The sequence below is a fragment of the Photobacterium sp. HL06 genome, from assembly GCF_059552575.1.
Genome location: NZ_CM183914.1, coordinates 401,102 through 458,772 on the forward strand (window position 1 = coordinate 401,102; position 57,671 = coordinate 458,772).

A 57,671-nucleotide genomic window follows, 5' to 3' on the forward strand; every position below is an offset into this window, starting at 1 on the left:
TTACGGGGCGTTGGTTAGCAAACCCCAGCCAAGGAAAATGTTTCCGCTGCTGATGAAGCAGCTGTATTCGGTCGGGGTGTTGTCGGTTGCCATTATTATGGTTTCCGGTTTGTTTATTGGCATGGTATTGAGCCTTCAGGGCTACATTGTGTTGGTTGACTTTGGCGCTGAAACCAGCCTCGGACAGATGGTGGCGCTGTCACTGCTACGAGAGCTGGGGCCGGTTGTCGCCGCCTTGTTGTTTGCCGGCCGGGCAGGCTCGGCGCTAACGGCTGAAATAGGTTTGATGAAAGCCACTGAACAACTCTCAAGTATGGAAATGATGGCGGTGGATCCACTGCGTAGGGTGATTGCCCCCCGTTTTTGGGCCGGGGTAATTTCACTGCCGCTGTTGACCTTATTGTTTTGCGCCGTTGGTATTTGGGGCGGTCAGCTGGTTGGCGTTGACTGGAAGGGGATCGACCATGGAAGTTTTTGGTCGGTGATGCAGTCATCGGTGGAACTGGGTTATGACATAGGTAATAGCATCATTAAAGCCGCGGTGTTTGCGGTTACGGTAACTTGGATTGCGGTGTTCAATGGCTATGATGCGGTACCGACATCAGAAGGGATCAGCCGGGCGACAACAAGAACTGTCGTGAACTCGTCACTGGCGGTATTGGGATTAGATTTTGTGCTGACTGCTTTGATGTTTGGTAACTAACAAGCGATAAGACACTAACGGAACGTTGGGAATTAACGGATGCAACAGATAAGAAAATTAGAATTGTGGGTTGGTGGATTTGTTCTTGCAGGGTTTGTCGCCCTGTTGGTACTGGTCTTCAAGGTCGCGGATGTACAGAGCATTGGTGGTAATGAGTCTTATACCCTGAAAGCCCATTTTGATAATGTCGGCGGATTGAAAGTGCGTTCACCGATCAAGGTGGGTGGCGTGACCGTGGGTAAAATCACTGATATTACCTTAGATACGGAGAGTTATATTCCGGTGGTAACCCTCGCGATCGAGAAAAAGTTCGGTTACTTTCCAGAAACCAGTTCGGCTGCCATTCTTACATCAGGGCTGCTGGGTGAGCAGTACCTGGGGATTGAGCCGGGCTTTATTGATGAAGATATCGAAATGCTGGCTGATGGCGATTTGATTGAGGATACGAAATCGGCATTGGTGCTGGAAGATATGATTGGCCAGGTGCTGTATAGCATCGGCGGTGATAGTGATAAATAGGGATCATGATGAAATTCGTTCAATATGTGTTGTTGATGCTGCTTTCGTTACCTTTGTTCGCTCAGGCTGCGACTGTTGATAAAACCGACCCTTACCTGATGATGGAGACCGTTTCTCGGGTAACGTTTGATCGCCTGAAAGCCGAGCAAGCCCAGATCCAGCGGAATCCTGAGTTATTGCGTACTGTTGTAAGGCAGGAGCTGCTGCCGTATATCAACACCCGCTATGCCGCTTATAAGGTGTTGGGGCCCCAGCTGAAAAAAACAACGAAAGTGCAGCGTAACAATTTTGTCAGTGCTTTTACTGAGTATCTGGTTGCATCTTATGCCCAGGTACTGACTCAGTACACTGATCAGGATATTAAAATTGAGCCACCGAAGTCGGTGCCTGCTGGCCGCACCATCGTGTCGGTCCGGGTTGATATCGTCGATACCAAGCGCCCGCCTATCCGTCTGGACTTCAAGTTGCGCAAAAACAAGAAGACCAATGAATGGCAGGGCTATGACATGGTGGCCGAGGGGGTCAGCATGATTTCGACTAAACAGAGTGAGTGGAGTGGCCAACTTCGCACCGAGGGTGTCGATGTAGTAACAGCGAATTTGAAAGAACTTGCGGCGAAACCGATACGCCGTGAGGATAAAAACAATGAATGAGCCTAAGATTGAGTGGCGAGTTCAGGAAAATGGCTATTATTGCTTGTCAGGGGAACTGGAACGTGACACAGTTCCAGCTTTTTGGCAGCAAAGACATGAATGGATGCCACAGGATGCCAGGGTAAAGCTCGATCTTTCTGCTTTATCTCGGGTAGACTCGGCGGGCATGGTGATGTTACTTCATGTATATCAACAGCTCAGCAATAATGGCAGTGAACTGACGTTATTGAATGTGCCGGAACAGCTTGTCACTTTGCTACGCCTGAGCCATGTCGAATCAATGTTAGCTGCTTGTATTGACTAAGCAGCAAAGAGGATAGCTTGTGGAAATCTCCGAAATTAAACAAATTCTGGAAAATGCCCTAGAACTTGATGAAATCATTGTTAAGGGCGAAGGCAGCCACTATGAAGTGATTGCCGTAGGTGCCATTTTTGAAGGCATGAACCGAGTAAAGAAGCAGCAGACGATCTATGGTCCGCTGATGGGGCAGATTGCGACGAATGATATTCATGCGTTAAGCATTAAGACATTCACGCCGGAAGAGTGGGCGCGTGACAAAAAGCTAATGTCGCTGTCCTAAGAGGTTAATGATGCAAAAGTTTCGAATCCAGGGCGGTGGCCCATTAAGTGGCGAAGTCTCCATTTCTGGTGCAAAGAATGCAGCATTACCTATTTTGTTTGCCTCTTTGCTGGCAGAAGAGCCGGTTGAAGTGGCCAATGTGCCTAAGCTACGTGATATTGATACCACGATGGAGCTACTGGGCCGTCTAGGTGCCAAAGTCACCCGTAATGGCTCGGTACATGTCGATGCCAGTGGTGTGAATGAGTTCTGTGCTCCGTATGAGCTAGTAAAAACCATGCGAGCTTCCATTTGGGCGCTAGGCCCGCTGGTGGCACGTTTCGGCGAAGGCCAGGTGTCTCTGCCGGGGGGTTGTGCAATTGGTGCGCGCCCGGTAGACCTGCACATTCATGGCCTGGAGCAGCTCGGTGCTAAGATTGCGCTTGAAGAGGGTTACGTTAAGGCAACCGTTGATGGTCGTCTTAAAGGCGCGCATATCGTGATGGATAAGGTCAGTGTCGGCGCGACAGTGACAATTATGTCTGCCGCGACCTTGGCTGAAGGTAAAACCGTCATTGAAAATGCTGCCCGTGAGCCAGAAATTGTCGACACGGCAGATTTTTTAAATACCCTTGGTGCCAAGATTAGCGGTGCCGGTACCGATACCATTACGATTGAAGGTGTCGAGCGGCTCGGTGGTGGTTACCATGAAGTGGTTGCCGATCGTATTGAAACCGGTACGTTCCTGGTGGCTGCGGCTGTCTCTGGTGGCAAGATCATGTGCCGTCATACCAAACCTTCATTGCTGGAAGCAGCACTTGCCAAGCTAGAAGAGGCGGGTGCAGCTATTGATACGGGTGAAGACTGGATCAGCCTTGATATGACGGATCGTGAGCTAAAAGCAGTAAACATTCGTACGGCACCACACCCAGGTTTCCCGACCGATATGCAGGCTCAGTTCTCGCTGTTGAACCTGATTGCCAAAGGCACAGGGATCATTACCGAGACGATCTTCGAGAACCGTTTCATGCACATCCCTGAGCTGATCCGTATGGGTGCCCATGCAGAAATTGAAGGCAATACGGTGATTTGTGGTGATACGGATGGCCTGAGCGGTGCTCAGGTGATGGCTACTGACCTACGAGCCTCTGCTAGCCTGGTAATTGCCGGCAGCATCGCCGAAGGCGAAACCATCGTTGATCGTATTTACCATATCGATCGTGGCTACGAGCACATTGAAGATAAGTTCAGTGCGCTGGGCATGAAGATTGAGCGCTTTAGCGAATAGGTAAAGGCTTCGCCTTGGAAGCGTATTTACACTGCGTGTAAGAGGCGTTTGAGGCTACGCCTCAGATGTGAGTTGCGCTTCGCTCCGAGAGGCGAGAAAAAGCGAGAGTTGTTGACTCTCGCTTTTTTTTGTATTTGCAATTTGCGGCGCTTCCCGCTTCCGCTCTTAATAGCCATTCGGCTCATCGGCGATCAGTACCGATAGCGTAGTCGGCATACCATTACGCAGTACTTTCATGTCGATATGGTTGCCAGGGCGAAGTTCGGTAACGATATCGAGCACATTGCGCCTGTCGGTTACCCGCTTGCCGTCAATTTCGATCAAGATATCTTGGACCTGAAAACCCGCTTTAGCGGCAGGGCCATTCGGATCCATTCCCATGACAATGATCCCGCTGACCTGCTCCGCATCGTATAGGCGTGCCATCACTGGGTTGATGTCCCGCGCTTCAATACCAATGTAGCCGCGGATCACCCGGCCATCGGCAATCAGTTTGTTCATGATCTTCTGGGTTAGCTCATAAGGAATGGCAAAGGAAATACCATAGGTTTCAATATCGGTTGCCTGCTGAAAGGAGGCGGTATTGATCCCGACAAGTTCGCCGCGGGTATTGACTAGTGCCCCGCCGGAATTACCTTCATTGATGGCGGCATCGGTCTGGAGAAAATCCTGGCGGCCGTAGAAACTCATGCCGGAACGGCCTGTGGCTGAAATGATACCGTAGGTGGTGGTTTGGCCCAGATTATATGGGTTACCGATGGCGAGCACGACATCACCGACAGCGGGGTTGTAGTCAGGGCTCAGTGGAATTACCGGTAGGTTCTCGGCCTGGATTTTGAGGACCGCAATATCTGTCCGCTGATCTTTACCGATGAGCTGGGCGGTAAAGATACGGCCGTCTTGTAATGCAGCGATGACCTGATCGGCTTCGGCGACGACATGGTAGTTGGTGACGATATAACCCTTGTCACTCATTATCACGCCAGAGCCCAGCCCCTGTGTGCTCAGTTTCAGCCGATCCTCGGCATTGTAACGGCGGTTATAGATATTCACCACGGCCGGAGAAGCACGACGCACTGCAAAGTTATAGGATAGTTGGGCCTGGCTTGTCTCTACGGGGGCCAATGACACAGGTGTTTGGATCATCTGGGTGCGAAGTTCAGGAAAAATAACGAGTAAGGCAATAGCTGTGACGACGCCAAGTAAAATGGACCGACGAATAAAAGCCAGCATGCTTGCTCCCCTGAAACGAAAATGGCGGCAGTGCGCGATTAGTGCATTATATGAATTATGTCGACGAGGATATCATTACCGCGACTAGATACCAAACGGTACAGGGTACTTAGATCGTTGTAGTGGCGAAGCGGATGTTCGGGTGGCATTCACGCGATGAATGCAACCTTGCTGGGAATAACAAGACCAGAGATGAGCTGAAAGCCTACTGGGAGAGTTGGGGGGAATCGGGCCATCGCTGGCCCGAAAATAGGATTAGCGGATGATCAGGTAGAGTATATTACTGCCCCGTTTCACTTCCAGTGCGAGTACATTGGGACTTTTTTCAAGGGCTTTGCGTAGCTCGCCGAGATTTCGGATTGGCTGACGGTTGAGGCCGAGGATAATGTCATCTTTCTGTAGGCCATAGCGTGCTGCCAGTGACTTATCATCAATATTGGTGACTTTCACCCCTTTCACGCCATCATCGGCCGTTGTATTGGTAAATTCTGCGCCAGCCAGGCCTGGGTGAAGGTTTTCTGCTTTGACCTTACTCTGGCTTGCCTCTTGCAAAACTACCGATACGGTTTGTTCTTCGCCGTCACGGACAATGCCCAAGGTTGTTTTCTTGCCGGCACCCAGTGTAGCGATTTTCGCCCGAAGCTCACCGAAGGTGCGGATCTGCTTGCCGTTTACAGACACAATAATGTCTCCGGCTTTTAACCCTGCTTTTTCTGCAGCAGAGTCTGGCATGACCTGGTTGATAAATGCACCGTGGTTGGTTTCATAGCCGAAGGCTTCTGCTAACTCGGAGGTCAGCTCTCCACCCTGAACCCCCAATATGCCGCGTTTGACTTCACCAAATTCGAGGATTTGCTCGGTTAGGTTTCTCACCATATTGACCGGGATAGCAAAGCCGATACCGACATTGCCGCCGTTTGGCCCTAATATGGCGGTATTGATCCCGACCAGTTCACCGTTGAGGTTGACCAGTGCCCCGCCGGAGTTACCGCTATTGATGGCCGCATCGGTTTGGATGAAGTTCTCGAAATTCTCGATATTGAGCCCACTACGGCCAAGGGCGGAAATGATTCCCGAGGTAACCGTCTGGCCAAGGCCGAAAGGATTCCCGATCGCCACAGCAAAATCACCGACCCGAAGGTTGTCGGAGTCTGCCAGCTGAATAGCCGTCAGGTTCTTGGTCTTTTCTATTTTGAGCAGGGCGATATCGGACATTTCATCACTGCCGATTAATTCAGCAGAGAGCTCTCGACCGTCATGGAGCTGGACGGCGATTTTATCCGCGCCGTTAATGACATGGTGGTTGGTAACAATATAGCCTTTGTCAGCATCGACGATGACACCGGAGCCTAACCCTCTAAATGGCCGCTCGCGAAGTTGTTCTTCAGGAAATTCAGGGCCAAAGAAAAATCGGAAGGTTTCAGGAAGGCGTTGCCTCGAGACCTGCTTGCCTTCGACGGCAATGCTGACAACCGCGGGGGTGACTTGCTCCAGCATCGGGGCGAGGCTAGGTAGTTGTTGGCTGTTGGTTGAAAGGGGTAGGGCAGCAGTCGCCGTAACTGGGGTAATAACAGAACTGATGCCGAGTGCCAGTGCACTGAATACAAGCAAAGGTTTTTTCATTATTACTAAACTCCGGTTTTACAAGTAGTAGTACCATTCCATAGTGACTATAAACATCTAAGAATCAATCACCAAGGTGGGGAATCGGTATTAGCTCAGACTTGAAAACCGGGGTTTAGTTCCTCAAAAAACGGAATTAGCTCGCTTTAGGCTCTTCCACTTTTTCAGGTTCGTCTTTCAGTAGGCCTGTTGCACCGTTGGCGTAGTCACGCGGCTGGTCCTGAGCCTCCCCGCTTTCTGGCACGGCCTCCAGGGTGCTGATACGGCGTGCAAACGGGTTATCCTGATCGGGAAGATTAGGCATCAGCTCTGTTGAGGTTTTTGCCATGTGCTCATACAGCTTGCTGTAATCTTTAGCAATGTTATCTAGCAGCTCTGAGCTACAGGCAAAATGATCCACCAGCTCCTGGCGGTATTGCTCAAGTTCGTATTTTGACTTATCCAAGTCTTTCTTTAGCTCTTTTTGTTGTTTGAGGCTTTTATTGCCTAAACGGGCCGCAAAAGCACCAGCAATTGCACCAGCGGCAAAAATGAGAAGCGCATATATCCAAGCCATGAAAAACTCCTTGTGACTTTGTGAATACCAAGTTGTTTATGTCGGTCAAAGACGTTGTGGCGGCATATCAATTAGTTAGAACATGCCAGAGCCGACGGGTCTTTCCTTTTGTATACCAGATAGGTTAATTGGTGCTGAATGGCTGCCAATTAACCTGTTTCGTATAGTTACTATACATGCACAAACGCTGCCATGGTACTATCTGATGCCAAAGATGGACTAATTGGGTAGCGGTAAAGGATGACTCCACAACAACAATATCAACATGATCTCCAGCGCACAGATTTTATGGCCGATCCAGCACAGGCTGTGGCCGTCAGCCACCTTGAAGGGCTCTATCATCGGATGCTTGCACCCAAGCCAGAAGTCAAAGCCTCGTTGTTGTCGCGGATGCTCAAGCGGGAGCAAAATACCGATATGACGCCAGTGAAGGGGCTGTATTTTTGGGGCGGTGTCGGGCGGGGGAAAACTTACCTGGTTGATACGTTTTATGAATGTTTACCGACTGAGCGCAAAATGCGGGTTCATTTTCACCGTTTTATGCATCGCGTACACCAAGAGATGCAGCAGCTCTCCTCGCAATCAGATCCACTGGAGCGGGTTGCTGACCGGTTCAAGGCCGAAACCGACATCATCTGTTTTGATGAATTCTTTGTGTCTGATATTACTGATGCGATGATCCTCGGTACTTTATTCGATGCCTTGTTCCGCCGCGGCATCACACTGGTCGCCACCTCTAATATTCCGCCGGATGAGCTGTATCGCAATGGCCTGCAACGAGCCCGTTTCTTGCCGGCTATCGCATTAATTAACCAGCATTGTGACATCGTTAATGTCGATTCCGGTGTTGATTATCGCCTGAGGACCCTCGAACAGGCTGAAATTTACCATTATCCGCTTGATACCCAGGCCGAACGCAATATTGAGCAGTATTTCACCCAACTGAGTGTCGAGCCCAGGACCCAAGATAAAGCCATTGAGATCAACAACCGAATGTTGCCCACACGCCACGAGGCTGACGGGGTAGTGCATTTTACCTTCCAGACCTTATGCCAGACGGCCAGAAGCCAGACTGACTATATGGAAATCGCCCGTATTTACCATACGGTGCTGGTATCAGAAGTGATCCAGATGGGGGAGAAGGAAGATGACGCTGCGCGGCGCTTTATTGCGATGGTCGATGAGTTTTATGAACGCAATGTTAAGCTTATTATGTCGGCACAAACGGATCTGGCGCAGCTATACCGTGATGGTCGCCTTGAGTTTGAGTTCAAGCGCTGCTGTTCCCGTTTGATTGAAATGCAAAGCCACGATTACCTGGCAAAGCCTCACCTTGCCTAGGCATAAATGAGTGAAATAAAGCTGGTTTAACTGGTAAAAAACGGCTGTTTTTCGCCAACAATCGGCCGAAGAGAAAAAATCGCATTTTTTTTTGAAAAAAAGGTGATTTTTTCTCCACCCTTCCCTATAATCTTGCGACCCACCGTACCTGTGATGGCGAAAGCCAGGAGCACCAACCGCTCGAAGGGGTGATGACTGGGCTCTTAACAGACGGAACGCAAGTTCCATTAAGTGAATCAATTTTTAATTTTGGGTAAGAATTAGCATGAAAACTTTCGTTGCTAAACCAGAAACTGTAAAACGTGACTGGTACGTTGTTGACGCTGAAGGTAAAACTCTTGGTCGTCTAGCAACTGAAATCGCATCTCGTCTACGTGGTAAGCACAAGCCGGAGTACACTCCGCACGTTGACACTGGTGACTACATCGTAGTTATCAACGCAGAAAAAGTTGCTGTAACTGGCGCTAAGAAGACTGACAAAATGTACCACCACCACACTGGTTACATCGGTGGTCTGAAGTCAATCAGCTTCGAGAAGCTTATCGATAAGAAGCCAGAAATGGTTATCGAAACTGCTGTTAAAGGCATGCTTCCTAAAGGTCCTCTAGGCCGTGCTATGTACCGTAAGCTTAAAGTTTACGCAGGTACAGAGCACAACCACGCTGCACAGCAGCCTAAAGTACTAGACATCTAATTGGGGAAGATGACAATGGCAGAGAATCAATACTACGGCACTGGTCGCCGCAAAAGCTCAGCTGCTCGCGTTTTCGTTAAACCGGGTACTGGCAACATCGTAATCAACAAGCGTAGCCTTGATGAATACTTCGGTCGTGAAACTGCTCGCATGGTTGTTCGTCAGCCTCTTGAGCTAGTTGAAATGACTGAGAAACTTGACCTATACATCACTGTTAAAGGTGGTGGTATCACTGGTCAGTCAGGTGCTATCCGTCACGGTATCACTCGTGCTCTTATGGAATACGATGAAACTCTACGTCCTACTCTACGCGCTGCGGGTTACGTTACTCGTGATGCACGTAAAGTTGAGCGTAAGAAAGTTGGTCTACGTAAAGCACGTCGTCGTCCACAGTTCTCTAAGCGTTAATTTTACGCTTCAGAATATTATTATTCTGTTTACTGTGTACGAAAAGCTCAACCTTCGGGTTGGGCTTTTTTTTGTTTGTAAAAAACCACCATTTTCCCCTCTAGAGCCCCTGTATTCCCGCGCCTTTATGTAAATTTGAAACAAAAAGAACATACCTCTCACATTTGTTGCGAAAAGGTAGCTTTATCTTGTCAAAAAGTGGGGTTTTCTTTATCATTTGGCGCGATAAACAACAGCTTGAAAATGTAACAAACTATCTGTTGTTTCTTTCCGTTGAAAGTTAGCCGTAAGCTCCAGGGACGCCAAAGGACATAATAATAATCCAGAGCGGGAGCACATGGGAGAATGTTGGATGAGCAATGCGCCAGTAAGTAACGGCCGCCGCCGCTTCCTGACTGCGACAACCTCGGTTGTTGGAGGCTTAGGTGCAGTCGCTGTAGCTGTGCCTTTTATCAAATCTTGGAACCCGAGCGCGAAAGCAAAAGCCGCCGGTGCGCCAGTAGAAGTTGATATCAGTAAGTTGGAAGAAGGCCAAATGGTACGCGTCGAGTGGCGCGGTAAGCCAGTTTGGGTCGTGCGTCGTAGTGATGCAATTTTAGAAGAGTTGGGTGGCCATGATGGTGATCTTCGTGATCCGTCATCAGATGAGCCGCAGCAGCCCGAGTATGCCCAGAATAAATTTCGTTCAGTTAAACCTGAAATATTCCTAGCCGTAGGTATTTGTACCCACCTAGGTTGTTCCCCTACCTATCTGCCTGATAGCTTCAGCGAGCAGGTGAGCGGTGTCAGTGCAGGTTTCTTCTGCCCTTGCCACGGCTCTAAGTTCGATATGGCAGGCCGGGTATTTGCGGGGGTACCAGCACCGCTTAACTTGGTGGTACCACCTCACACATTCCTGGATGATACAACCATTCTGGTCGGTGTAGATGAGGAGACAGCCTAATGGAAGCGCTACTCGGTTGGATTGAAAAACGTTTACCCATGATGGATGCTTATAAAAAGCATTTGTCTGAATACCCGATGCCGAAGAACTTTAACTTCTGGTATTTGTTTGGCTCGTTGGCGATGTTGGTGCTGGTTAACCAGCTCATTACCGGCATCTGGCTGACGATGAACTACGTTCCCTCTGGTGAGGGAGCATTTGCCTCCGTCGAGTACATCATGCGTGATGTGGAATACGGCTGGCTGTTGCGTTATATGCACTCGACAGGCGCCTCGGCGTTCTTCGTGGTTATTTACCTGCACATGTTCCGCGGCTTGATCTACGGCTCATACCAGAAGCCTCGTGAGCTGCTGTGGCTGTTTGGTATGCTGATCTTCCTGGTGTTGATGGCTGAAGCCTTTATGGGCTACTTGCTGCCATGGGGCCAGATGTCATACTGGGGTGCCCAGGTAATCATTTCGCTGTTTGGTGCTATCCCTGTTATTGGTGATGACCTGACACTGTGGATCCGTGGTGACTATGTCATCTCAGGTGCGACACTGAACCGTTTCTTCGCCCTGCACGTTATCGCACTGCCTATCGTATTGTTGCTACTGATTGTGCTGCATATTCTGGCACTGCATGAAGTGGGCTCAAACAACCCGGACGGCATCGAGACCAAGCTACCGAAAGGCAGCAAGGGCGAAGGGTACAAAACCCAGTTCCCGTTCCATAAGCAGTACAGCGGCAAGTACGATGTCATCGATTCTATCCCGTTCCATCCGTATGGTACGGTGAAAGATATGGTCGGTGTGGCCGTCTTCCTGTTCTTCTTCTGCTACGTACTATTCTTCAATCCGGAGATGGGCGGCTACTTCCTTGAGCCACCTAACTTTGAAGCGGCTAACCCGCTGAAGACACCTGAGCACATCGCTCCGGTTTGGTACTTCACCCCGTTCTACGCGATTTTGCGTGCGGTACCAGACAAGCTGTTGGGTGTTATTGCGATGGGTGCATCGATTGTGGTGCTATTCCTGTTGCCATGGCTGGATCGTTGTAAGGTTCGCTCTTACCGTTACCGTAGTAAGTTCCACCTGATCAATATCGTCCAGTTCACTATCAGCTTTATTGCGCTGGGTGTGTTAGGTGCGCTACCTGCAACAGCAACCTATACCTTGCTGGCGCAGATATTCAGCCTGGGTTACTTCATGTTCTTCGTGCTGCTGTATGTCTACAGCAAGAACGAAGCAACCAAACCGCTACCAGAGAGGGTGACATTCAAATGAAAAAATTGATTGTAATGCTACTAGCTCTGTTGCCGTCACTGGCTATGGCGGCTGGTGGTAACGTACATTTAGATGCGGCTAACAACGATCTGTCAGACAAAGCCTCGCTTCAGCGTGGTGCCAAGACGTTCATGAACTACTGTTTCGGTTGTCATGCCACGCAGTACCAGCGCTATGAACGTGTGGCGACGGATATCGGTATTCCGCTGGACCTGATGAAAGAGAACATGATCTTCGATAGCGAAGCGAAGATCGGTGATCTGATGACCAATGCGATCCCTGAGGAGTACGCGGCGGCTTCATTTGGTGCACCTGCACCGGATCTGACTCTGGTTGCCCGTGTTCGTGGTACAGACTGGCTATACACCTATCTGCGTTCTTTCTATGCTGACCCAAGCCGTCCGTTTGGTGTTAACAATGTGGTTTTCCCAAGCGTGGGTATGCCGCATGTACTGGAAGAGTTGCAGGGTGTGCCGACAAAAGTGTATGAAACTCACCTGGTCGACGGTGAGGAAGTACAGGAGTTTGTTGGCATTGAGTCTGATGGATCCGGTGAGCTGAACGCTGAAGAGTATGATGAAGCGGTTCGCGATCTGGTTAACTTCCTGGAGTATTCTGCAGAGCCGGTAAAACTAGAACGTCAGAGTCTAGGGTTATGGGTAATGGGCTTTCTTGTCATATTCTTTGTACTAACATTATTGTTGAAGAAAGAATATTGGCGTGATGTCCACTGATCAGGTAATCTAGTGGGTTAAGAATCTCGCAATGGGGGCTCGGGCCTCCGTTGCTTTTTGTGTATATAAGTATACTGGAGGGGTTAATGGCTGTTGCTGCCAATAAACGCTCTGTGATGACTCTGTATTCTGATGCTTCGGACATCTACAGCCATCAGGTGCGTATCGTACTAGCAGAAAAGGGTGTTAGTGTTGAAATCGAGCTGGTTGATCCAAACAACCTGCCGGAAGATCTACTGGACCTAAACCCGTACAACTCTGTTCCAACCCTGGTGGACCGTGAGCTTGCTCTTTACCAGGCTGGCATCATTATGGAGTACCTGGATGAGCGTTTCCCTCACCCACCTCTGATGCCTGTGTATCCTGTTGCTCGTGGTAACAGTCGTCTGATGATGTACCGTGTTGAACGTAACTGGTACACACTGGCGGAGAAAGTAAACAAAGGCACGGCAGATGAGGCAGATAAAGCACGTAAGCAATTACGTGAAGAACTGCTTGCTCTGGCACCTGTATTTGCTGAATTCCCGTACTTTATGAGCGATGAATTCAGCTTGGTTGACTGCTACCTGGCACCGCTACTATGGCGTTTACCTGAAATGGGTATCGAACTGACCGGCGCTGGTGCAAAAGAAGTGAAAGCATATATGACTCGCGTTTTCGAGCGTGATTCATTCCTTGCCTCACTAACTGAAGCTGAACGTGAAATGCGTTTGGCCGGCCAATAATGGATATGGATAAAATGACGCCGCGCCGCCCTTATCTGCTGCGCGCGTTTTACGACTGGTTAGTTGATAATGACCTGACACCTCATCTGGTTGTGGATGCCACAATGCCAGGGGTTAAGGTGCCGATGGAATTTGTCAGTGACGGTCAAATTGTACTGAATATTGCTCCGCGTGCAGTAGGCAACCTGGAACTGGGTAATGAAGCGATCAGCTTTAATGCCCGTTTTAGCGGCCGCCCGCACACTGTGATCGTTCCTATGTATGCTGCATTGGCTATCTATGCCCGTGAAAACGGTGCCGGTACCATGTTTGAGCCTGAGCCGGCTTATGCATCAGATATGGCTGACATCGAACTTGCAGATGACGATAATCACTATGATGAGATTACAGAAGTTGCAGAGGAGACATTGTCTCCGGTAGCTGAAGTGATAGAAACCAGTGATGACAGTGGCCCAGATGATGAGCCGCCTCGTCCGCGAGGCCGACCAAGCCTCCGCGTCGTTAAATAAAAAACGCAGCCTTCTGGCTGCGTTTTTCTTTTGATATCAATAGTAGAGGCTTCGCCTTGGAAGCGAGTTACGCTTCATGCTTCCGCTCTTACTGAGGGTACTCAAAGACCTTGACGACTTTCTTCACCCCAGAGACGTTACGGGCGATCTCAGTGGCAATATTGCCCTGTTCTTGGGTGACATAGCCAAGTAGATACACTTCCTGCCCTTCAGTGACCACTTTGATGGAAACATCTTTCAGCTTCTTACTGCCAATCATTTGCGATTTGATTTTGGTGGTGAGCCAACTGTCCTTGCTGACTTCGGCCAATTGAGGCAACGGGCGAACCTGTACCTGGTTATAGATGGTGCCCACATTCTTCAGCGCCCGAACTTTTTCTGTCAGTTGTTGCTTGGTTGGCTGATCAACAGCTTGGCCGACGAGTAGTACCTTGCCATCCATAGCTATCGCGTTAATCCTGGCTTGCTGCCTAAAAGGGGGCTTATTGGCTAGCCCGCCGATTTCCATTTCGATTTGCTGATCAAACCACTGCTGCTTGGTTGAGCGGGGATCCGTCGGCGTGAGGCCGGAACAACCCTGAAGAACAAACAATATTGTAATCAGCAGCGCTCGGTACATTGTCATTGGTTATCCTTCGTGGTGTGGGAACAGTACCTTATCGATAAGATCACACAGGCAATGTACTGTCAGTAGGTGGCCTTCCTGGATACGGGCAGTGCGCTGTGACGGAATACGGATCTCGACATCCTGAATACCAAGCAGGCCAGCCATTTCACCACCGTCTTTGCCTGTCAGGGCAATGATCGTCATATCGCGGGTCAGTGCGGCTTCCATGGCTTTGATAATATTTTTGCTGTTACCGCTAGTGGACAGTACAAGCAGGATATCACCGGCCTGTCCAAGCGCACGTACCTGCTTGGAAAAGATCTCATCATGGTGGTAATCATTGGCGACAGCCGTCAATGTGGTGGTGTCTGCTGTCAGTGCTAGTGCCGGCAGGCTTGGGCGCTCAGTTTCAAAACGGTTAATCAGACAGGAGGCAAAATGCTGGGAGTTTGCCGCCGAGCCTCCATTGCCACAACATAAAATTTTGTTGCCGTTAAGCAGGCTCTGCACCATCACTTGTGCTGCCTGGGAGATCGCATCTGGCAGAGCCTCTGCCGCTGCAATTTGGGTCTGGATACTTTCGGTAAAACTTTCTCTAATGCTCTCTAGCATGGATTAACCTTCAACTAGGGTGTTGGTAAACCACTCAATTTGGTGGTCGGGACCTTGGATCGCCACGACATCAAACCTAAACTCAGTGTGTTCGGCTGAAAAGCCATTTTTCTGTAGCCAAAACAGCGCGGCCCGTTTTAGCTTTTGCTGTTTGCGCCAGTCTACCGCTTCTGCGGCAGAACCGTAATGTGCATTTTGACGGAATTTGACTTCGACAAAGACCCAGCAGGCCCTATCGCGCATAATGACATCAATTTCACCGCTGCGGCATTGGAAATTGCGGCAGACAGGCTTGAGGCCATGACGGCGTAGGTGTTGCTCCGCCATGGCCTCATAGGCTTGTCCTTGCTTGCGCTTATTGAACGGGTTCAATGCCGCTACCGGAAAAGATGGCCCAGCTGATCTGGCGCTGGATCACGCATTGATCATCAATGCTCAGCTGGCCGGTCTTCCCTTGGGTCGTGTAATTATCTACGACGCGCATCTGTGGTAGCTCGGCGATCATTTTATAGGCGTCCATCCCAAAGGCGTGCAGGCGGATATCGGTATTCCTGGCGTTTGGCCACAGTTCGTTATAGCGCGCCATAAAGTTCTGGTTCGCATCGACCAGTAGCGGGATATCACTAAATTCAATCCCACGCAGTTCGTTCATGTCACCTTTGCTGTCCGGGTAGCCGCGAGAGCTGGCATATAGCTTCGGTGGCTGGATATCCGGGTTAATGGCCACTTCAATAAAGGGCTTGAGCAGGGTCAGTTCATTTTTATTGGCAACCAGGTAGACCGCGTCGGTATCTCGGCGGCTGCGTGGCTGCGATTCGAGCTCCAGCCCCAGTACTTGCTGCATTTGGTTAATACGGGTCTGGCTTTCTGTCAGGCCGAAGACCGTCGCGATTTGCTGCTGGATCTGCTTGCGCGAGCTAAAGGCACTGACCGCCGGGGATTTGCCTGTCAGCTGCTGCCATTGTTCGATAAAGGCATTGCTGACCCGCTCGCCAAAACTGTTTCCCGGAGCCAGCACCATCGGGTACTCGTGACCTTTGGCAAACAGATGTTGCGCCGCTTGCTCGGCTTCCTGCTCTGGCGAGAGAGAGAAGTAGCAGGTGTTCGACTGGGTCATACTGAGCTGCTCTGGCTTATTCAGGGCGAGCATAGTGATGCTAGTGGTATTGCCGCGCTGGAACTCGGTGATCTTGTCTTTTCTCAGCGGGCCAATGACCAGCTCGATCCCATCTTGTTCCAATTTGCTGAGGATAGTGCTAACGGGTTCAGCCTCGGTGTCATAAATTGTCAGCTCGGTCTCGGCATCGCGACCGGTATCATCGAGCATGGCGTTAATGAAACCGTCCCTGACCGCTTTGCCTGACTGCTCATAGCGCCCGGTCAGTGGTAACAACAGGGCCACATTGTTAAGCTGGGTGATTTCCAGTGCCATGATCGCCTGCAGCTCTGCGGGCAGGTATTGGTTGGCTGGATGAGATGCGTTTTTAGCCAGCCATTCCTCAACGGTTGCTTTTAGCTTGGCAGGGCGTTGTGAATAGGTGTTTTTAAGGATACTCAGTTGTACCCAGCCGCGTAGAACGGTTTCATCTTCGTTTAGCTTTGTTGATTGCAACTGGTTGTTATTATAGTGAGAAAGATCTCGCCACAGGTTTTGCCAGTTGGCGTTTTTTTGCTCTGCTTTCAGGAACTGATCCAGCACGGTCCGCTCGCGGGCCGCCCTGAATGGTTGGTTGATTTGGGCAAAGAGCTCAGCGCGCAGCATATGGAAGCGCAGGTACTGGCTATCGGCCAGTGTCCACCATGGCTGGAAATTCAAGGTATCCAGTGCTGACTGGGGCTGGCCTTGCTGATAGCGCAAGGTTGCACGGGCCAGTTGCCATTCCGCCATCTGGATCGGGTTCATCGATAGCCGTCCCAGGCGGTTTGCCTGCTGCTCGGCCTGGGTCCAGCTCCCTTCTTTGATCAGGGCTTTGAGGGCTAGAATGTGCCAGTCGATGCTATCTGTGCCTTCACTCGACTCGGCTTTGATCAGATAATTCGCAGCGCTGTCGGTAACGGCAGCAGTAATATCGGTGGTCACGGCCTGCTGTTGAGTTGGCGTCGAGCAGCCAGCCAGGATCACGGCGAGGGCTACAGGCGCTAATAGTCGTGATACACTTTTACGCTTATGGGTAAAATTGAGCATTGAATTCATTCAACTGTGACAAATTACTCTCTATATTAATTGCAGATGAGATCTTAGACAAATGAGTGAGACCAATTCATGCACGGTAGATGTCGCAACTTTGTACATCGTACCTACACCAATCGGTAATTTAGCGGACATCACGCAGCGTGCATTGGATGTATTAGCAAATGTGGATTTAATTGCCGCCGAAGATACACGCCATACATCACGCTTGTTGACACATTTCTCTATCTCAACCCGCACCTTTGCGCTTCATGATCACAATGAGCAGCAAAAAGCTGATTATTTGATCGAAAAGCTACAGGCGGGCACGAGCATCGCGTTGGTTTCCGATGCCGGTACCCCTCTGATTAGCGATCCAGGATACCACTTGGTCAACCGCTGTCGTCAGGCGGGTGTCAAAGTTGTTCCTCTTCCTGGCCCATGTGCCGTGGTAACAGCATTAAGCGGTGCAGGCTTGCCGTCAGACCGCTTTAGCTTTGAAGGGTTCTTACCACCGAAGAGCAAAGGGCGTAAGGACCGTTTCCAGGAGCTGGCAGATGATGAGCGGACGATGATTTTCTATGAGTCACCGCACCGGATCATGGATTCACTGACGGATATGCTGGCGGTCCTGGGCCCTGAGCGCCAGGTCGTATTGGCTCGTGAACTGACGAAAACCTTTGAGACCATTCACGGTGCGCCGCTGGGCGAGCTGATTGACTGGCTGGGGGAAGACAGCAATCGCACCCGTGGCGAGATGGTGTTGCTGGTAGCCGGACACCGGGCACAGAAAGACGACTTACCTGCAGATGCACTTCGTACCGTCACTTTGCTAACCAAAGAGCTACCGTTGAAGAAGGCTGCTGCACTGGCAGCTGAAATTCATGGTGTGAAGAAGAACGCGCTGTATAAGTGGGGGCTGGATAACCTCGATTGATTGGGGGCGAGATCCTAGGAAGAGCAGGCCCTAGGTTCTGGGAAGAGCAATAGCTTGATGCTTATAGTTGGCTTTGAAAGCTTACCTGTAGGACCCAGGGCTTAATCGAAAATCACCACTCGACTCTGCCCATGGCCGCTTCTTTTTCGAGTGATTCGGGCTGTTGTGGGATATTTCACTGGTAACTGTGACCCAAGTCCTATACAATCCGTCGCCGGAGTTGGCCAGGGTAATCGCTGCTTCGTTGATGTCCCTTGGGAGACTGACGAAGGGGAGGAAAGTCCGGGCTCCAAAGGGCAGGGTGCCAGATAACGTCTGGGGGGCGCGAGCCTACGACCAGTGCAGCAGAGAGTATACCGCCGATGGCTCGCTTGCGAGTACAGGTAAGGGTGAAAGGGTGCGGTAAGAGCGCACCGCGCGACTAGTAATAGTTCGTGGCACGGTAAACTCCACCCGGAGCAAGACCAAATAGGTCCCTAATGGCGTGGCCCGCGTTGGGGACGGGTAGGTTGCTTGAGCCTGTGAGCGATTGCAGGCCTAGAGGAATGGTTACCACCGCGAAAGCGGAACAGAACCCGGCTTACAGGCCAACTCCCCTCTTTCAGAATAAAAGGTGGTGTCATGCATCGGAAACGAGGCGGGCATCACCTTTTATCGTTTTAGGGCTCGATTTCACAAAATTGAATTAATTAGCCTGCATCTGTTTGGTATCAATGTAAAACCCTCACACAGCATTATCATTTGTTTGTCAGAAATCTGACCTCTCGCTTGACAACTTTTTTGTCTCATACGTACACTTTGCGGTGGGATTTTGCGGGAAAAGCCGTTTTTAACGATAAATAAATGTGCTTAATTGCTTAAGGCTGTGAGCTGGCAGGCAATTTTCCTTCTAAATACACACTTTCAGGCTGAGGCCGCTGCAGTGTTATCTGGGCGTTCTTGGTGAGCTTTCACTACAGCTGAACTTATTTTTATGTCTGAACAATTTGAGCACGTTTCCGTTTTACTCCATGAGTCAGTTGACGGCCTGGCTATCAAACCTGACGGTATTTATATCGATGGCACTTTTGGCCGTGGCGGGCACAGCCGGTTGATTTTATCTCACTTGGGTGAAAACGGCCGTCTTTACAGTATTGACCGCGATCCGCAGGCAATTGCCGAAGCACAGAAAATTAATGACCCGCGTTTTACCATCATCCATGGCCCGTTTTCCGGCCTGGCTGAATACATGGAAGAACGCGATCTGATTGGCCGGGTAGATGGTGTCCTGCTGGATCTTGGCGTTTCTTCGCCACAGCTTGATGATGCCGAGCGAGGCTTCAGCTTTATGCGTGACGGTCCGCTGGACATGCGCATGGATCCGACATCTGGTATTTCAGCGGCTGATTGGCTGGCTGAAGCTGATGCCGATGATATTGCCTGGGTCTTGAAAGAGTTTGGCGAAGAGCGTTTTGCCAAGCGTATTGCGCGTGGCATTGTTGCCCACCGTGAGAATGAAGAAAAAGAGCCGCTGACGCGTACTACCCAGCTAGCGAGTTTGATTGCAGAAGTTTCGCCATTCAGAGACAAGCATAAGCATCCGGCTACCCGTAGTTTCCAGGCTATTCGTATTTATATCAACAGCGAACTGGATGAGATTGATACGGCACTGCACGGCGCGGTTAAAGTTTTGGCTCCCGGCGGTCGCCTGTCTGTGATCAGCTTCCATTCGCTGGAAGACCGTATGGTGAAGCGCTTTATTCGCAAGCAGAGCAAAGGACCGGAAGTACCAGCTGGCCTGCCGTTGACTGAAGATCAGATCAAGGCGTTGGGTACGGCTGATCTGAAGACCGTCGGTAAGGCAATTAAGCCGTCGACGTCGGAAGTGAGCGGCAATGCCCGTTCGCGTAGCTCAGTATTGCGTTTGGCTGAACGAGTATGAATTCGGCGCCAGAACCCTCAGAGAATTTAGCTCGCCTGATCGCACGGGATCTCGTGTCGGTGGGGCGTGCTCCGTCTGCTTTGTTGGTTCTGGTGCTAATTTCTGCCCTGGGGGTGGTGTTAGTCACCCACCATTCACGCCAGCTGATTGCCCAGCAGGAACAATTGTTAATTGAGCGGGATCAGCTTGATATTGAGTGGCGAAATCAGATCCTCGAGGAAAACTCATTGGCGGAACATAGCCGGATCGAGCGGTTAGCCGAGAAAGAGCTGGAGATGAAGCGCCCTTCAAGAGACAGTGAAGTTGTCGTGCAGTAATTAATTTGATGAATATATTTAAGCGCCAAAAATCGAAGAATCAGCGTCGCCAGAAAGCGCCACCGGTTTTTATCCCGTGGCGCTTTGGTGTTATATGTGCTTGTGTTGCACTGGCTTTAGTCGCCCTGGTGGGCCGGGCTGCCTACATCCAGGTGTTGGATCCGGGCAAGTTGATCCAGGAAGGCGATATGCGCTCGCTTCGGGTAAAAGCCATGCCTTCTGCCCGCGGAATTATCTCTGATCGCAATGATGAACAATTGGCGGTTAGTGTCCCGGTACAGGCCGTCTGGGCTGATCCGGTTCAAATCTACAAAAATGGTGGTATCCAGGTACCGGAGCGCTGGTTTGCGCTGGCGGATGTCCTGGGCCTTGATCGCCAGAAGTTACTCTCCCGTCTCGAAAAAAACCAAAAGCGCCGCTTTATCTATCTCCAGCGCCAGGTCAGTCCGGCGATGGCCTCCTATGTCAACAAGCTAAAGCTGCCAGGAGTTGGCCTTAAAGATGAATCCCGCCGTTTTTATCCGGCTGGTGAGGTCAGTGCCCATCTGATTGGGGTGACCGGTATCGACAGCCATGGCCTCGAAGGGGTGGAGCGTACCTATGATGGTTGGCTGACCGGTGAGCCGGGGCGAAGAACCGTACGTAAAGACCGTTATGGCCGGGTCGTTGAAAACATTTCCCTCAAGCAGCGTGAGCCGGGCAAACCGCTCAGTCTGAGTATTGACCAGCGCTTGCAGGCTGTCGCCTATCGCGCCGTGAAGCAGGCGGTGGCGGATTACCAGGCGACATCGGCCACCGTGGTAATGGTGGATGTTCGTACTGGCGAAGTGCTGGCAATGGTCAATGCGCCTTCTTATAACCCCAATAACCGCGATCAGCTGCAAAGCTTCCGGATGCGCAACCGTTCGATCACCGATGCCATGGAGCCGGGATCGACCATCAAGCCATTTGTGGTACTGGCGGCAATGGAAAACGAGGTGGCCGATGAAGAAACCATCATCGATACCGGCAATGGCCTGATGCAGGTTGGCGGTAGCCGGGTGAGGGATGTCTCTCGGGTCGGCAAGGCCAACCTGGCGAAGATCCTCCAGAAGTCCAGTAATATCGGGGTGAGTAAGTTATCACTTGCGATGCCAATTGATGCCGTACTCGGCATGTACAGTAGTGTGGGTTTGGGCGATGCTTCCGGGATCAACCTCATTGGAGAGGCCCAGGGCTTTTTCCCCGATCGCCGTCGTTGGTCTGATTTCGAACGGGCCACACTGGCGTTTGGCTATGGTATTTCTGTGACACCCATCCAGTTGGTACGCGCTTATGCGACGCTGGGGGCGATGGGTGTGAACCGTCCGCTGTCAATCCTCAAGACGGAAGAAGTCGTGCCTGGTCGCCAGGTCGTCTCTGTTGAAAATACCCGCAAGTTACTGAATATGCTAGAGCTAGTAACGAGCAAAGAGGGGAGTGCCAAGCGCGCTGCTGTGCCAGGCTATCGAGTCGGTGCAAAAACAGGTACCGCCAAGAAGGCAGCCGCAGGCGGGTATAGTGATGAATATATTGCCATGACCGCAGGCATCGCCCCGATCAGCAATCCCCGCCTGGCAATGGTGGTGGTAGTGAATGAGCCCCAGGGCGATAAATATTATGGCGGTGCCATTGCCGCACCAATTTTCTCTGAAGTGATGGAAAGTGCTCTTCAGATTTTGAATGTCCCGCCAGATGCCGGGACGAAAGAACAGCTAAATATCGTACATAACAGAGGCAATGCGCATGCCGGTACTTAATCAAAATAATAAAGTGGGGGCGTTGTTGTCTCCATGGATTGCGGCAGCAGCGCTGCCTGCGGAACTTGCCGATATCGAACTCTCCGGGATGACCCTGGATAGCCGGCAGGTTAGCACAGGCGAGATGTTTGTGGCAGTGAAAGGCCATGCTGTTGATGGCCGCCGGTTTATTCCTGCAGCGATTGAATCGGGTGCCACAGTGATACTGGCTGAGGCTGAGGGTATTGCTGAACATGGTACGGTGACAAGCCAGGACGGGACTTTCACTGTGTATCTTTGCAACCTGGGGCTTCTGCTATCGGCGATTGCCCGCCGTTTCTTTGGTATTCCTGATGAGCAGCTTAAGTTGGTTGCCGTCACTGGCACCAATGGCAAGACCACCATCAGTCAGCTGTTGGCGCAATGGGCTGAGCAGCTGGGCCACCGCGCAGGCGTGATGGGGACAACAGGGAACGGTCTGTTGCAGCAGCTGGAGCCGGCGGTGAATACGACAGGTAGTGCTATTGAAATTCAGCAGGTGTTGGCCGGGCTGGTCAATGACGGCGCGGATTTTGCGGCGATGGAAGTTTCTTCTCACGGCCTAGTTCAGGGGCGGGTTAAAGCACTGAATTTTGTCGCCAGTATTTTTACCAACCTAAGCCGGGATCACCTTGATTACCACGGTGATATGACTGCCTACGCGGCGGCAAAGAAAACCCTGTTTACCGATCATCACTCCGGTGTCGCTGTGATTAATGCTGATGATGAGGTTGGCCGTGATTGGCTGGCTTCTTTGCCTGATGCCGTTGCTGTTGCCAGTACTCAATCTTGCCTGGGCCAGCACCCAGGCCGCGGTGTATGGCTTGAGCAGGTGGAGTACAGCACCCAGGGGGTAACCGTCAGCTTTGATTCGTCTTGGGGGGCTGGCAAGTTCACAGCGCCGTTAGTCGGCTCATTTAATGTGATGAACCTGATGTTGGCGCTGGCGACCTTATTGGCCACGGGCCACCCTTTAGCGCGCCTGATTGAAACGGCCCCGAAGCTCCAGGCCGTGATTGGCCGAATGGAAGTTTTTCAAAAGCCTGACAAACCTATGATGGTTGTTGATTATGCTCATACCCCAGATGCTCTGGAAAAAGCGCTGCAGGCGCTGCGTGTGCACTGTCACGGCAAGTTGTGGTGTATTTTTGGCTGTGGTGGCGATCGCGATAGCGGCAAACGACCAATGATGGCCGATATTGCTGAGCGACTGGCCGACCAGAGCATTTTGACTGACGATAATCCGCGCAGTGAAGACCCTGCTCTGATCGTCGCAGATATGCTGGCTGGCTTGCAGCAACCAGAAAAGGCCACCGTGATCCATGACCGCAGTGCCGCATGTAAATGGGCACTAACCCATGCCGGTGCCGATGACATTGTTTTAGTGGCTGGCAAAGGACATGAGGATTACCAGATCCTGGCAGACCGCACCATTCACTATTCTGACCGTGAAACCGTTCAGGCCTTACTGGAGAATAACGCATGATTGAAGTTCAGCTTTCGCAATTGGTTGATGTTCTAGAGGCTGAACTGATTGGCAGTGATACCTTGATTGCTGAGGTATCGACTGATACTCGTACTATTTCAGCCCAGACACTGTTTGTCGCCCTCAAAGGCGAGCGCTTTGATGCCCATGATTTTTGCCAGGATGCTAAAAATAACGAGGCTGCGGCGTTGCTAGTAAGTCGGCACTTACCTGTCGACTTACCACAACTAGTTGTAAAAGATACCCGATTGGCCCTCGGCCAGCTCGGAGCCTGGCTTAAAGCCCGGATGGAGCAGCAATATGGTCTGAAAACCCTGGCCCTGACGGGCAGCTGTGGCAAGACTACGGTCAAGGAGATGGCCGCGGCTATCCTGGGCCAGAAAGGCCGGGTGCTGGCAACGGCAGGCAACTTCAATAACGATATCGGCGTGCCCTTGACCCTGCTGCGTCTTGAGCCGACCCATGAATTTGCGGTTATCGAGCTTGGTGCCAACCATCAGCAGGAGATTGCTTACACCACGTCGCTGGTCAAGCCGCAGGTTGCGTTGATCAACAACCTGGCTGCCGCCCACCTTGAAGGTTTCGGCTCGCTGGAAGGGGTGGCCAAGGCAAAAGGTGAAATTTTTGAAGGGCTTTCTTCGGGAGAAGGGAGTGCCGCTGTCACAACGACGGCAATTATCAACCTAGACTCCAACGAGCTGGCTATGTGGCAGCCTGTCTTGGCTGGCCATCAGGTACAGACATTTTCTGCCAGCCAGGCTGCGGCGGATTTCTCAGTAAGTGACATATTTATTAACAGTCAGGGCCGTGCTTGTTTTACAATGCGCACCCCTGAAGGTGATACACCGGTCACTTTGACCTTGCCTGGAGCCCATAATGTCGCGAACGCATTGGCGGCGGCGGCATTGAGCATGGCTATGGGGGCAACCTTGGTTCAGGTTAAAAATGGCCTAGAGCAGGTTGAGAATGTAAAAGGGCGGGTGGATATCACCTTGCCTCGTGACGGTCTGCGCCTGATCGATGATACCTACAATGCCAGTGTGGCATCGGTGAAGGCCGCGATTGATCTGCTTGCCACTTTTGCCGGCCAACGCTGGTTTGTGCTTGGCGATATGGCGGAGTTGGGCGATGACAGTGCAGCGCTGCACCGGGAAGTGGCTGAGTATGCCATGGATAAAGAGCTGGATCAGGTGCTGACATATGGCCAGGCCAGTGCCGTGGTCAGTAAAATGAATCACGGACAACATTTTGATGATAAATCAGCCTTGATCAAATTGCTGAAGGAACAGCTTAATCATCAACAACTTAATTCACAAAATACAGAGATTACAGTGTTGGCAAAGGGAGCACGTAGTTCCCGAATGGAAGACGTTATTGCCGCACTGCAGGAAAATGCATAATGATTTATTGGTTAGCTGACTTATTAGAGTCCACGTTCCCTTTTTTCCGTCTGTTTGAGTACCTGACGTTTCGCGCGATCATCAGTGTACTGACGGCATTGCTGCTCTCACTTTGGATGGGCCCGCGTTTGATTGCCCGCCTGCAGTTGCTGCAAATTGGCCAGGTGGTGCGCCATGATGGCCCTGAATCGCATTTCAGCAAGCGTGGTACGCCGACCATGGGCGGTATCATGATCCTGGCGGCGATTGCCATCACGGTTTTGCTGTGGGCCGATCTTTCTAACCCTTATGTCTGGGCGGTGCTAACCGTCATGCTGGGTTATGGCGCGGTTGGTTTTGTGGATGACTACCGCAAGGTGGTCCGCAAGAATACCGATGGCCTGATTGCGCGCTGGAAGTACTTCTGGCAGTCAGTGATTGCCTTCGGTGTCGCTTTTGCCCTGTATGTGCATGGTCAAGATACTGCTGCTACCCAGCTGGTTGTGCCGTTTTTCAAAGACGTGATGCCGCAGCTTGGCCTGTTTTATATCGTGTTCACCTACTTTGTGATTGTGGGCACCAGTAACGCCGTGAACCTGACCGATGGTCTGGATGGCCTGGCCATTATGCCAACAGTGATGGTTGCGGCAGGTATGGCATTTATTGCCTGGGCTACCGGGAACGTGAATTTTGCCAATTACCTGCATATTCCTTACCTGAAAGATGCCAGTGAGCTGGTCGTCGTGTGTACCGCGATTGTCGGGGCTGGCCTTGGCTTCTTGTGGTTCAATACCTATCCGGCACAAGTGTTTATGGGCGATGTGGGTTCCTTGGCACTGGGTGGCGCGCTGGGTACGATTGCGGTATTGGTGCGCCAGGAGTTGCTGCTGGTGATCATGGGCGGTGTATTCGTGATGGAAACAGTATCGGTGATCCTGCAGGTTGGCTCGTACAAACTGCGTGGCCAGCGTATTTTCCGTATGGCACCTATCCACCACCACTATGAGCTCAAGGGCTGGCCGGAGCCGCGGGTGATTGTCCGTTTCTGGATCATTACCCTGATGCTGGTTCTGATTGCACTGGCAACACTGAAGGTACGTTAAATGAATGGCTTAGACGGTGTAAAAAAGGTTGTCGTGATTGGCCTGGGGATGACCGGGCTATCGGTGGTAAACCACCTGCTGCGCCAACCTGACGAGTTTGATATTAAAGTGATTGATACTCGTCCGACACCGCCTGGGCAGGATAAGCTTCCGCCGCAGGTTGGACTTTGCAGCGGCCAGTGGAATATGGACTGGCTGTTGGCGGCAGACTTGATTGTGGCCAGCCCGGGGGTTGCCTTGGCGACGCCTGAACTGGTGGCAGCGGCAAATGCTGGCATTGAGATTGTCGGTGATATTGAGCTGTTTGCCCGCGCGGTGAACAAGCCGGTTGTGGCGATCACCGGATCCAACGGCAAAAGCACGGTCACCAGCCTGGTTGGTGAGATGGCCAAGGAAGCCGGGATCAATGTCGGTGTTGGCGGCAACATTGGCTTCGCCGCCTTGGATATGCTGGCACAGGATCATGACCTTTATGTGCTCGAGCTGTCGAGCTTTCAGCTGGAAACCACCACGTCACTGCAGCTAAAAGCCGCGGTATACCTGAACCTTTCTGAAGATCACATGGATCGCTATGATGGGCTGGAAGATTACAGCCAGGCCAAAATGCGGATTTTCGACCATGCGCAGCTGGCGGTATTTAACCGTGATGATCTTGCAACCCGTCCGCTTGCCTTTTCTGGCAAGGTAACTAGCTTTGGTTTTGACGCTGAGGAGTATGGCCTGGTGTCTGTCGAGGGCGAAGAGTGTCTTGCCGTGGCTCAGCAGCCAGTAATGGCAACCCGTGATATCGCCTTGGTCGGCCGCCATAATGTTGCCAATAGTTTGGCGGCATTGACATTGGCCGATGCGGTTAACATCGATCATTTAGCAGTGTGCCGGGCGCTTAAGCGTTATAACGGCCTGTCACACCGGTGCCAGCTGGTTGCCAGCCATCATGGTGTTCAGTGGGTCAATGATTCCAAGGCGACGAACCTTGCTAGCACCCTGGCAGCCCTCAAAGGGCTGGATTTGTCAGGCAAGTTACACTTGTTGATGGGGGGGGATGGTAAAGGGGCTGATTTTTCGGAACTTAAGCCCGTTTTAGCTGACTTAGATGTGCAGCTTTACTGTTATGGCCGGGATGGCCATGATTTTGCCCCACTTGTTGAAAAACCGTTATCCGTCGAGACCATGGAGCAGGCAATGATTATAGCGGCAGAAACGGCGCAGCCTGGCGACATGGTTCTGTTATCACCGGCGTGCGCGAGTTTCGATCAGTTTCCGAATTTTATGGCTAGAGGCGATGCATTTGTCGCACTGGCCACTGAACTGCAATACAAAGTCACTGGAGTGAGCTAATGCTGGAGCAGGTCAAAGAGAGCTGCTCGGCGGTCAGTGAATGGTTAACCCGGCCGGCGGCACCTTGCATGTATGACCGCCAGTTAGTGTGGGTTGCATTGGCGTTGATGGTGACAGGCCTGGTGATGGTGACATCCGCCTCGGTGCCTGTCGCGACCCGCCTGACCGATATGCCTTTTTACTTTGCACTGCGCCATGGCTTTTTCCTGGTTTGCTCGCTGGTTATTGCGAGCTTTATGGTACAAGTCCCATTAGAGCGCTGGCGCCAGTTCAGCGTCCCTATGCTGCTGGTGTCGATGCTGCTATTGGTTGCCGTGCTGGTGGTGGGCCGTTCAGTGAATGGTGCCGCTCGCTGGATCCCCTTGGGGATCTTTAACTTGCAGCCTGCCGAGGTGGCAAAGCTGTCACTGTTTATCTTCCTGGCCGGTTACCTGGTTCGCCAGTATCACCAGGTTCGGGAGAGCTTATTTGGTTTTATCAAGCCGCTGGTTGTACTGGCAGTTCTCGCGGTGCTGTTGTTGCAGCAACCAGACTTAGGCTCCTTTGTGGTGATGTTTGTCACTACGGTTGGCATGTTGTTTATTGCCGGGGCTAAGCTGTGGCAATTTTTGGCCATGCTGGCCATGGCGGTGCTTGGGATAGCTCTGTTAATTGTCTTTGAGCCTTATCGCTTGCGCCGGGTGACGTCATTCATGGATCCATGGGAAGATCCCTTTGGTAGCGGCTACCAGCTGACCCAGTCATTGATGGCATTTGGCCGGGGGGACTGGTTGGGGCAGGGGCTGGGCAATTCAATCCAAAAGCTAGAATACTTGCCTGAAGCACATACTGACTTTGTGTTTGCGGTACTGGCCGAAGAAGTCGGCCTTATTGGGGTAACGGTGGTACTGCTGCTGATCTTCGCTTTGGTTTTCAAAGCGCTCTTTATCGGACGTAAATGCCTGCAGTCAGGCCAGCTATTTGGCGGTTTTCTGGCATTTGGCTTTGGCTTCTGGTTTGCCTTCCAGACGTTGGTTAACGTCGGCGCGGCGGCAGGGCTAGTACCGACTAAAGGCCTGACCCTTCCGCTGATCAGCTACGGTGGTTCCAGTTTATTTATCATGGCAACGGCGGTCGCCATATTGATACGCATTGACCATGAGCAGCGCCTGGCTGCCAAATATGGTCCTGCAGAAGAATTAGATGACAACGACAATGAACAAGAATAAACGCTTGCTGGTGATGGCCGGCGGTACCGGAGGCCATGTTTTTCCAGGGCTGGCCGTTGCCAAGAAACTTCAGCTAGAGGGATGGGAAGTCCGCTGGCTGGGCACTGCCGACCGTATGGAAGCGGAATTGGTGCCAAAGCATGGTATTGAAATCGACTTTATCAAAGTAAAAGGCCTGAGGGGCCAGGGCATCGCTCGTTTGCTAGCGGCGCCTTTTAAGATCATCGGTGCCATTTTACAGGCCCGCCAATATATTAAAGCCTGGCAGCCCGATGCCGTACTGGGCATGGGTGGCTATGTTAGCGGCCCTGGTGGGGTTGCCGCCTGGTTATCCGGCGTTCCGGTTGTCTTGCATGAGCAAAATGCCGTTGCGGGGCTGACCAACCAATGGCTTTCCCGTATTGCTGCGAAAGTGCTGCAAGCTTTTCCGGGGGCATTTGCAGGCAAAGAGGTTGTCGGTAATCCGGTCCGCCAGGATGTTACCTTGCTACCTGCGCCGAGTGAGCGCTTTGCTGAACGTCAGGGGCCGATCCGTATTTTGGTGATGGGCGGAAGCCAGGGGGCTCGCATTTTGAACCAGACCATGCCTGAAGTGGCCGGGATCTTGGGCGATAGCGCCACTATCTGGCACCAGGCGGGCAAAGGCAGCCAAGATGCAACTGAGCAAGCCTATGCGGCCAAAACAGATACCCAGCACAAAGTGACTGAGTTTATCGATGATGTCGCTGCTGCTTATGCATGGGCTGACATTGTTGTCTGCCGCTCCGGCGCACTCACCGTATCCGAATTATCAGCCGCTGGCGTCGGCGCAGTCTTTGTCCCGTTTATGCACAAAGACCGCCAGCAGGCACTGAATGCCGACCACCTGGTGCAATGTGGGGCTGCCAAAATGATTGAGCAGATGGATCTGACTGCCCAGGGCCTGGCCGAAGAATTAAATCAATTAGACCGTAGCTCGCTTGTCAAAATGGCAAGTGCTGCACGTGATGCAGCGATCCTTGACGCCGATGTGCGTGTTGCCGATGTGATCAAGTCGCTAGCAAATCAATAAGACGAGACAGAGTGATGAGTAAACTGGATAACCAGCAATTAGCAAAAATCAGAACCATGGTGCCAGAGATGCGCCGCGTTGAGCGTATTCACTTTGTTGGGATCGGCGGTGCCGGAATGAGCGGTATCGCAGAAGTATTGGTCAATGAGGGCTACTGCATCAGTGGTTCGGACATTGCGCCGAATGCTGTGACAGAGCGCCTGACGGAAAAAGGGGCGGAGATCTTCTTTGGCCATGCCGCCAGCAATGTTGAAGGTGCCAGTGTGGTTGTCGTGTCTACGGCGATTGCCGCTGATAACCCTGAGCTTGTGACGGCGCGCGAGCTGAGGATCCCGGTTGTCCGCCGGGCAGAGATGCTGGCTGAGCTGATGCGTTACCGCCATGGCATTGCTATTGCCGGAACACACGGTAAAACGACCACGACAGCACTGACAACCCAGATTTATTCTGAAGCCGGATTGGATCCAACGTTCGTCAATGGCGGGCTGGTAAAAAGTGCTGGCACCAATGCTCGCCTTGGCTCGAGCCGCTACTTGATCGCAGAAGCTGATGAAAGCGACGCGTCGTTCCTGCACCTGCAGCCAATGGTGTGTGTGGTGACTAATATTGAAGCCGATCATATGGAGACTTATGGCGGTGATTTTGAAGTGTTGAAGCAGACATTTATCGATTTCCTGCATAACTTACCCTTCTATGGTTTAGCCGTAATGTGTATCGATGATCCGGTTGTTCGTGAGCTATTGCCAAGAATTGGCCGCCAAGTGATCACATATGGCTTCTCTGAAGATGCCGATGTGCGTCTTGTTGACTATAATCAACAGGGCCAACAGGGACATTTTACGATCTTGCGCCAGGGCAAGCCGGATCTAACGATCAAGCTCAATATTCCTGGCGAGCACAATGCGCTCAACGCGACGGCTGCTGTTGCCGTGGCGACAGAGGAAGGGGTTGAAGACGAGGCGATTATTCGCTCCCTAGCTGAATTTCAGGGTACGGGGCGCCGTTTCGATCACCTAGGCGAGTTTGAGTCCGGCAACGGCAACGTTATGCTGGTAGACGATTATGGCCACCATCCAAGTGAAGTGGATGTGACGATTAAAGCCGCCCGTGCAGGCTGGCAGGAAAAACGCCTGGTGATGGTGTTCCAGCCGCACCGTTATAGCCGCACCCGTGACCTATACGATGATTTTGCCAATGTTCTTGAGCAGGTTGATGTGCTGGTGATGCTGGATGTGTATGCGGCAGGCGAAGCGCCGATTGCCGGGGCAGATGGCCGCGCCCTTTGCCGCACTATCCGCGGACGCGGCAAGATCGATCCGATTTTTGTTCCTAATAGTGATGCATTGCCGGCGGCATTGGCCAATATCATTCAGAATGATGATTTGGTTTTGACTCAAGGTGCAGGTGATGTTGGCAAAATTGCCCGTAAACTGGCAGAAATGAAGTTGAATATTGCAGAGATGCACCGTGATTAGATTTCTCTTCTAGATTAAAAGCGAAATGGTACGTTTATTGCATTATTTTTAGGCGGCAAAGTGCCTATGATATAACCATTTATTAGGCTTTGATCTCAGGATATGGAAGGAAACCTTCAACAATGGTTGGAGAGCAACGGGTTGGTCGGTATAATCGATCAACTTTGCACGTTCCTACCTGATTTTTCCAGACGTCGGATATTGCCCCAAGCTATTATTGCTATTGCTGGGGGGCTGTATCGACGATAGAGGTAAGGGCAAGCATACGATATATGGCTGATGCAGTCTTAAAACGAGTATCCCTGCCTTCTTCTGCTATGGCAGTGAACTGGGGGGGAGTGGCGTTTTTTCTTTTTGTTATTGGTTTTATCGCCTGGCTGTTCAGCGCAGGGATAAACTGGATGACAGACGCCAACCGGCTGCCGCTATCGCAGTTGGTTATCCAGGGTGAGTTGGAATACCTGAGTGCAGACGATGTTCGCCAGGGAATTTTACAGCTGGAGCACCTGGGGAGCTTTATGACCCAGGATGTCGATGAGATCCAGCTGGCCTTGGAAGCGTTGCCCTGGATTTCGAGGGCGTCGGTACGAAAGCAGTGGCCAGACTCAATTAAAGTGTTTCTGGTTGAACATCAGCCGTCGGCAATCTGGAACCAGCAATACCTGGTGAATACCGAAGGGGCTGTGTTTAGGGCACTGGCAGAGCAGGTGATAGATTTAAGTCTGCCCGGGTTAACGGGGCCAGACGGTAGCAGTCATGAAGTTCTGGCTGCGTTGCAGGAAATGCAACCAAGATTACAGCGTGCGGGCTTCGAAATTGCTACCTTGGCATTGAATGAACGTCGGGCCTGGCGGGTGTGGTTAACAAATGGAGTTCGGCTCGAATTGGGCCGAGATGCCCGAATGGAGCGCCTGGAGCGTTTCATCGGTTTATACCCAGAATTAGAGCAGCAAGGAAAAGCCATTGAGTACGTAGACTTGCGCTACGACACCGGGGCTGCTGTGGGTTGGAAAGTAGTTCCAGAATAATACCTGCCGTAACAAGCGTCTGAATGTTCAGGATTGTTAGGTGGGTATAACTATAAGAGCGTGCGCTAATGACGAAGGCGGCAGATAAAAAACTCATAGTAGGCCTGGATATCGGCACTTCCAAAGTTTGTGCTTTGGTTGGGGAAGTATTGCCTGATGGCAATGTAAATGTCATTGGTGTCGGCAGTAGCCCGTCACGGGGAATGGATAAAGGCGGGGTCAATGATCTTGAGTCCGTGGTCAAGTCGGTTCAGCGTGCAGTCGATCAGGCTGAGCTGATGGCCGACTGCCAGATTTCCTCTGTGTTTTTGTCGTTATCCGGCAAACATATACGTTGCCAGACAGAAAAAGGCATGGTGCCTATATCTGACAAAGAGGTAACGCAAGATGACGTTGATAATGTTATTCATACAGCGAAATCGGTAAAAATTAGCGATGAACACCGAACTTTACATGTAATTCCTCAGGAATTTGCTATTGATTATCAAGAGGGAATTAAAAATCCTGTTGGTTTATCAGGAGTTCGCATGGAAGCCAGTGTTCATTTGATCACCTGTCACAACGATATGGCACGTAATATCGTTAAAGCGGTAGAACGTTGCGGGCTGAAGGTCGATCAGTTGATCTTTTCTGGCCTGGCAGCCAGCCATGCAGTACTCACCGCCGATGAGCGTGAATTGGGTGTATGTGTGGTCGATATCGGTGGTGGCACCATGGACTTAGCGGTCTGGAGCGGCGGAGCCCTGCGCCATGCCGAAGTGATCCCTTATGCAGGCAATGTTGTAACCAGTGATATTGCCTATGCGTTCGGTACACCACCGGGTGATGCTGAAGAAATCAAAGTAAAATACGGCTGTGCACTGAGTGAGTTGGTGAGCAAAGATGCGAAAGTGGACGTCCCCAGTGTTGGCGGTCGCCCATCTCGTAGCTTGCAGAGCCAGACATTAGCTGAAGTGATAGAACCCCGGTACAGCGAGCTATTGGGGCTGGTTAATCAGAAGCTGTTAGAAATACAAGAACAACTGCGCGATGCGGGGGTAAAGCACCACTTAGCGGCAGGTATCGTCCTTACAGGCGGTGCAGCACAAATGGAAGGTCTGATAGAATGTGCCGAGCGAGTCTTTCGCAACCAGGTACGGATCGGACAGCCATTGGAGCTAAGTGGGCTGACTGATTATGTTCAGGCTCCGCATTATGCAACTGCAGTAGGTTTACTGCATTACGGAAAGGACAGTCAGACATTTGATGATAGTGAACTGGAGCCGAAGCGTTCGGTATCCGGGATTTTCACCAAAATCAGTGGCTGGCTAAGAAAAGAATTTTAAAACCTGATGCGAACAGGATAAACGGAGAGAACAAATGTTTGAACCGATGATGGAAATGTCTGATGAAGCGGTAATTAAGGTCATTGGCGTTGGCGGCGGCGGCGGTAATGCTGTCGATCACATGGTACGTGAATCTATTGAAGGGGTTGAGTTCATCAGTGTCAACACTGATGCTCAGGCACTTCGTAAAAGCAGTGTAAGTACAGTGATCCAGATCGGTGGTGATATCACCAAAGGTTTGGGTGCGGGAGCGAACCCTCAGGTGGGTCGTGACTCGGCGCTGGAAGATCGTGAGGCCATTAAGGCAGAGCTGCAGGGATCAGATATGATCTTTATTGCAGCAGGCATGGGTGGTGGTACCGGTACGGGTGCTGCGCCGATCATTGCCGAAGTTGCGAGAGAGCTGGGCATTCTTACTGTTGCGGTGGTTACCAAGCCATTTAGCTTCGAAGGTAAGAAGCGTATGGCATTTGCGGAGCAGGGTATTGAAGAGCTGTCCAAGCATGTTGATTCCCTAATCACGATTCCAAATGAAAAGCTGCTGAAAGTTCTTGGCCGTGGTATTACGTTGCTTGATGCTTTTGCTAAAGCCAATGATGTTCTTAAAAATGCCGTACAGGGTATCGCCGAGCTGATCACCCGCCCGGGCATGATTAACGTCGACTTTGCTGACGTTCGTACTGTTATGTCCGAGATGGGTCATGCCATGATGGGCAGCGGTGTTGCAACGGGTGATGATCGTGCTGAAGAAGCGGCAGAGATGGCTATCTCAAGTCCTCTTCTTGAAGATATCGACCTGGCAGGGGCTCGTGGTGTATTGGTTAACATCACTGCAGGCCTTGATATGCGCCTTGACGAGTTTGAAACTGTGGGTAACACAGTGAAAGCCTTCGCATCAGATAATGCAACTGTTGTTATCGGTACCTCTCTGGATCCAGAAATGACAGATGAGTTACGTGTAACGGTTGTTGCGACAGGTATCGGCAAAGAAAGCAAGCCGGATATCACCCTGGTTACGACATCAAAGCCGGTTCAGGCAGTTGCTCAGGAAAAACCTGCAGCGGCGCCAGCTGTTGAAGAGTCGAAGTCAGCACCGTTAACTCAGCAGGCACCAGCCGCTGAAGCGAACGTGCAGCAGGGCGGTTCTGCAGCAGCAAAGTCGAAGCCTCAGGCTGACCACGACTACCTTGATATTCCAGCATTTTTACGTAAGCAGGCTGACTAGCCAACGTAAACTGTTTGGGTTACCGCTCAATAAGTGGTATTATGTCTGCCCATTTATCGCGCTGTTGCACGGTAGTGGGCCGATGTATTGGCAAACAATAGTTGAGAAGAGCAGATGATCAGACAACGTACACTGAAAAGCATAGTGCAAACGACTGGGGTGGGACTTCACTCTGGCCGTAAAGTAACGCTTATTCTACGTCCGGCTGCTGCAAATACCGGTGTGATCTATCGCCGTACAGATTTGAATCCCCCTGTGGATTTCCCTGCAGATGCAGATTCTGTGCGTGATACCATGCTGTGTACCGCCCTTGTTAACGAGGAAGGTGTGCGCATCTCAACGGTTGAACACCTGAACGCAGCATTGGCAGGTATGGGCATCGATAACGTGATTATCGAGGTCGACGCACCAGAAATCCCGATTATGGATGGTAGCGCAAGCCCATTTATTTACCTGCTGCAGTCTGCCGGTATTGATACTCTAAATACGCCTAAGCGCTTTTTACGTATCAAGAAAACTGTTCGCGTCGAAGATGGCGACAAATGGGCAGAGCTACGTCCGTATAACGGATTCCGCCTAGATTTCGCTATCGATTTTAATCATCCGGCGATTGAATCAGAGCAGCAGCGTTTAGTGTTGGACTTTTCGAGCCAGTCATTTGTAAAAGACATCAGCCGTGCCCGTACGTTTGGTTTCATGCGTGATATCGAGTACTTACAGTCACAAAACCTGTGTCTGGGTGGTAGCTTTGATAACGCCATTGTTCTGGATGACTACCGCATCTTGAATGATGAAGGTCTACGGTTTGATAATGAGCTGGTAACACACAAAGTACTGGATGCAATTGGCGACCTGTACATGTGCGGCCATAACATTATCGGCGAAATGTGCGCCTTTAAATCAGGCCACGCCTTGAACAACAAACTGTTGCGCGCAGTCTTGGCCGATCAGGAAGCCTACGAGTGGTCAACCTTCGAGGAAGAGCACGAAGTACCGGTTACCTTTGCCCAGCCAGGCATGGTACTTGCCTAAGCAGACAATGCAGAATTAAAAAACGCCGGACGCTGTCCGGCGTTTTTGTTTTTGTGCTTCCCGCTATTCACGCTTCTTCGCTGCCAATGCAGCTATTCGTTCAAGTTTCTTTTTCACTTTATCTGGTGCACTTTTGGCCGTCGTCAGTAAGTACTGGGCAGCCAGTGGTGAAATTGGCTTTCGTACGATATCCGGTACTTTCTCTTCTTGTTTCTTTTCGACAGCCGCCAGTGCCGGGTTCACCTTTACCTCAATGCTCGCCAGTTGCGGAAGCAGCTTTTCCCTCAATTTACGGATTAGGTTGTTGCGCTCATAGTTAAGCCGCATTGACCAGGCTGCTGAGGCCGTCTCAATGATCAATGTTCCTTGGCGATAGTTACTTACCCGACAGAAATCAGCACAATCGAGGTGTTGCTTAACAGCTTTATTGAGCTTGCTAAGTGCGATAGCACGTTGCTGGATGTTACCTAACTGGCTGTCATCGAGCAGGCTCGCGGTTGTTTGGGGGCGATGATCGCGCATGACTCATGTCCTAATTAGGGGTTAAGTTCTAATTTTTCGTATATGAAAAGCAAGTCGCCTGCTTTTATCATAGGCGGCCTCGTTAATATGTCATATTATACCAAGTCTATAGAATGCAGGTTAATGATTGCCAGTATTCTGTAGCAATGGCAAATATGCCTAGCCGCGAGGGCTGCAATTGTCGCTAAGACATCATCCCTGAGCAAAACACTGGTATTGTTTTCATCTAACCCTTGAAATTAACCAAGGGGGCCACAATATCACTTATAACCATTGTTTTTCGTGTCGGCTTCTGTTGTCACATTTGTGGCGGATTCAGACGGGACAGGGATGATTCAATCCCGGTTATGAAACCCAGATTAAGCGATTCAGCCAGTACTGAAGCTGAAATAACAAAGAGAAAACGGCAACGCCATGTTATCAAAACTACTGACCAAAGTTATCGGTAGCCGTAACGACCGCACTCTGCGTCGTTTGCGTAAAATTGTTGATCAAATCAACAAGCTAGAACCTCAATTTGAAAGCCTGCAAGACGAAGAGCTGAAAGCCAAAACCGCTGAGTTCCGTGAGCGCCTGGAGCAAGGCGAAAGCCTCGACCAGCTGCTTCCTGAAGCATTTGCAACCGTGCGTGAAGCCTCGAACCGTGTATTCGGTATGCGTCATTTCGATGTCCAGCTGATCGGTGGTATGGTGCTGAACGATTGCCAGATCGCCGAGATGCGTACTGGTGAGGGTAAAACCCTGACGGCAACCCTGCCAGCTTACCTGAACGCCCTGACGGGTAAAGGTGTTCACATCGTTACGGTGAACGACTACCTGGCTGCACGTGATGCGGAAACAAACCGCGCACTGTTTGAATTCTTAGGTATGACTGTCGGTGTCAACGTACCGAACATGCCGCCGCAAGCGAAAAAAGAAGCCTATGCGGCTGATATCCTTTACGGCACCAACAACGAATTCGGTTTCGATTACCTGCGCGATAACATGGCTTTCCGTCCGGAAGACCGTGTCCAGCGTGAGCGCTTCTTCGCCGTTGTCGATGAAGTGGATTCCATCCTTATCGATGAAGCCCGTACACCGCTGATTATTTCAGGCCCGGCAGAAGATAGCTCTGAGCTTTACACTAAAATTAATCTGTTGATCCCACAACTTGTTAAGCAGGATCAAGAAGATAGTGAAGAATATCGTGGCGAAGGACATTACACGGTTGACGAGAAATCGAAGCAAGCCCACCTGACCGAAAATGGCCAGGAGTTTGTTGAAGACTTATTGAAGCAGAACGGCATGATGGCTGAGGACGATACCTTGTATTCTCCAGCTAATATCAGCCTGTTGCACCATGTGAACGCCGCATTGCGTGCCCATGTGTTGTTTGAGCGTGATGTTGATTACATCGTCAAAAATGACGAAGTGATCATCGTTGATGAACATACCGGCCGTACCATGCCGGGACGTCGCTGGTCTGAAGGCCTTCACCAGGCAGTTGAAGCCAAAGAAGGCGTGAAGATCCAGAACGAAAACCAGACGCTGGCATCAATTACGTTCCAGAACTACTTCCGTCTGTACAGCAAACTGTCGGGTATGACAGGTACTGCGGATACCGAAGCCTTTGAATTCCAGTCTATCTACGGATTGGAAACGGTCGTGCTACCGACCAATAAACCAATGATCCGTGATGATATGGGCGATTTGGTTTATATGACAGAGCTTGAGAAGTTTGCTGCAATCAGCGAAGACATCAAAGAGCGCGTCGAAAAAGGCCAGCCAGTATTGGTGGGTACCGTATCGATTGAGAAATCTGAACTCCTGTCTAATGCACTTAAGAAACAAGGTATTAAGCACCAGGTTCTGAATGCGAAGTTCCACGAAAAAGAAGCCGATATTGTTGCTGAAGCTGGCCAGTCTGGTGCTGTAACGATTGCCACCAACATGGCAGGCCGTGGTACCGATATCGTGTTAGGTGGTTCTTGGCAGAGTGAAATCGCCAAGATTGAAAACCCAACCGACGATCAAATCGCAACAATCAAAGCGAAGTGGCAAGAAAACCACGGCGCTGTACTTGCTGCTGGTGGCCTGCACATCATTGGTACAGAGCGCCACGAATCTCGCCGTATTGATAACCAGCTACGTGGTCGTTCTGGTCGTCAGGGTGATGCTGGCTCCTCTCGTTTCTATCTATCGATGGAAGATGGCTTGATGCGTATCTTTGCTTCTGATCGTGTGTCTAACATGATGAAGAAACTGGGTATGGAAGAAGGTGAAGCCATCGAGCACCCATGGGTGACCAAAGCGATTGAGAATGCCCAGCGTAAGGTCGAAGGCCGCAACTTCGATATTCGTAAGCAGTTGCTTGAGTTCGATGATGTTGCCAATGACCAGCGTAAAGTGGTTTATGAGCTGCGCGACGAGCTGATGAACGCTGAAGATATCAGCGAGATGATCGAGCAGAACCGTGAAGATGTCCTGCAGGCAATGATTGATGGCTATATTCCGCCACAGTCACTGGAAGAGATGTGGGACGTTCCGGGTCTTGAAGAGCGCCTGAAGACTGATTTCGATATGGAGCTGCCAATCCAGGAGTGGTTGGATAGCGAAGAGAAGCTTTACGAAGAAGCGCTGCGTGAGCGTATCGTTGAGAAATCAGTTGAGATTTACCGTGAGAAAGAAGAAGTAGTCGGTGCTGCGGTACTACGCAACTTCGAGAAGACGGTAATGCTGCAAAACCTTGATACACTGTGGAAAGAGCACCTGGCCGCAATGGATCACCTGCGCCAGGGTATCCACCTGCGTGGTTATGCCCAGAAGAACCCGAAACAGGAATACAAGCGCGAGTCGTTTGAACTGTTTGAAGGTATGCTGGAAAGCCTGAAGTCTGATGTGATTGCGATCCTAAGCAAGGTTCGTGTTCAGCAGCAGGAAGAGGTTGAGCGCCTGGAAGAAGAGCGTCGTCGTCAGGCTGAAGAGTTAGCCCGCCGCCAACAGTTCCAGCACCAGAACGCAGAAAGCCAGATTGCAGATGAGAGCACAGAAGGCGAAGAAAGCGCACCGTTCCAACGTGAAGAGCGTAAGGTCGGTCGTAACGAGCCTTGCCCATGTGGTTCTGGTAAGAAATACAAACAGTGTCACGGTAAAATCAACTAATTGATTCGCCGGATAACGGTTTGATACAGTAAAAAGGCCGCGCAAGCGGCCTTTTGTTTATTTGAAATAAGAAGCGAGATGCTAGAGGCGAGTAACGAGAAAACTTTCTCGATACGCAAAACTAGCTACTCGATATGGAAAGCAGGTTATCGGTTTGGAAAAGAAACAAGTTTGGATCTCGGCAGGGATCATCCTCAATGCTCAGCAAGATAAAGTTTTTATTACCCAGCGTGCAGCCAAAGCCCATAAAGGCGGCTATTGGGAGTTTGCCGGCGGCAAGGTCGAACATGGCGAGAGCGCCGAGCAGGCCGTGATCCGGGAGTTGGATGAAGAAGTGGGCATTCACGCCACAGAGCTGGAGCACTTTATCGCTTTGGAACACGACTATCCGGAAAAAGCGCTGAAGTTCGACTTTTTCTTAGTCAAAGGATTTGAAGGCGAGGCTTACGGTAAAGAAGGCCAGCCAGGCGAGTGGGTTCGTTTAGGTGATCTGGCTAACTATGAATTCCCAGAGGCCAATGATGCGGTGCTAAAGAAGTTGATAGGATTGATGTAAAGCTCGAGTAACGAGCAGCGAGAAGTGGTTTAGGGTTTTTCCCGCTTCCCGCTTCCCGCTTCCCGCTTCCCGCTTTTGGAATTAGTACCCCATATCTTCCGACCAACCATCAGAATCCGACATATCCGGCGCGCCGGGAATTGCCTTCTCTTCTTCGGCCCATTCGCCCAGGTCAATCAGCTGGCAGCGCTTTGAGCAAAACGGACGATACGGGCTCTTTTCGCTCCACTCTACTTTAGATTGGCAGGTAGGGCATTTCACTAGGGTTGGCGTACTTGGTTGTGTCACAGGGACCTCAGCAGATAGCTAGTTTAAATTCGATGGCTTCCGCGATGCTCCCACCTTCCTCAAAAGGCAAGAAGCGGATAGCAAAGCGGCTGCGATGGCCCGATATCATAGGGTATACCCCATAGCTTGGGCAAATTTCTAATCGCAGTAGGCTGGCATCCTCGGCATCATGCTGAAAAAAGCCGCCACGGGCGATCTGTGGCTGGTATTGGCCTGAATCTCGGGTAAGGCGCAACCACAAATGGAGTGCCTCAGTAAGCTCAGCCAGTTGTTTCAGCCAGTTAGCCATGTCATTTTGCTTATGTGCTAATGGTAAGTGTAGCCAGTGGTGCAGCGCAGGTAGATCAAAACAGCAGCTCCCCCCGGGGATCGAGAAGCGTTGTTTGATACCGCTCAAAAAGCGGTCTTCACGGATTTCCTGACCTAACCGTTTAGCGGTGATCAGCTGGTGGTGAGCAAGATCCATACTATCGAGAATAGCCAGCAGGGCAGATTGATCGACCCCTTCGATATTGAGCCAGCTCTTGAGCTTGGTTCTTTGCTTATCAAGATCCTTTGCTAGCTCTGATTTGAGTTGGATTTGATCGAGAATTTCCAACAAATCGAACAATGCACGGAAGAATAGCTGATGCTGCCATTGATCAGTTAACTGGCTGGCATGAGTCATCTGCCGGGTCAAATACTCAAGGCGTAAATAAATACGAACCTTTTCGTTTAACGGATGTTCAAAGCGGTTTGTTAGCATACTTGTATTATCCGACGTTAACTCGTTACTGGAAGTGAAGGCTCATGGCTAAATACTGCTGATGCAGGGCTGCGACGGCGTCTTCGAGCTCGGTACTGTCACCATTGTTGCTGATCACATCATCTGCCGCAGCCAGCCGCTCTTGGCGGGAAGCCTGGGCGGCAAGGATCTTTTTGACATGGCTGGCATCAACTTGGTCGCGCTGTTGGGTACGGGCGATCTGCACCTCTTCATCCACATCGATGACCAACAGGCGCTGGGCCATGGTTTGCAAATTATTTTCAACCATTAGCGGGATCACCAACAGGCAGTAAGGTGAGGTTGCCCGGTCGATATCGGCCTTCATCTTTTCCCTGATCATAGGGTGAAGCAGGGAGTTTAGCCATTCTTTCAAGCTGTTATCGTTGAAAATAGCTTGTCGTAGCTTACTGCGGTCGAGGGTACCGTCTGTCAGTAATATGTCAGAACCCAGTTTGTCGACAATCGCCTCAAGGCCGGGTGTACCGGGCTCGACCACTTCTCTGGCGACAATATCGGCATCAATAATATCAATGTCATAATGGGCAAACCGGTTGGCGACGGTGGTCTTGCCACTGCCAATTCCGCCGGTGAGTCCGACAACCATAGTCATCATTACAGTCCTAAATATGAAGTCAGGTACCAGTTCAGGATTGGCTCACCCCATAAAATGCCGATCCAGCCAGCAAAGGCCAGGTAAGGACCAAAGGAAAAAGGGGTTTGAGAATCTGAACTTTGTATACGCATCAAGATGATGCCACAGATTGCCCCAACCAAGGAAGACAAGAGGACAACAAAAGGCAGCAATTGCCAGCCAAGCCAGGCGCCAAGGGCTGCCAGAAGCTTAAAGTCACCGTAACCCATCCCTTCCTTGCCGGTTAGCAGCTTAAAGCTCCAGTAAAGGCTCCAGAGCGACAGGTAACCCGCCATGGTACCGATAATCGACTCGGTCAGTGATATCGGCCCCCAGCCCAATAGGGCCACCAGGATCCCGCCCCACATTAGCGGCAGGGTAATTTGATCCGGCAGCAGCATCTTATCGATATCAATAAAGGTCAGGGCGATCAGGGCAAAGCTGAAAAAGATCACCGCGATTGCCCACTCCGAGGCTGGCAATACCATCGCGACAGTTGCTGCAACCACAGCCGTGAACAGCTCTACCGCCGGGTAGCGGACACTGATTTTTGCTTGGCAAGAGCGGCAGCGGCCTTTCAGCAGCAACCAGCTGACAACCGGGATATTTTCCCACATGCTGATTTTATGCTGGCAATGCGGGCAGCGTGAACGCGGTACGCTCAGGTTGAAAGTCTGGCCGGCTTCGACGGGGCCAAACTCCGGGAAGCACTCGACACACTCTGACTTCCATTGGTGCTCCATCATGATCGGCAGGCGGTAAATCACAACATTAAGGAAACTGCCGATAAGCAGCCCGAAAATGGCGGCAAAAGCAGGAAAAAGCCAGGGATAGTAAGTCAGCAGTTCCATGAAAAAATCTCATATTGATGTATTTGGGTATTGTAGGGGAATCTAAGAGCAGATCCTAGATTAAGAGCGGATGCGAGTTCCTGGAACCTAGTTCCTAGAGGAGAAGCAAAAGCCTTACATACCGTTTTACCTTTATTTTATCTGTAAAACCTAGAGCCTAGAACCTAGTTTCTCGCACCTAATTGTTTACCCCATCACACTCATTAGCTTGAAGACCGGCATATACATGGCAACCAGTAGTCCACCGATCAGGCCGCCGAGGAAGATGATAATGAGTGGCTCAAGGATCTTGCCAAGGTTATCAACGGTGTCATCGACATCGTTCTCATACAAGGTGGCCATTTTATTGAGCATGTCGTCCAGGGAGCCTGACTCTTCACCAATCATGGTCATCTGTAACATCAGCTCCGGAAATACATCACATTGGCGCAGCGCGATATTAAGCGGCATGCCTGCTGCGGTACTGTTGTGTGCTTCCTCGATAGCCTGCTGAATGTGCAGGTTGCCCGACGTTTTTCCGGCAGACTGCAGGCCCGTCAGCAGAGGGATCCCCGCACTGAATGTTGTTGCCAGGGTGCGGGAAAACCGGGCGACGGTGGCTTTAAGCAGTACATTGCCAACAATGGGCAGTTTGAGATTGAGGCGATGGATTGCCAGTTTGAAACTGGGAGATCTTTTGTAGTTATAGCTGGCAAGAAACAGGCCTGTTGCCAGGGCTATTGCCAGGTAGGTACCTTGGGTGAGCATAAAATCGGAGGCCTTGAGTACCTGTTGGGTAAACCATGGCAAATCAGCGCCGAAGCTGCTGAAAATACTGGCGAACTGCGGGATCACAAACACCAGCATCATAATCGTGACGCCAATCGAGGTAATCGTCACCATGGTCGGGTAGATCATGGCTTTGATGACCTTTTTGCGTGTAGCCTCGTTTTTTTCCCGGTAGGTCGCGATACGCCCGAAGACTTCGGTCAAATGGCCCGTTTGCTCACCAGTCGATACCAAGTCACAGTAGAAATTATCAAACAGTGGTGAGCTGGTTTTCAGGGCCTTGGACAGGGAGGCACCGGCTTCGACCTGGGCGGTCACTTGTGACAGTATAGCCCTGGCTTCCGCTTTATTGTGGCTATTGGCCATCATCTTTAGCGCCTGCACGACAGGCACACCTGATGCTATCATGGTGGCCAGCTGGCGGGTGATCGCTGTTACGTCAGTCGGCTTCATCTGGTTTTTGATCTTGCTGAAGGTCGACGGATTACGGCGCTTGATTTTTTTTACCTGGATCATCTGTTCGCTGAGCGTGTTGCGAACATCGCGCTCTTGAAAGCCAAGGGTAACACCTGAAATTTTCTTCCCGGCCTGGTTAACGCCACGCCAGTGGTAATAGCGGATTTTACTAGCCTGGGCCATTATAACTCCTTGTTGCGTTCTTTGCTTAGGCTACCGGGATAAGCGGCTCTATGATCCTGAGGCCCTATGGATAAGCAGTTTCGAGTAACTAGGTTAGAGAGCCGAGCAAGAACAAAAAGCTTGACGCTAAATGTTTAGTATTAAAAAACCGACCACAGGACCACAGGACCACAGGACCACAGGACCACAGGACCACAGGACCTTAACTAAAATGCAGTACCCGCTGCAGCTCAGCCAAACTGGTGACCCCTGCCATGAGCTTTTCAATACCGGATTGTTGTAGTGTCTGCATGCCCTGTTTGCAGGCAATGTCTTCCAGTTCGAGGGTGGACGCACCTGCCATCAGCGCTTGGGCAAGTTCACGGCTAAACGGCATCACCTCATAAATACCAACCCGACCGAGGTAGCCCTGGTTGCAGTCGTCACAGCCAGATTCACTGGCCTGATAGAGCGTCACTGTCGGTGAGATGGCAAGTTTCTCCCGTAGGAAGTCATCCATGGGGTGGACTGCTTTGCAGCTATTGCACAGGCGGCGGGCAAGGCGCTGGGCGATGATCAGGCTAAGGGAAGAAGCCAAGTTGAAGTCTTGCACTCCCATATTGGTCAGGCGGGTAATGGTTTCAGCCGCCGAATTGGTATGCAGGGTCGAGAGCACCAAGTGGCCGGTCTGGGCAGCCTTGACCGCAATTGATCCGGTTTCCAAATCACGGATCTCCCCGACCATCACTACATCAGGATCCTGGCGCAGGAAAGATCGCAGTGCTTCGGCAAAGCCAAGGCCGATCTGGCTATTAATTTGAACTTGGTTGATCCCCGGCAGGTTGATTTCGACCGGATCTTCAGCCGTGGAGATATTACGCTCGTCGGTATTGAGGATCTTTAGCCCGGTATACAGAGAGACGGTTTTGCCGCTTCCGGTCGGCCCGGTCATCAGGATCATTCCCTGCGGCTGCTGTAGGGCATCAAGGTAAGCCTGCTTCTGTTGCTCGTTATAACCCAGGATATCGATATTCAAATTGGCACTGGAGCTGTCAAGGATCCGCAGGACGACCTTTTCCCCCCACAGGGTTGGCAGGGTTGAAACCCGTAGGTCGATTGCCAGTGTTGGGGTTAGTTTGAGTTTGATCCGGCCATCTTGCGGCTGGCGGCGCTCGGCAATATTGAGCCTCGACATCACCTTGAGGCGGGTCGAAAGCCGCCGTGACAGGTAGGCTGGTGGCATGGCATGCTGGTGCAAGATCCCATCACAGCGAAAGCGGATCCGGAATGTTTCTTCATAGGGCTCGAAATGGATATCCGAGGCCTTTTTACGAACCGCATCCATCAGTACTTGGTTGATATAGCGGGTTACCGGGGCGCTGTCCTGGCTGAGATCGGTTGTCTCATCGAGCAGCTCGCCATCGCCTAAATCAACCAGGTCGCCTAGGTCGGCATCACTGACACTGCGTTGGTACTGGTTTTGGTGCTGATCTTGATGATAGCCACCTCCGATTTCGCTGCCGTACACCCGCCGGATGGCACTTTCCAGCTGCTTGCTCTCGAGCAGTAAAGGCTCGATATTCTTGCCCGTGGCAAAACGAAATTCATCCAGTGCATCGATTTGGGATGGATCGCTAAGGCCGATGAACAGGGTATTGTCGTTCATCTGCAGCGGCAGTACCCGGTGCTGCAGCACTAAGTCGCGCTGGTTGAGTGTTTTGCAACAGGCGGGGTAGTCGTACTGGTGAACATCAATCAGCGCGATGGCAAAAATGTGCTCAAGGTGGCGTGCCAGCTCGGTGCCGCTGAACAAGCCGAGCTGCACCAGGGCAGAAGGCACGCTGGTGCCCTCTGCCCGGACATAGTCCACCACTTGCTGTTCCTGCACCGGGCTGATCAGGCTAGCCTGGTGCAGGATGGAAGCGAGGTTGGCTTGCATTAAATTCCTGTACAGTTCTTTGGTAGTACAGTGTCGTCAATATCTAAAGATGCGCAAGTCCAAGCTCCTGATGTTTCGTCGCGAACAAGTGAAAGTGTAAGACCTTGAAGTAAGCCGTTGACTCCTGTGGTATCAAATAAAAGATCAATTTGTCCACCAACAGTACTTTGTGCTGAGAACCCGATTTGCCCTAACGGTAAATCTGTATTTTCAGGAGCACCTAAATCTTGGGCTGTTTCTCCTGTATTCGCTTCAACTGGAAATGCTCCATTCTCAACAACAAAAGCTTCAACATTGGTTTTAACTCCTGTCATAGTAGCTAATGCCGAAGCTGCTTCAGCTTTTGCAACGTATTTTTGATACTGAGGCACAGCAATTGCTGATAGCACCCCAATCACTGCCACCACAATCATCAATTCAATTAAGGTAAAACCTTTTTGTCCTTTCATCTTTTTTATCCTTTCGTATTCTGCCATTGAGCAGTGAAATCTAGTGACCCCAGCATACGCCCTTAGTTAAGTTGCTGAATAAGCTACAAATGATTACTCGACGCAGTGTGAAATAAACTCACCAATATTGCATTTGTTGCATATTGATGGGCGGCGAAAAACGCAATTTTTATTAATTAAATTATCAGGTTATGGCACGTTGCATGGGGAGAGGGAATAGTTTTACAAGTTTCAGGAGCTTGGAAGAAAGGTGTTGAGGGTTTGGGGAAAAGACTTATTTTGGTCCTATGGTCCTATGGTCCTATGGTCCTATGGTCCTATGGTCCTATGGTCCTATGGTCCTATGGTCCTATGGTTTTATGGGTAAAGTCGGTCCTTGGACCTAGGAGAAGCAGTTCCTAGGAAGAGCAAAATTTAGTGCAGAGTTTTAAGAGGCGAGTTTCGAGTAATAAAGGAAGGCATTAAAAAATATCGCTAGAACAAAAGAGCAGCCCCAGGGCCGCTCTTTCCCCTAGGACCGCTGTTACTTAAACCGCATCGACAAATCCATCGCCTTCAGATGCTTAGTCAGCGCACCCACCGAAATATAGTCCACACCCGTCTGTGCAAACTCACGAATAGTTTCCAGCGTCACATTACCAGAGTTCTCCAGCGCCGCCCGGCCAGCATTGATTTTCACCGCTTCGCGCATCATCTCGGTAGTAAAGTTATCGAGCATAATAATATCCGCCCCGGCATCAATCGCCTGTTGCAGCTCATCCAGAGACTCGGTTTCGATTTCCACCGGCTTGCCAGGGTTCAGCGCCTTGGCAGTAGTGATAGCCGCTTCAATCCCACCACAGGCAATAATGTGATTTTCTTTAATCAGGTAGGCATCGAACGCACCAATACGGTGGTTGTAGCCGCCGCCGCAGGTCACGGCATATTTCAGTGCGCTGCGCAGGCCCGGAACGGTTTTGCGGGTATCGAGCAGGCGAGTATGGGTGCCTTCCAGCTGCTTAACATATTCAGCGGTTGTTGTTGCACAGCCCGACAGGGTCTGGATGAAGTTCATCGCATTGCGCTCGCCCGTTAGCAAAATACGGGATGGGCCGCTCAGGGTGCATAGTGTTTGGTTCGGCTCAACCGCTTCGCCATCCTGGACATGCCACTCGATAGTCACTTCGCCACCGAGCTGCTTGAACACTTCCTCGGCCCACATCTGGCCGCAGAAGATACCGTGCTCGCGGGTAATGATCGTGGCGACACCCTGGCTGTCGGCAGGGATCAGGCTGGCGGTGACATCCAGGGTAGGATCGATAGTGCCGCCCAGATCTTCACGCAAGGTATCGGCGACGGCACGGGTAATTTCGGTTGGGAGTTGCTGCTTTAAGTAGTTTAAGCGCGATTCGCTGTCGTGCTTCTTTTCCATCTGAGTCATGACATATCCGTAGCAAGGTTGAGCTGCTGGAGAATAGGGGAATAGCTCCCGCGTTTATAATGGGATAGATCATACCCTGAGATGAAGCGGGAAGCGAGAGGCGGGAAGCGGGAGAAAGTGGTACTAAGGTGTAAAAGTGGCCCTATGGCCCTATGGCCCTATGGAAGCGATGGAAAAGCTTGGCATAATTGTAATGGGTTAGAATCCTGCTAGCAGGACCACAGGACCACAGGACCACAGGACCACAGGACCACAGGACCACAGGACCACAGGACCACAGGACCACAGGACCACAGGACTTATTAAGAAATGTTAACAATCAATAACACCCACTGGCTTGAAGGGGTCAAACATGTCCCTTCGCCATTCTACGACCAACGGCCTGATTCAACAGATATTTCCCTGCTGGTGGTGCACAACATCAGCCTGCCGCCGGGGCAGTTTGGCGGGCCGTATATCGAACAGCTCTTTACTGGCCGGTTGGACCCGGAGGAACATCCCTATTTCGGGTTAATTTCAGGCTTTCGTGTCTCTGCTCACTGTTTAATTAGACGAAATGGCGATATTATCCAGTTCGTACCGTTTGACTGTCGCGCCTGGCATGCAGGAGTGTCGCAATTTGCAGGCCGTGACAAGTGCAATGATTATTCTATTGGTATAGAACTGGAAGGAACGGACACCCTCCCTTATACCCAGGCTCAGTATGACATGCTCACTGAGCTGACCCGGGTTATTACAAAGCGTTACCCTGACATCACTGCTTCTCGGATCACCGGCCATGAGTTTATTGCGCCGGGGCGAAAAACTGATCCCGGTTTGGCTTTTGACTGGCGGGCGTTTAAAACTGGCCTGGTTAAAAAATAGCCACCAAAGGGGTGAGAAACTGATTGACCCAAATTGGTCAGACCATTAAAGGTTATCTTGCCCTTATTTCCTTTCTTTACTGTTAATGAATAGTATCCACGCTGCTTTAACAAGTTTTCATAAGTTGAAATTTTTGTTAAATCCCCCTCCATTCTATGATTTCTGTCAAGTTGCCAGTGGACATCTTTGATTATTTCTGTAAACTTTCCTCCCACAAATGAATTGGTAATACCAATTATCCGCATCGCGGATTTCCCGAAACGCTATAAGTACAAGAAGCATAACGAAAAAAATGACTTATAAACGAATTCGCCAACCCAAGCTCTCCGATGCCATCGAGCAGGAAATAGAGCGCCTGATCCTGGAAGGCACCCTGTCTCCGGGTCAGCAGCTGCCGCCTGAGCGCGAGCTGGCCAAGCAATTCGACGTTTCACGCCCTTCTGTACGAGAAGCTATCCAGCGCCTTGAAGCCAAAAACCTCCTGACCCGACGTCAGGGGGGCGGCACCTTTGTGACCGAAAAACTATGGCAGAGTTTTTCTGAGCCGCTGCTGGATTTGCTCGGCGCCTATCCGGAAGCCCAGCTAGATTTACTTGAGTCTCGCCACGCCCTTGAAGGCCTGGCTGCGTATTACGCGGCATTGCGAGGCAACGAAGAAGATTTCACTCGTATCCGTGACTGCCATACACGGATACAAGACGCTCAGCAGCAAGGCGACATCAAAGCCGAAGCCAGCGCGGTAATGCAGTACCTGATTGCGGTGACCGAATCCGCCCATAACGTGGTACTGCTTCATATCATCCGCAGCCTTGCCCCTTTGCTTGAGCAAAACGTATTACAAAACTTTGAGCTCCTGAACCGCCGCCCAGAAGTGGTGGGGAAGGTGCGAAAGCATCGAGCCAATATTGTGCAAGCGATTGTTTCTGGTGAGCCAGAAAAAGCCCGTGAAGCATCGCATGCACATTTGGCTTATATCGAGGAAACCCTGTTGGATTTATCGCGTGAAGATAGCAGACGTGAACGCTCTCTTCGTCGGATTCAACAACGCAAGGACGGGCTGGATTAATACCCCTCATATAAGCCGAGGCAGGTAGTAAACAGTCGCGACATTGTTAGTTTTGTAGATTATCAACGAAAGGATAGATCGCATGTCTGAAGTCATGAAAAATGACGTTGACGTACTTGAAACTCAAGAGTGGCTAGAAGCTCTTGAATCAGTCGTTCGTGAAGAAGGTGTAGAGCGTGCACAGTACCTGCTTGAGCAAGTATTGGATAAAGCGCGTTTAGACGGTGTAGATATGCCAACGGGCATGACTACTAACTACATCAATACGATTCCAGCTGCACAAGAGCCTGCGTATCCTGGTGATACTACTCTTGAGCGTCGTATCCGTTCCATCATCCGTTGGAACGCAATCATGATCGTACTACGTGCTTCTAAGAAAGATTTAGACCTGGGTGGCCACATGGCTTCTTACCAGTCTGCTTCTGCCTTCTACGAAGTATGTTTCAACCACTTCTTCCGTGCTCCAAACGAAGTTGATGGCGGCGATTTGGTTTACTACCAGGGCCACATCTCTCCAGGTATCTATTCTCGTGCATTTGTTGAAGGCCGCCTGACTGAAGAGCAGCTAGACAACTTCCGTCAAGAAGTTGATGGCAAAGGTATCCCTTCATACCCGCACCCTAAACTAATGCCTGAGTTCTGGCAGTTCCCGACTGTATCTATGGGTCTTGGCCCTATCTCAGCTATCTATCAAGCTCGTTTCCTGAAGTACCTTTCAGGTCGTGGCCTTAAGGACACTACTGCTCAGCGCGTATATGCGTTCCTGGGTGACGGTGAGATGGATGAGCCAGAATCACGCGGTGCGATTTCTTTCGCTGCACGTGAGAAGCTAGATAACCTATGTTTCCTAATCAACTGTAACCTGCAGCGCCTAGATGGCCCTGTTATGGGTAACGGCAAAATCATTCAAGAGCTAGAAGGCCTATTTAAAGGTGCTGGCTGGAATGTGGTTAAAGTGGTTTGGGGTAACAACTGGGATGCGCTACTAGCGAAAGACACAACCGGTAAGCTTCTTCAGCTAATGAATGAAACTATCGATGGTGACTACCAGACATTCAAATCTAAAGATGGCGCCTACGTACGTGAGCACTTCTTTGGTAAATACCCAGAAACAGCTGCACTAGTTGCAGATATGACTGATGAGCAAATCTTCGAACTTAAGCGTGGTGGTCACGATTCTTCGAAACTATTTGCGGCATTTAATAATGCAAAAGAAACCGACGGCAAGCCAACAGTAATCCTAGCTAAGACAGTTAAAGGTTACGGTATGGGTGATGCAGCGGAAGGTAAGAACATCGCACACGGTGTTAAGAAAATGGACATGACGCATGTTCAGCACCTACGTGATCGCCTAGGCCTACAAGACGTGGTTTCTGATGAAGAAATGAAGTCTCTTCCATACTTGAAGCTGGAAGAAGGTTCTGCAGAGTACAACTACCTGCACGCTCGTCGTAATGCTCTACACGGTTACACGCCTAAGCGTCTGCCTAAGTTCACACAAGAATTTAAGGTGCCTGAGCTAGAAGATTTCGCCCCTCTACTAGGTGAACAGAAGCGTGATATCTCTACGACGATGGCTTATGTACGTACGCTAAATATCTTACTGAAAGATAAAAGTATCGGTAAGAACATCGTACCAATCATCTGTGATGAAGCACGTACCTTTGGTATGGAAGGTCTGTTCCGTCAGGTTGGTATCTATAACCCGCACGGTCAAGAGTACACGCCAGAAGACCGCGGTGTGGTTTCTTACTACAAAGAAGCAACGTCTGGTCAGGTTCTGCAAGAAGGTATCAACGAGCTTGGCTCAATGGCATCTTGGGTTGCTGCTGCAACGTCGTACAGCACCAACGATCTGCCAATGATCCCATTCTACATCTACTACTCAATGTTCGGTTTCCAACGTGTTGGTGACATGGCATGGCTAGCAGGTGACCAACAAGCACGTGGTTTCTTACTTGGTGCTACTGCAGGTCGTACAACGCTGAATGGTGAAGGTCTACAGCACGAAGATGGTCACTCTCATGTTCTGGCGAACACAATTCCTAACTGTGTCTCTTACGACCCAACGTTTGCTTACGAGCTTGCGGTAATCATGCAAGACGGTATCCGTCGCATGTACGGTGAGAACCAAGAGAACGTGTTCTACTACCTAACGGTAATGAACGAAAACTACGCAATGCCAGCAATGCCTGAAGGCGCTGAAGAAGGCATCCGTAAGGGTATCTACAAGCTAGAATCTTACGCGGGCACAGAGTCTGCAAAAGAGCGAAAAGTTCAGCTGATGAGCTCTGGTACTATCATGAACGAAGTACGCAAAGCGGCACAGATCCTGAGCGACGACTACGGCGTAGCTTCTGACATTTACTCTGTTACCTCTTTCAACGAGCTAACACGTGACGGTCAGGATGTTGAGCGTTTCAACATGCTACACCCAGAAGCTGAGCAGAAAGTAGCTTACATCACATCTGTAATGGGTACTGAACCTGCAATCGCAGCAACTGACTACATGAAGAACTACGCAGAGCAAGTACGTGCATTCATGCCGTCTGAGTCTTTCAAAGTTCTTGGTACTGATGGTTTCGGTCGTTCTGACAGCCGTGAGAACCTACGTCGTCACTTCGAAGTTAACGCAGGCTACGTCGTTGTAGCAGCGCTAACTGAACTGGCTAACCGTGGTGATGTTGAGAAATCGGTAGTAGCTGAAGCTATTGCTAAATTCAACATCGACGCTGACAAGATCAACCCGCTATACGCGTAAGAGGCAATAACACATGGCAATCGAAATTAATGTACCTGACATCGGTGCGGACGAGGTTGAAGTAACTGAGATTCTTGTTAGCGTTGGCGACAAGGTTGAAGAAGAACAGTCTCTGATCACTGTAGAAGGCGACAAGGCTTCTATGGAAGTACCAGCTTCTCAGGCGGGTATCGTTAAAGAAATCAAAATCGCTGAAGGCGACAAGGTTTCTACCGGTTCTCTAATTATGATCTTTGAAGCGGAAGGCGCAGCAGCTGCGCCAGCTCCTGCAGTTGAAGCGGCGGCACCTGTTGCAGCAGCTCCTGCGGCCGCTGAGCTTAAAGAAGTTCACGTACCGGATATCGGTGGCGATGAAGTAGAAGTAACTGAAATTATGGTTGCTATCGGCGACAGCATTGAAGAAGAGCAGTCTCTTCTTACTGTTGAAGGCGACAAAGCATCTATGGAAGTACCAGCGCCATTCGCGGGTACCCTAAAAGAGATCAAAGTAGCGGCAGGCGATAAAGTATCGACTGGCTCTCTAATTATGATCTTCGAAACGGCAGGTTCTGCTCCGGCAGCAGCACCCGTGGCAGCAGCAGCTCCGGCGGCAGCGCCAGCAGCATCGGTAGCAAAAGATGTAAACGTACCGGACATCGGCGGTGATGAAGTAGAAGTTACTGAAATCATGGTTGCTGTTGGCGATACAGTGGAAGAAGAGCAGTCTCTTATCACTGTTGAAGGTGACAAGGCTTCAATGGAAGTTCCTGCACCATTCGCAGGTACGGTTAAAGAAATCAAGATCGCAGCTGGTGACAAAGTGTCGACTGGTTCACTGATCATGGTATTCGAAGTGGCCGGCACCCCGGTGGCTGGCGCAGTTGCAGCGGCACCTGCTCCGGCAGCGGCGGCTCCAGCACCAACGGCAGCGCCTGCAAAAGCAGCGGCTCCTGCGGCAACTGGCGAATTTGAAGCAAACAACGAGTACGCTCACGCGTCTCCAGTTGTTCGCCGTCTTGCGCGTGAATTCGGTGTAAACCTTGCGAAAGTTAAAGGTACTGGCCGTAAGCAGCGCATCCTGAAAGAAGATGTACAGAACTTCGTTAAAGAAGCGCTTAAGCGTCTTGAGTCTGGTGCTGCGGCATCTGGCAAAGGTGACGGTTCTGCACTTGGCCTACTACCATGGCCAAAAGTTGATTTCAGCAAGTTTGGTGAGACTGAAACTAAACCGCTATCTCGCATCAAGAAGATCTCTGGCGCTAACCTGCACCGTAACTGGGTAATGATCCCTCACGTTACACAGTGGGACAACGCAGACATCACAGCTCTGGAAGCATTCCGTAAAGAGCAGAACGCGATTGAAGCGAAGAAAGATTCAGGCATGAAGATCACACCACTTGTGTTCATCATGAAAGCTGTAGCTAAAGCGCTTGAAGCATTCCCAGCATTCAACTCTTCTCTATCTGAAGACGGTGAAAACCTAATTCTGAAGAAGTACGTGAACGTGGGTATTGCTGTTGATACGCCGAATGGCCTAGTTGTTCCTGTCTTCAAAGACGTGAACAAAAAAGGTATCTACGAGCTATCTGAAGAGCTAATGGCTGTATCGAAGAAAGCACGTGCTGGTAAGCTAACTGCTGCAGATATGCAGGGTGGCTGTTTCACTATCTCTAGCCTTGGCGGCTTGGGTGGTACTGCATTCACACCAATCGTGAATGCACCAGAAGTAGGTATCCTTGGCGTATCTAAGTCTGAAATGAAACCAGTATGGAACGGCAAGGACTTCGAACCTCGCCTAATGCTTCCTCTATCACTGTCTTACGATCACCGCGTGATCGACGGTGCTGAAGGTGCGCGCTTCATTACTTACCTAAACGGCTGTCTATCTGATATCCGCCGTTTGGTGCTTTAAGGTTTCACATCCGCAACGCCATGTCTGCAACAGCAGACATGGAATTGTTGTGTAGCTCACAGGCTATGGCAATATACTTTTCACTTTGTTAACAGGTCTGTAAACTTGTTGGCAATCTGAAAGAAGAATGTACAAAGCAAATAAGTACAACTTACCTGATAGCCTGTTAGGGATAAAAGACTTACAACGAGGTCATGATGAGTAAAGAAATTAAAGCCCAGGTAGTGGTGTTGGGTTCAGGCCCTGCTGGTTACTCTGCGGCATTCCGCTGCGCAGACTTAGGTCTAGAGACGGTTCTAATCGAAAAATACAGCACCCTAGGTGGCGTATGTCTGAACGTGGGTTGTATCCCATCGAAGGCGCTGCTTCACGTAGCTAAAGTTATCGAAGAAGCAAAAGCGATGGCTGATCACGGTGTTGTATTCGGCGAGCCGCAAACAGACATCAACAAGATCCGCGTTTGGAAAGACAAAGTAATCACTCAGCTAACTGGCGGTCTTGGCGGTATGGCTAAGATGCGTAAAGTTAACGTGGTTAACGGTTACGGTAAATTTACTGGTCCTAACACGATTGTTGTTGAAGGCGAAGACGGTCAGACGACGGTTAGCTTCGACAATGCGATTGTTGCTGCAGGCTCTCGTCCAATCGAACTGCCATTCATTCCGCATGAAGACCCACGTATCTGGGACTCTACAGATGCACTTGAGCTGAAAGAAGTACCTGAGAAGCTACTTGTTATGGGTGGCGGTATCATCGGCCTGGAAATGGGTACGGTTTACCACTCACTAGGTTCTCAGATCGACGTTGTTGAAATGTTCGATCAGGTGATCCCTGCAGCTGACAAAGACATCGTTCGTGTGTTCACCAAGCGCATCAAGAAGAAATTCAACCTGATGCTGGAAACCAAAGTAACGGCTGTTGAAGCGAAAGAAGACGGTATCTACGTTTCAATGGAAGGCAAGAAAGCACCAGCTGAGCCTGTACGTTACGATGCGGTTCTTGTTGCTATCGGCCGTGTACCAAACGGTAAGCTGCTTGATGCAGAGAAAGCTGGCATTGAAGTTGACGAGCGCGGTTTCATCAACGTTGATAAGCAGATGCGTACTAACGTACCTCACATCCACGCTATCGGTGACATCGTTGGCCAGCCAATGCTTGCTCACAAAGGTGTGCATGAAGGCCACGTAGCGGCTGAAGTTATCTCTGGTAAGAAGCACTACTTCGATCCTAAAGTTATTCCTTCAATTGCTTACACTGAGCCAGAAGTGGCATGGGTTGGTAAGACAGAGAAAGAAGCAAAAGCAGAAGGTATCAACTACGAAGTTGCAACTTTCCCATGGGCAGCCTCTGGCCGTGCAATCGCTTCTGACTGTGCTGACGGTATGACGAAGATGATCTTCGACAAAGACACGCACCGTGTGATCGGTGGTGCTATCGTAGGTACTAACGGTGGTGAGCTTCTAGGCGAAATCGGCCTGGCGATCGAGATGGGCTGTGATGCAGAAGACATCGCACTGACTATCCACGCTCACCCGACTCTGCACGAGTCTGTTGGCCTGGCTGCTGAAGTGTTTGAAGGTTCTATCACTGACCTGCCAAACGCAAAAGCGGTTAAGCGTAAGAAGTAATTCTTGTCGCTAAAGCTGATATGAAAAAAGCGCCTTAGGGCGCTTTTTTGCGTTTGGGGGCGGAGACTGGATCCTAGATTCTGGTTCCTGGATAAAAGCGGTAAGAGCGGTTCTATGGCCCTGAGGCCCTATGGGTAGTCAGATTTGAGTAGTTGTTGATATCAAATGATGGCTCGGGAATTCTGCTTGTAGGATCACAGGATCCAGGATCTAGTGCTCCTAAAAAAGAAAGGAGAGCCAAAGCTCTCCTCCCGCTTCCCGAAGCGAAGCGTAACCCGCATCTCGCTTCCGCTCTTAAAGTCTAAACGTCCCCACCATATCATCCAGGCGTTTCGATAACTCACGCAGCTCCTGGCTCGATTGTGCCAGCTCAGTTGCCGTATCGGCCGTGCGCTGGGTAGTCTCGTTGATTTCTTCGATATTGCAGTTGATGTCATTCACCACAGTCGATTGCTCTTCGGTTGCCGTTGCCACCTGGGTATTCATATCTGAAATCAGGGTGATACGATCAGCAATTGAAACCAATGCGCCTGAGGCTTCATCAGCCGCCGATACACCATCTGATGTCAGCTGGCGGCTCTGTACCATCGCATTCACAGCGTTACTCGCTTCTTCCTGCAAGCGATTGATCATGTTCTGGATCTCATCTGTCGAATCAGCCGTCCTGCTTGCCAGGCCCCTTACTTCGTCAGCCACAACCGCAAAACCACGACCTTGCTCGCCGGCGCGGGCGGCCTCAATGGCGGCATTGAGCGCCAGTAGGTTGGTTTGCTCTGAAATGCCACGGATCACATCTAAGATACTGCCAATGGCCTGGGTGTTGTTAGCCAGTGACTCGATCACCTCACTGACTTGTGACACATCATTCGATAGCTGGTTAATGCTGTCGCGTGCTTGCCCGACGACTGCCTGGCCGCTCTGGGTTTCGGATTCAGCGTTATGGGCGGCATCGGCAGCGTGGGCGGCATTTCCGGCAATTTCGTTAACGGTTGCCCCCATTTGGTTGATTGCAGTGACAACCTGAATAGTGCGATCACGCTGGCTGTGGCTGTTATCCAAGGTCTGCTGGGCCTGAGATGCCACCGACTCTGCGGCATTACGCAGTGAGTTTCCAGTCTCGGCGACTTCTTTTACCGAGTAATGGATTTTGCTGATAAAGCTGTTAAAGCCTGCCGACAGCTGGGCAATTTCATCTTTGCCTTCGATCTCAATGCGGTGGCGCAGATCACCTTCACCTTCTCCCAGATCTTTGAATACGGAAGCCAAGCGTGTGATAGGGCGGGTGATATTACTTCCCAGCCAAATCGCCAGCAGCACGAAAAGTGCGGCGATAGCTGCCGTCCAGATCATGATCTGGCTACGGGCCTGGTTCAGGCCGGCAAAGGCTTCTTCTTTTGGCAGCTCGGCAACCACATACCATTCCATCGACGGGATATAGCTGGTGGCAATCAGGGTATCGTTGCCATTGATTGTCGATTCTGCAACATTGAAGTCGTCTTTGCTCAGTAGCTGGCGGGCAATATCGGCACCATAGAGCTTAGCCAGATCACTGCTGCCCATCTTTCGGCTGTCTTTATGTAGGCGAACTAAGCCATTGGCGTCGGTCAGGTAAACATAGCCGCTCTGCTCGAGTTTGAACTGGTTGATGAAACGTACCATTTCGTCCATTGATTTGGACAGGCCGGCCATACCGCGCCCGTGCAGTTGCTGGTAGTTTACAAACAACTTAACCTCACCGTTTGCCTCCT

The 57,671-nt window shown here is 50.8% G+C and carries 53 protein-coding genes and 1 other RNA gene (2 of these 54 running past the window's edge); 37 read left to right on the forward strand and 17 right to left on the reverse strand.

Features of this window, described 5'->3' with window-relative positions:
* The 6 genes in view from mlaE to murA are tightly spaced (at most 39 nt apart) and all read left to right on the forward strand, a layout consistent with a single transcriptional unit that may run on beyond the window.
* Positions 1-703 carry the 3' portion of a lipid asymmetry maintenance ABC transporter permease subunit MlaE gene (gene mlaE / locus AC51G0_RS01940; protein WP_496300457.1) on the forward strand. The gene continues 80 nt to the left of window position 1, outside the view, so 703 of the gene's 783 nt are visible here — the last part of the coding sequence; its start codon lies off the left edge, out of view; it ends in the stop codon at positions 701-703.
* A 39-nt stretch (positions 704-742) separates the two neighbouring features.
* Positions 743-1,222 (forward strand): outer membrane lipid asymmetry maintenance protein MlaD, encoded by a 480-nt coding sequence (gene mlaD / locus AC51G0_RS01945; protein ID WP_496300458.1) that lies wholly within the window; start codon positions 743-745, stop codon positions 1,220-1,222.
* An 8-nt stretch (positions 1,223-1,230) separates the two neighbouring features.
* A complete protein-coding gene (gene mlaC / locus AC51G0_RS01950) occupies positions 1,231-1,875 on the forward strand; it encodes a phospholipid-binding protein MlaC (RefSeq protein ID WP_496301839.1) in 645 nt (214 codons plus the stop codon).
* A complete protein-coding gene (locus tag AC51G0_RS01955) occupies positions 1,868-2,179 on the forward strand; it encodes an STAS domain-containing protein (RefSeq protein ID WP_496300459.1) in 312 nt (103 codons plus the stop codon). Before mlaC ends, AC51G0_RS01955 begins: the two co-directional genes overlap by 8 nt.
* A gap of 19 nt (positions 2,180-2,198) precedes the next feature.
* Positions 2,199-2,456, forward strand: coding sequence for a BolA family iron metabolism protein IbaG (gene ibaG, locus AC51G0_RS01960; RefSeq protein ID WP_496300460.1), 258 nt, complete (start codon positions 2,199-2,201; stop codon positions 2,454-2,456).
* A 10-nt stretch (positions 2,457-2,466) separates the two neighbouring features.
* Positions 2,467-3,723 carry a UDP-N-acetylglucosamine 1-carboxyvinyltransferase gene (murA, locus tag AC51G0_RS01965; RefSeq protein WP_496301840.1) on the forward strand — a complete coding sequence of 419 codons (1,257 nt, stop codon included), beginning with the start codon at positions 2,467-2,469 and terminating at the stop codon, positions 3,721-3,723.
* Between the two features lie 165 nt (positions 3,724-3,888).
* Here the strand turns inward: murA and degS are convergent, their stop codons facing one another.
* The 3 genes from degS to zapG all read right to left on the reverse strand — a co-directional run bounded on the left by degS (position 3,889) and on the right by zapG (position 7,135).
* Complete coding sequence (gene degS, locus AC51G0_RS01970) at positions 3,889-4,956, reverse strand: outer membrane-stress sensor serine endopeptidase DegS (protein ID WP_496300461.1); 1,068 nt, start codon at positions 4,954-4,956, stop codon at positions 3,889-3,891.
* 255 nt (positions 4,957-5,211) lie between these two features.
* Positions 5,212-6,579, reverse strand: coding sequence for a Do family serine endopeptidase (locus AC51G0_RS01975; protein WP_496300462.1), 1,368 nt, complete (start codon positions 6,577-6,579; stop codon positions 5,212-5,214).
* A 136-nt stretch (positions 6,580-6,715) separates the two neighbouring features.
* Positions 6,716-7,135: a Z-ring associated protein ZapG gene (gene zapG / locus AC51G0_RS01980; protein WP_496300463.1), complete on the reverse strand. Its 420-nt coding sequence runs from the start codon at positions 7,133-7,135 to the stop codon at positions 6,716-6,718.
* Positions 7,136-7,375: 240 nt separating this feature from the next.
* Here zapG and zapE point away from each other — a divergent pair, with 240 nt between their 5' ends.
* The 8 genes from zapE (at position 7,376) to sspB (ending at position 13,754) form a co-directional block, all read left to right on the forward strand.
* Positions 7,376-8,476 (forward strand): cell division protein ZapE, encoded by a 1,101-nt coding sequence (zapE, locus tag AC51G0_RS01985; protein ID WP_496300464.1) that lies wholly within the window; start codon positions 7,376-7,378, stop codon positions 8,474-8,476.
* 265 nt (positions 8,477-8,741) lie between these two features.
* Entirely contained in the window at positions 8,742-9,170 is a 429-nt protein-coding gene (gene rplM, locus AC51G0_RS01990) for a 50S ribosomal protein L13 (RefSeq protein ID WP_075762377.1), read from the forward strand.
* Between the two features lie 15 nt (positions 9,171-9,185).
* Complete coding sequence (gene rpsI / locus AC51G0_RS01995; protein WP_496300465.1) at positions 9,186-9,578, forward strand: 30S ribosomal protein S9; 393 nt, start codon at positions 9,186-9,188, stop codon at positions 9,576-9,578.
* Positions 9,579-9,930: 352 nt separating this feature from the next.
* Positions 9,931-10,521 (forward strand): ubiquinol-cytochrome c reductase iron-sulfur subunit, encoded by a 591-nt coding sequence (gene petA / locus AC51G0_RS02000; RefSeq protein WP_496300466.1) that lies wholly within the window; start codon positions 9,931-9,933, stop codon positions 10,519-10,521.
* Entirely contained in the window at positions 10,521-11,786 is a 1,266-nt protein-coding gene (locus AC51G0_RS02005; RefSeq protein WP_496300467.1) for a cytochrome b, read from the forward strand. Before petA ends, AC51G0_RS02005 begins: the two co-directional genes overlap by 1 nt.
* Positions 11,783-12,520 (forward strand): cytochrome c1, encoded by a 738-nt coding sequence (locus AC51G0_RS02010; RefSeq protein ID WP_496300468.1) that lies wholly within the window; start codon positions 11,783-11,785, stop codon positions 12,518-12,520. The genes AC51G0_RS02005 and AC51G0_RS02010 overlap by 4 nt, the downstream gene beginning before the upstream one ends.
* Positions 12,521-12,606: 86 nt before the next feature.
* Complete coding sequence (gene sspA / locus AC51G0_RS02015; protein WP_496300469.1) at positions 12,607-13,245, forward strand: stringent starvation protein SspA; 639 nt, start codon at positions 12,607-12,609, stop codon at positions 13,243-13,245.
* Complete coding sequence (sspB, locus tag AC51G0_RS02020) at positions 13,245-13,754, forward strand: ClpXP protease specificity-enhancing factor (RefSeq protein WP_496300470.1); 510 nt, start codon at positions 13,245-13,247, stop codon at positions 13,752-13,754. Before sspA ends, sspB begins: the two co-directional genes overlap by 1 nt.
* An 88-nt stretch (positions 13,755-13,842) precedes the next feature.
* Here sspB and AC51G0_RS02025 read toward each other — a convergent pair whose 3' ends face one another.
* Genes AC51G0_RS02025 through AC51G0_RS02040 form a run of 4 tightly spaced genes read right to left on the reverse strand, consistent with a single transcriptional unit; the run spans position 13,843 to position 17,158 of the window.
* Positions 13,843-14,379: a BON domain-containing protein gene (locus AC51G0_RS02025; protein ID WP_496300471.1), complete on the reverse strand. Its 537-nt coding sequence runs from the start codon at positions 14,377-14,379 to the stop codon at positions 13,843-13,845.
* Positions 14,380-14,382: 3 nt separating this feature from the next.
* The gene (locus AC51G0_RS02030; RefSeq protein WP_496300472.1) at positions 14,383-14,973 is read right to left on the reverse strand and encodes a phosphoheptose isomerase; all 591 of its coding nucleotides are present in this window, start codon (positions 14,971-14,973) and stop codon (positions 14,383-14,385) included.
* Positions 14,974-14,976: 3 nt separating this feature from the next.
* Positions 14,977-15,300, reverse strand: coding sequence for a YraN family protein (locus AC51G0_RS02035; RefSeq protein ID WP_496301841.1), 324 nt, complete (start codon positions 15,298-15,300; stop codon positions 14,977-14,979).
* Positions 15,301-15,328: 28 nt separating this feature from the next.
* Complete coding sequence (locus tag AC51G0_RS02040) at positions 15,329-17,158, reverse strand: penicillin-binding protein activator (protein WP_496300473.1); 1,830 nt, start codon at positions 17,156-17,158, stop codon at positions 15,329-15,331.
* Between the two features lie 61 nt (positions 17,159-17,219).
* On the opposite strand from AC51G0_RS02040, the gene rsmI reads away from it, so the two are divergent.
* The 16 genes from rsmI (at position 17,220) to lpxC (ending at position 35,764) form a co-directional block, all read left to right on the forward strand.
* Positions 17,220-18,080, forward strand: a complete 861-nt coding sequence (rsmI, locus tag AC51G0_RS02045; protein ID WP_496300474.1) for a 16S rRNA (cytidine(1402)-2'-O)-methyltransferase — start codon at positions 17,220-17,222, stop codon at positions 18,078-18,080.
* Between the two features lie 216 nt (positions 18,081-18,296).
* Positions 18,297-18,679: RNase P RNA component class A (gene rnpB, locus AC51G0_RS02050), an RNA gene on the forward strand.
* 374 nt (positions 18,680-19,053) lie between these two features.
* Positions 19,054-20,001, forward strand: a complete 948-nt coding sequence (rsmH, locus tag AC51G0_RS02055) for a 16S rRNA (cytosine(1402)-N(4))-methyltransferase RsmH (protein WP_496300475.1) — start codon at positions 19,054-19,056, stop codon at positions 19,999-20,001.
* Positions 19,998-20,318 carry a cell division protein FtsL gene (ftsL, locus tag AC51G0_RS02060; protein WP_496300476.1) on the forward strand — a complete coding sequence of 107 codons (321 nt, stop codon included), beginning with the start codon at positions 19,998-20,000 and terminating at the stop codon, positions 20,316-20,318. The genes rsmH and ftsL overlap by 4 nt, the downstream gene beginning before the upstream one ends.
* An 8-nt stretch (positions 20,319-20,326) precedes the next feature.
* Positions 20,327-22,096, forward strand: a complete 1,770-nt coding sequence (locus AC51G0_RS02065) for a penicillin-binding transpeptidase domain-containing protein (RefSeq protein WP_496300477.1) — start codon at positions 20,327-20,329, stop codon at positions 22,094-22,096.
* Positions 22,083-23,600, forward strand: coding sequence for a UDP-N-acetylmuramoyl-L-alanyl-D-glutamate--2,6-diaminopimelate ligase (gene murE / locus AC51G0_RS02070; RefSeq protein ID WP_496300478.1), 1,518 nt, complete (start codon positions 22,083-22,085; stop codon positions 23,598-23,600). The genes AC51G0_RS02065 and murE overlap by 14 nt, the downstream gene beginning before the upstream one ends.
* A complete protein-coding gene (murF, locus tag AC51G0_RS02075) occupies positions 23,597-25,000 on the forward strand; it encodes a UDP-N-acetylmuramoyl-tripeptide--D-alanyl-D-alanine ligase (RefSeq protein WP_496300479.1) in 1,404 nt (467 codons plus the stop codon). Before murE ends, murF begins: the two co-directional genes overlap by 4 nt.
* Complete coding sequence (gene mraY, locus AC51G0_RS02080; RefSeq protein WP_496300480.1) at positions 25,000-26,082, forward strand: phospho-N-acetylmuramoyl-pentapeptide-transferase; 1,083 nt, start codon at positions 25,000-25,002, stop codon at positions 26,080-26,082. Before murF ends, mraY begins: the two co-directional genes overlap by 1 nt.
* The gene (gene murD / locus AC51G0_RS02085) at positions 26,083-27,420 is read left to right on the forward strand and encodes a UDP-N-acetylmuramoyl-L-alanine--D-glutamate ligase (protein WP_496300481.1); all 1,338 of its coding nucleotides are present in this window, start codon (positions 26,083-26,085) and stop codon (positions 27,418-27,420) included. It begins immediately after the preceding gene.
* Positions 27,420-28,628: a cell division protein FtsW gene (ftsW, locus tag AC51G0_RS02090; RefSeq protein ID WP_496300482.1), complete on the forward strand. Its 1,209-nt coding sequence runs from the start codon at positions 27,420-27,422 to the stop codon at positions 28,626-28,628. The genes murD and ftsW overlap by 1 nt, the downstream gene beginning before the upstream one ends.
* The gene (murG, locus tag AC51G0_RS02095; RefSeq protein WP_496300483.1) at positions 28,615-29,679 is read left to right on the forward strand and encodes an undecaprenyldiphospho-muramoylpentapeptide beta-N-acetylglucosaminyltransferase; all 1,065 of its coding nucleotides are present in this window, start codon (positions 28,615-28,617) and stop codon (positions 29,677-29,679) included. The genes ftsW and murG overlap by 14 nt, the downstream gene beginning before the upstream one ends.
* A gap of 14 nt (positions 29,680-29,693) precedes the next feature.
* The gene (murC, locus tag AC51G0_RS02100; protein ID WP_496300484.1) at positions 29,694-31,154 is read left to right on the forward strand and encodes a UDP-N-acetylmuramate--L-alanine ligase; all 1,461 of its coding nucleotides are present in this window, start codon (positions 29,694-29,696) and stop codon (positions 31,152-31,154) included.
* Between the two features lie 272 nt (positions 31,155-31,426).
* Complete coding sequence (locus AC51G0_RS02105; protein ID WP_496300485.1) at positions 31,427-32,182, forward strand: cell division protein FtsQ/DivIB; 756 nt, start codon at positions 31,427-31,429, stop codon at positions 32,180-32,182.
* Between the two features lie 68 nt (positions 32,183-32,250).
* The gene (gene ftsA / locus AC51G0_RS02110) at positions 32,251-33,507 is read left to right on the forward strand and encodes a cell division protein FtsA (protein ID WP_496300486.1); all 1,257 of its coding nucleotides are present in this window, start codon (positions 32,251-32,253) and stop codon (positions 33,505-33,507) included.
* 34 nt (positions 33,508-33,541) lie between these two features.
* A complete protein-coding gene (gene ftsZ / locus AC51G0_RS02115) occupies positions 33,542-34,732 on the forward strand; it encodes a cell division protein FtsZ (protein ID WP_496300487.1) in 1,191 nt (396 codons plus the stop codon).
* A 114-nt stretch (positions 34,733-34,846) separates the two neighbouring features.
* On the forward strand, positions 34,847-35,764 hold the full coding sequence (gene lpxC, locus AC51G0_RS02120) for a UDP-3-O-acyl-N-acetylglucosamine deacetylase (protein ID WP_496300488.1): 918 nt from the start codon (positions 34,847-34,849) through the stop codon (positions 35,762-35,764).
* A 63-nt stretch (positions 35,765-35,827) separates the two neighbouring features.
* On the opposite strand, the gene AC51G0_RS02125 is transcribed toward lpxC, so the two are convergent.
* A complete protein-coding gene (locus tag AC51G0_RS02125; protein ID WP_496300489.1) occupies positions 35,828-36,286 on the reverse strand; it encodes a DUF721 domain-containing protein in 459 nt (152 codons plus the stop codon).
* Between the two features lie 414 nt (positions 36,287-36,700).
* Between AC51G0_RS02125 and secA the strand changes: the two genes are divergently transcribed.
* Together secA and mutT are read left to right on the forward strand one after the other, a co-directional pair.
* Positions 36,701-39,427 carry a preprotein translocase subunit SecA gene (secA, locus tag AC51G0_RS02130; RefSeq protein ID WP_496300490.1) on the forward strand — a complete coding sequence of 909 codons (2,727 nt, stop codon included), beginning with the start codon at positions 36,701-36,703 and terminating at the stop codon, positions 39,425-39,427.
* Positions 39,428-39,581: 154 nt separating this feature from the next.
* Positions 39,582-39,983, forward strand: a complete 402-nt coding sequence (mutT, locus tag AC51G0_RS02135) for an 8-oxo-dGTP diphosphatase MutT (RefSeq protein ID WP_496300491.1) — start codon at positions 39,582-39,584, stop codon at positions 39,981-39,983.
* A gap of 81 nt (positions 39,984-40,064) precedes the next feature.
* Here mutT and yacG read toward each other — a convergent pair whose 3' ends face one another.
* The 8 genes from yacG to nadC all read right to left on the reverse strand — a co-directional run bounded on the left by yacG (position 40,065) and on the right by nadC (position 47,704).
* Positions 40,065-40,271, reverse strand: coding sequence for a DNA gyrase inhibitor YacG (gene yacG / locus AC51G0_RS02140; protein ID WP_496300492.1), 207 nt, complete (start codon positions 40,269-40,271; stop codon positions 40,065-40,067).
* Positions 40,272-40,278: 7 nt separating this feature from the next.
* Positions 40,279-41,016: a cell division protein ZapD gene (gene zapD / locus AC51G0_RS02145; RefSeq protein WP_496300493.1), complete on the reverse strand. Its 738-nt coding sequence runs from the start codon at positions 41,014-41,016 to the stop codon at positions 40,279-40,281.
* Between the two features lie 25 nt (positions 41,017-41,041).
* Positions 41,042-41,647, reverse strand: coding sequence for a dephospho-CoA kinase (gene coaE / locus AC51G0_RS02150; RefSeq protein WP_496301842.1), 606 nt, complete (start codon positions 41,645-41,647; stop codon positions 41,042-41,044).
* A gap of 2 nt (positions 41,648-41,649) precedes the next feature.
* Entirely contained in the window at positions 41,650-42,519 is an 870-nt protein-coding gene (locus AC51G0_RS02155) for a prepilin peptidase (protein WP_496300494.1), read from the reverse strand.
* 186 nt (positions 42,520-42,705) lie between these two features.
* Entirely contained in the window at positions 42,706-43,926 is a 1,221-nt protein-coding gene (locus AC51G0_RS02160; protein WP_496300495.1) for a type II secretion system F family protein, read from the reverse strand.
* A gap of 202 nt (positions 43,927-44,128) precedes the next feature.
* Positions 44,129-45,844 carry a type IV-A pilus assembly ATPase PilB gene (gene pilB / locus AC51G0_RS02165; protein ID WP_496300496.1) on the reverse strand — a complete coding sequence of 572 codons (1,716 nt, stop codon included), beginning with the start codon at positions 45,842-45,844 and terminating at the stop codon, positions 44,129-44,131.
* Entirely contained in the window at positions 45,844-46,293 is a 450-nt protein-coding gene (locus AC51G0_RS02170; RefSeq protein ID WP_496300497.1) for a pilin, read from the reverse strand. Before AC51G0_RS02170 ends, pilB begins: the two co-directional genes overlap by 1 nt.
* 523 nt (positions 46,294-46,816) lie before the next feature.
* Positions 46,817-47,704, reverse strand: coding sequence for a carboxylating nicotinate-nucleotide diphosphorylase (gene nadC, locus AC51G0_RS02175; RefSeq protein WP_496301844.1), 888 nt, complete (start codon positions 47,702-47,704; stop codon positions 46,817-46,819).
* A 318-nt stretch (positions 47,705-48,022) separates the two neighbouring features.
* Here nadC and ampD point away from each other — a divergent pair, with 318 nt between their 5' ends.
* The 5 genes from ampD (at position 48,023) to lpdA (ending at position 55,923) form a co-directional block, all read left to right on the forward strand.
* Entirely contained in the window at positions 48,023-48,577 is a 555-nt protein-coding gene (gene ampD, locus AC51G0_RS02180) for a 1,6-anhydro-N-acetylmuramyl-L-alanine amidase AmpD (RefSeq protein WP_496300498.1), read from the forward strand.
* A gap of 292 nt (positions 48,578-48,869) precedes the next feature.
* Positions 48,870-49,643, forward strand: a complete 774-nt coding sequence (gene pdhR, locus AC51G0_RS02185; protein WP_496300499.1) for a pyruvate dehydrogenase complex transcriptional repressor PdhR — start codon at positions 48,870-48,872, stop codon at positions 49,641-49,643.
* Between the two features lie 82 nt (positions 49,644-49,725).
* Entirely contained in the window at positions 49,726-52,404 is a 2,679-nt protein-coding gene (gene aceE / locus AC51G0_RS02190; RefSeq protein WP_496300500.1) for a pyruvate dehydrogenase (acetyl-transferring), homodimeric type, read from the forward strand.
* Between the two features lie 13 nt (positions 52,405-52,417).
* Complete coding sequence (gene aceF, locus AC51G0_RS02195) at positions 52,418-54,295, forward strand: pyruvate dehydrogenase complex dihydrolipoyllysine-residue acetyltransferase (RefSeq protein WP_496300501.1); 1,878 nt, start codon at positions 52,418-52,420, stop codon at positions 54,293-54,295.
* Positions 54,296-54,492: 197 nt separating this feature from the next.
* Positions 54,493-55,923: a dihydrolipoyl dehydrogenase gene (lpdA, locus tag AC51G0_RS02200; protein WP_496301846.1), complete on the forward strand. Its 1,431-nt coding sequence runs from the start codon at positions 54,493-54,495 to the stop codon at positions 55,921-55,923.
* 294 nt (positions 55,924-56,217) lie between these two features.
* On the opposite strand, the gene AC51G0_RS02205 is transcribed toward lpdA, so the two are convergent.
* A protein-coding gene (locus tag AC51G0_RS02205; protein WP_496300502.1) for a methyl-accepting chemotaxis protein crosses the window boundary here: on the reverse strand, positions 56,218-57,671 show its 3' portion. The gene runs 463 nt beyond the window's last position; only the last 1,454 of its 1,917 coding nucleotides appear in the window; its start codon lies beyond the right edge, outside the window; its stop codon occupies positions 56,218-56,220.

Excerpts from the sequence above, each read along its gene's own strand:
- AC51G0_RS02125 (WP_496300489.1), bottom strand. The coding sequence starts at position 36,286 with ATGCGCGATCATCGCCCCCAAACAACCGCGAGCCTGCTCGATGACAGC.
- secA (WP_496300490.1), top strand. The coding sequence starts at position 36,701 with ATGTTATCAAAACTACTGACCAAAGTTATCGGTAGCCGTAACGACCGC.
- AC51G0_RS02160 (WP_496300495.1), bottom strand. The coding sequence starts at position 43,926 with ATGGCCCAGGCTAGTAAAATCCGCTATTACCACTGGCGTGGCGTTAAC.
- rpsI (WP_496300465.1), top strand. The coding sequence starts at position 9,186 with ATGGCAGAGAATCAATACTACGGCACTGGTCGCCGCAAAAGCTCAGCT.
- murE (WP_496300478.1), top strand. The coding sequence starts at position 22,083 with ATGCCGGTACTTAATCAAAATAATAAAGTGGGGGCGTTGTTGTCTCCA.
- degS (WP_496300461.1), bottom strand. The coding sequence starts at position 4,956 with ATGCTGGCTTTTATTCGTCGGTCCATTTTACTTGGCGTCGTCACAGCT.
- AC51G0_RS02025 (WP_496300471.1), bottom strand. The coding sequence starts at position 14,379 with ATGACAATGTACCGAGCGCTGCTGATTACAATATTGTTTGTTCTTCAG.
- AC51G0_RS01955 (WP_496300459.1), top strand. The coding sequence starts at position 1,868 with ATGAATGAGCCTAAGATTGAGTGGCGAGTTCAGGAAAATGGCTATTAT.
- murF (WP_496300479.1), top strand. The coding sequence starts at position 23,597 with ATGATTGAAGTTCAGCTTTCGCAATTGGTTGATGTTCTAGAGGCTGAA.
- zapE (WP_496300464.1), top strand. The coding sequence starts at position 7,376 with ATGACTCCACAACAACAATATCAACATGATCTCCAGCGCACAGATTTT.
- AC51G0_RS02035 (WP_496301841.1), bottom strand. The coding sequence starts at position 15,300 with ATGGCGGAGCAACACCTACGCCGTCATGGCCTCAAGCCTGTCTGCCGC.
- AC51G0_RS01975 (WP_496300462.1), bottom strand. The coding sequence starts at position 6,579 with ATGAAAAAACCTTTGCTTGTATTCAGTGCACTGGCACTCGGCATCAGT.
- murG (WP_496300483.1), top strand. The coding sequence starts at position 28,615 with ATGAACAAGAATAAACGCTTGCTGGTGATGGCCGGCGGTACCGGAGGC.
- sspA (WP_496300469.1), top strand. The coding sequence starts at position 12,607 with ATGGCTGTTGCTGCCAATAAACGCTCTGTGATGACTCTGTATTCTGAT.
- zapG (WP_496300463.1), bottom strand. The coding sequence starts at position 7,135 with ATGGCTTGGATATATGCGCTTCTCATTTTTGCCGCTGGTGCAATTGCT.
- coaE (WP_496301842.1), bottom strand. The coding sequence starts at position 41,647 with ATGACTATGGTTGTCGGACTCACCGGCGGAATTGGCAGTGGCAAGACC.
- aceE (WP_496300500.1), top strand. The coding sequence starts at position 49,726 with ATGTCTGAAGTCATGAAAAATGACGTTGACGTACTTGAAACTCAAGAG.
- sspB (WP_496300470.1), top strand. The coding sequence starts at position 13,245 with ATGGATATGGATAAAATGACGCCGCGCCGCCCTTATCTGCTGCGCGCG.
- AC51G0_RS02040 (WP_496300473.1), bottom strand. The coding sequence starts at position 17,158 with ATGCTCAATTTTACCCATAAGCGTAAAAGTGTATCACGACTATTAGCG.
- lpxC (WP_496300488.1), top strand. The coding sequence starts at position 34,847 with ATGATCAGACAACGTACACTGAAAAGCATAGTGCAAACGACTGGGGTG.
- ftsZ (WP_496300487.1), top strand. The coding sequence starts at position 33,542 with ATGTTTGAACCGATGATGGAAATGTCTGATGAAGCGGTAATTAAGGTC.
- AC51G0_RS02010 (WP_496300468.1), top strand. The coding sequence starts at position 11,783 with ATGAAAAAATTGATTGTAATGCTACTAGCTCTGTTGCCGTCACTGGCT.
- rsmI (WP_496300474.1), top strand. The coding sequence starts at position 17,220 with ATGAGTGAGACCAATTCATGCACGGTAGATGTCGCAACTTTGTACATC.
- pdhR (WP_496300499.1), top strand. The coding sequence starts at position 48,870 with ATGACTTATAAACGAATTCGCCAACCCAAGCTCTCCGATGCCATCGAG.
- murC (WP_496300484.1), top strand. The coding sequence starts at position 29,694 with ATGAGTAAACTGGATAACCAGCAATTAGCAAAAATCAGAACCATGGTG.
- AC51G0_RS02170 (WP_496300497.1), bottom strand. The coding sequence starts at position 46,293 with ATGAAAGGACAAAAAGGTTTTACCTTAATTGAATTGATGATTGTGGTG.
- AC51G0_RS02155 (WP_496300494.1), bottom strand. The coding sequence starts at position 42,519 with ATGGAACTGCTGACTTACTATCCCTGGCTTTTTCCTGCTTTTGCCGCC.
- rplM (WP_075762377.1), top strand. The coding sequence starts at position 8,742 with ATGAAAACTTTCGTTGCTAAACCAGAAACTGTAAAACGTGACTGGTAC.
- ftsA (WP_496300486.1), top strand. The coding sequence starts at position 32,251 with ATGACGAAGGCGGCAGATAAAAAACTCATAGTAGGCCTGGATATCGGC.
- lpdA (WP_496301846.1), top strand. The coding sequence starts at position 54,493 with ATGAGTAAAGAAATTAAAGCCCAGGTAGTGGTGTTGGGTTCAGGCCCT.
- ftsW (WP_496300482.1), top strand. The coding sequence starts at position 27,420 with ATGCTGGAGCAGGTCAAAGAGAGCTGCTCGGCGGTCAGTGAATGGTTA.
- pilB (WP_496300496.1), bottom strand. The coding sequence starts at position 45,844 with ATGCAAGCCAACCTCGCTTCCATCCTGCACCAGGCTAGCCTGATCAGC.
- AC51G0_RS02065 (WP_496300477.1), top strand. The coding sequence starts at position 20,327 with ATGAATATATTTAAGCGCCAAAAATCGAAGAATCAGCGTCGCCAGAAA.
- nadC (WP_496301844.1), bottom strand. The coding sequence starts at position 47,704 with ATGGAAAAGAAGCACGACAGCGAATCGCGCTTAAACTACTTAAAGCAG.
- petA (WP_496300466.1), top strand. The coding sequence starts at position 9,931 with ATGAGCAATGCGCCAGTAAGTAACGGCCGCCGCCGCTTCCTGACTGCG.
- mraY (WP_496300480.1), top strand. The coding sequence starts at position 25,000 with ATGATTTATTGGTTAGCTGACTTATTAGAGTCCACGTTCCCTTTTTTC.
- rsmH (WP_496300475.1), top strand. The coding sequence starts at position 19,054 with ATGTCTGAACAATTTGAGCACGTTTCCGTTTTACTCCATGAGTCAGTT.
- AC51G0_RS02030 (WP_496300472.1), bottom strand. The coding sequence starts at position 14,973 with ATGCTAGAGAGCATTAGAGAAAGTTTTACCGAAAGTATCCAGACCCAA.
- mlaD (WP_496300458.1), top strand. The coding sequence starts at position 743 with ATGCAACAGATAAGAAAATTAGAATTGTGGGTTGGTGGATTTGTTCTT.
- zapD (WP_496300493.1), bottom strand. The coding sequence starts at position 41,016 with ATGCTAACAAACCGCTTTGAACATCCGTTAAACGAAAAGGTTCGTATT.
- AC51G0_RS02105 (WP_496300485.1), top strand. The coding sequence starts at position 31,427 with ATGGCTGATGCAGTCTTAAAACGAGTATCCCTGCCTTCTTCTGCTATG.
- aceF (WP_496300501.1), top strand. The coding sequence starts at position 52,418 with ATGGCAATCGAAATTAATGTACCTGACATCGGTGCGGACGAGGTTGAA.
- AC51G0_RS02005 (WP_496300467.1), top strand. The coding sequence starts at position 10,521 with ATGGAAGCGCTACTCGGTTGGATTGAAAAACGTTTACCCATGATGGAT.
- murD (WP_496300481.1), top strand. The coding sequence starts at position 26,083 with ATGAATGGCTTAGACGGTGTAAAAAAGGTTGTCGTGATTGGCCTGGGG.
- mlaC (WP_496301839.1), top strand. The coding sequence starts at position 1,231 with ATGAAATTCGTTCAATATGTGTTGTTGATGCTGCTTTCGTTACCTTTG.
- ampD (WP_496300498.1), top strand. The coding sequence starts at position 48,023 with ATGTTAACAATCAATAACACCCACTGGCTTGAAGGGGTCAAACATGTC.
- murA (WP_496301840.1), top strand. The coding sequence starts at position 2,467 with ATGCAAAAGTTTCGAATCCAGGGCGGTGGCCCATTAAGTGGCGAAGTC.
- ftsL (WP_496300476.1), top strand. The coding sequence starts at position 19,998 with ATGAATTCGGCGCCAGAACCCTCAGAGAATTTAGCTCGCCTGATCGCA.